50 protein-coding genes, 13 tRNA genes and 1 riboswitch are annotated in these 51,240 nt (G+C 46.4%); of the genes, 12 read left to right on the top strand and 51 right to left on the bottom strand.

All coding sequences use genetic code 11. The annotated features are described in order from the left end of the window. Nucleotides 1-133 precede the first annotated feature (133 nt). From PEPTYR26121_RS06465 to PEPTYR26121_RS06455, 3 genes are all read right to left on the bottom strand, one after another. Nucleotides 134-2,383 carry a 5'-nucleotidase C-terminal domain-containing protein gene (locus PEPTYR26121_RS06465; protein ID WP_180500394.1) on the bottom strand — a complete coding sequence of 750 codons (2,250 nt, stop codon included), beginning with the start codon at nucleotides 2,381-2,383 and terminating at the stop codon, nucleotides 134-136. Nucleotides 2,384-2,461: 78 nt separating this feature from the next. Further along, nucleotides 2,462-2,893, bottom strand: coding sequence for a peptide-methionine (R)-S-oxide reductase MsrB (msrB, locus tag PEPTYR26121_RS06460; RefSeq protein ID WP_180500393.1), 432 nt, complete (start codon nucleotides 2,891-2,893; stop codon nucleotides 2,462-2,464). A 15-nt stretch (nucleotides 2,894-2,908) separates the two neighbouring features. Beyond that, the gene (locus PEPTYR26121_RS06455) at nucleotides 2,909-3,415 is read right to left on the bottom strand and encodes a zinc ribbon domain-containing protein (protein ID WP_180500391.1); all 507 of its coding nucleotides are present in this window, start codon (nucleotides 3,413-3,415) and stop codon (nucleotides 2,909-2,911) included. Nucleotides 3,416-3,568: 153 nt separating this feature from the next. Here PEPTYR26121_RS06455 and PEPTYR26121_RS06450 point away from each other — a divergent pair, with 153 nt between their 5' ends. Next, on the top strand, nucleotides 3,569-3,808 hold the full coding sequence (locus tag PEPTYR26121_RS06450) for a glutaredoxin family protein (RefSeq protein WP_180500389.1): 240 nt from the start codon (nucleotides 3,569-3,571) through the stop codon (nucleotides 3,806-3,808). 72 nt (nucleotides 3,809-3,880) lie between these two features. Beyond that, a complete protein-coding gene (locus tag PEPTYR26121_RS06445) occupies nucleotides 3,881-4,078 on the top strand; it encodes a DUF1858 domain-containing protein (protein ID WP_180500387.1) in 198 nt (65 codons plus the stop codon). A gap of 181 nt (nucleotides 4,079-4,259) precedes the next feature. On the opposite strand, the gene PEPTYR26121_RS06440 is transcribed toward PEPTYR26121_RS06445, so the two are convergent. The 6 genes from PEPTYR26121_RS06440 to ribD form a co-directional block, all read right to left on the bottom strand. Then, nucleotides 4,260-5,618 carry a PFL family protein gene (locus PEPTYR26121_RS06440; protein WP_180500385.1) on the bottom strand — a complete coding sequence of 453 codons (1,359 nt, stop codon included), beginning with the start codon at nucleotides 5,616-5,618 and terminating at the stop codon, nucleotides 4,260-4,262. 11 nt (nucleotides 5,619-5,629) lie between these two features. Further along, nucleotides 5,630-5,899: an ACT domain-containing protein gene (locus PEPTYR26121_RS06435; protein ID WP_180500383.1), complete on the bottom strand. Its 270-nt coding sequence runs from the start codon at nucleotides 5,897-5,899 to the stop codon at nucleotides 5,630-5,632. A gap of 110 nt (nucleotides 5,900-6,009) precedes the next feature. After that, nucleotides 6,010-6,477 (bottom strand): 6,7-dimethyl-8-ribityllumazine synthase, encoded by a 468-nt coding sequence (ribH, locus tag PEPTYR26121_RS06430; RefSeq protein WP_180500381.1) that lies wholly within the window; start codon nucleotides 6,475-6,477, stop codon nucleotides 6,010-6,012. After that, a complete protein-coding gene (locus PEPTYR26121_RS06425; protein ID WP_180500379.1) occupies nucleotides 6,477-7,715 on the bottom strand; it encodes a bifunctional 3,4-dihydroxy-2-butanone-4-phosphate synthase/GTP cyclohydrolase II in 1,239 nt (412 codons plus the stop codon). The genes ribH and PEPTYR26121_RS06425 overlap by 1 nt, the downstream gene beginning before the upstream one ends. A 9-nt stretch (nucleotides 7,716-7,724) precedes the next feature. Then, nucleotides 7,725-8,363 (bottom strand): riboflavin synthase, encoded by a 639-nt coding sequence (locus PEPTYR26121_RS06420; protein WP_180500377.1) that lies wholly within the window; start codon nucleotides 8,361-8,363, stop codon nucleotides 7,725-7,727. Beyond that, nucleotides 8,348-9,433: a bifunctional diaminohydroxyphosphoribosylaminopyrimidine deaminase/5-amino-6-(5-phosphoribosylamino)uracil reductase RibD gene (gene ribD / locus PEPTYR26121_RS06415; RefSeq protein WP_180500375.1), complete on the bottom strand. Its 1,086-nt coding sequence runs from the start codon at nucleotides 9,431-9,433 to the stop codon at nucleotides 8,348-8,350. Before ribD ends, PEPTYR26121_RS06420 begins: the two co-directional genes overlap by 16 nt. 71 nt (nucleotides 9,434-9,504) lie before the next feature. Next, nucleotides 9,505-9,619: riboswitch (FMN riboswitch) on the bottom strand. A gap of 179 nt (nucleotides 9,620-9,798) precedes the next feature. Between ribD and PEPTYR26121_RS06410 the strand changes: the two genes are divergently transcribed. Both PEPTYR26121_RS06410 and PEPTYR26121_RS06405 read left to right on the top strand, forming a co-directional pair. Then, nucleotides 9,799-10,347 carry an RNA polymerase sigma factor gene (locus PEPTYR26121_RS06410; RefSeq protein WP_180500374.1) on the top strand — a complete coding sequence of 183 codons (549 nt, stop codon included), beginning with the start codon at nucleotides 9,799-9,801 and terminating at the stop codon, nucleotides 10,345-10,347. Next, nucleotides 10,331-11,179 (top strand): hypothetical protein, encoded by an 849-nt coding sequence (locus PEPTYR26121_RS06405; protein ID WP_180500372.1) that lies wholly within the window; start codon nucleotides 10,331-10,333, stop codon nucleotides 11,177-11,179. Before PEPTYR26121_RS06410 ends, PEPTYR26121_RS06405 begins: the two co-directional genes overlap by 17 nt. A gap of 129 nt (nucleotides 11,180-11,308) precedes the next feature. Here the strand turns inward: PEPTYR26121_RS06405 and PEPTYR26121_RS06400 are convergent, their stop codons facing one another. The 3 genes from PEPTYR26121_RS06400 to rplM all read right to left on the bottom strand — a co-directional run bounded on the left by PEPTYR26121_RS06400 (nucleotide 11,309) and on the right by rplM (nucleotide 13,131). Next, nucleotides 11,309-12,088, bottom strand: coding sequence for a copper amine oxidase N-terminal domain-containing protein (locus PEPTYR26121_RS06400; protein WP_180500370.1), 780 nt, complete (start codon nucleotides 12,086-12,088; stop codon nucleotides 11,309-11,311). A gap of 208 nt (nucleotides 12,089-12,296) precedes the next feature. Beyond that, entirely contained in the window at nucleotides 12,297-12,686 is a 390-nt protein-coding gene (gene rpsI, locus PEPTYR26121_RS06395; RefSeq protein ID WP_180500368.1) for a 30S ribosomal protein S9, read from the bottom strand. A 16-nt stretch (nucleotides 12,687-12,702) separates the two neighbouring features. Beyond that, nucleotides 12,703-13,131, bottom strand: coding sequence for a 50S ribosomal protein L13 (gene rplM, locus PEPTYR26121_RS06390; RefSeq protein WP_180500366.1), 429 nt, complete (start codon nucleotides 13,129-13,131; stop codon nucleotides 12,703-12,705). A 187-nt stretch (nucleotides 13,132-13,318) separates the two neighbouring features. On the opposite strand from rplM, the gene PEPTYR26121_RS06385 reads away from it, so the two are divergent. Further along, the gene (locus PEPTYR26121_RS06385) at nucleotides 13,319-14,248 is read left to right on the top strand and encodes a restriction endonuclease (RefSeq protein ID WP_180500363.1); all 930 of its coding nucleotides are present in this window, start codon (nucleotides 13,319-13,321) and stop codon (nucleotides 14,246-14,248) included. A 1-nt stretch (nucleotide 14,249) separates the two neighbouring features. Here the strand turns inward: PEPTYR26121_RS06385 and mprF are convergent, their stop codons facing one another. The 12 genes from mprF to PEPTYR26121_RS06325 all read right to left on the bottom strand — a co-directional run bounded on the left by mprF (nucleotide 14,250) and on the right by PEPTYR26121_RS06325 (nucleotide 25,816). After that, the gene (gene mprF / locus PEPTYR26121_RS06380) at nucleotides 14,250-16,766 is read right to left on the bottom strand and encodes a bifunctional lysylphosphatidylglycerol flippase/synthetase MprF (protein ID WP_180500361.1); all 2,517 of its coding nucleotides are present in this window, start codon (nucleotides 16,764-16,766) and stop codon (nucleotides 14,250-14,252) included. Beyond that, on the bottom strand, nucleotides 16,763-17,482 hold the full coding sequence (locus tag PEPTYR26121_RS06375) for an alpha/beta fold hydrolase (RefSeq protein ID WP_180500360.1): 720 nt from the start codon (nucleotides 17,480-17,482) through the stop codon (nucleotides 16,763-16,765). The genes mprF and PEPTYR26121_RS06375 overlap by 4 nt, the downstream gene beginning before the upstream one ends. A 126-nt stretch (nucleotides 17,483-17,608) precedes the next feature. After that, on the bottom strand, nucleotides 17,609-18,415 hold the full coding sequence (locus PEPTYR26121_RS06370) for a DUF169 domain-containing protein (RefSeq protein WP_180500358.1): 807 nt from the start codon (nucleotides 18,413-18,415) through the stop codon (nucleotides 17,609-17,611). An 8-nt stretch (nucleotides 18,416-18,423) separates the two neighbouring features. Beyond that, entirely contained in the window at nucleotides 18,424-19,227 is an 804-nt protein-coding gene (locus tag PEPTYR26121_RS06365) for a MetQ/NlpA family ABC transporter substrate-binding protein (RefSeq protein ID WP_180500357.1), read from the bottom strand. 28 nt (nucleotides 19,228-19,255) lie between these two features. Continuing rightward, complete coding sequence (locus tag PEPTYR26121_RS06360; protein ID WP_180500355.1) at nucleotides 19,256-19,939, bottom strand: methionine ABC transporter permease; 684 nt, start codon at nucleotides 19,937-19,939, stop codon at nucleotides 19,256-19,258. After that, nucleotides 19,923-20,873, bottom strand: a complete 951-nt coding sequence (locus PEPTYR26121_RS06355) for a methionine ABC transporter ATP-binding protein (RefSeq protein ID WP_180500354.1) — start codon at nucleotides 20,871-20,873, stop codon at nucleotides 19,923-19,925. Before PEPTYR26121_RS06355 ends, PEPTYR26121_RS06360 begins: the two co-directional genes overlap by 17 nt. 507 nt (nucleotides 20,874-21,380) lie before the next feature. Then, nucleotides 21,381-22,892, bottom strand: coding sequence for a 4Fe-4S dicluster domain-containing protein (locus PEPTYR26121_RS06350; RefSeq protein ID WP_180500352.1), 1,512 nt, complete (start codon nucleotides 22,890-22,892; stop codon nucleotides 21,381-21,383). 11 nt (nucleotides 22,893-22,903) lie between these two features. Continuing rightward, entirely contained in the window at nucleotides 22,904-23,164 is a 261-nt protein-coding gene (locus PEPTYR26121_RS06345; protein WP_180500350.1) for a (2Fe-2S) ferredoxin domain-containing protein, read from the bottom strand. Nucleotides 23,165-23,186: 22 nt separating this feature from the next. Continuing rightward, entirely contained in the window at nucleotides 23,187-23,684 is a 498-nt protein-coding gene (locus PEPTYR26121_RS06340; protein ID WP_180500348.1) for a QueT transporter family protein, read from the bottom strand. Further along, nucleotides 23,674-24,189: a phosphatidylglycerophosphatase A family protein gene (locus tag PEPTYR26121_RS06335; RefSeq protein WP_180500346.1), complete on the bottom strand. Its 516-nt coding sequence runs from the start codon at nucleotides 24,187-24,189 to the stop codon at nucleotides 23,674-23,676. Before PEPTYR26121_RS06335 ends, PEPTYR26121_RS06340 begins: the two co-directional genes overlap by 11 nt. Before the next feature lie 3 nt (nucleotides 24,190-24,192). After that, the gene (locus PEPTYR26121_RS06330) at nucleotides 24,193-24,708 is read right to left on the bottom strand and encodes a hypothetical protein (protein ID WP_180500345.1); all 516 of its coding nucleotides are present in this window, start codon (nucleotides 24,706-24,708) and stop codon (nucleotides 24,193-24,195) included. After that, nucleotides 24,698-25,816: an FAD:protein FMN transferase gene (locus PEPTYR26121_RS06325; RefSeq protein ID WP_180500343.1), complete on the bottom strand. Its 1,119-nt coding sequence runs from the start codon at nucleotides 25,814-25,816 to the stop codon at nucleotides 24,698-24,700. Before PEPTYR26121_RS06325 ends, PEPTYR26121_RS06330 begins: the two co-directional genes overlap by 11 nt. A gap of 281 nt (nucleotides 25,817-26,097) precedes the next feature. On the opposite strand from PEPTYR26121_RS06325, the gene PEPTYR26121_RS06320 reads away from it, so the two are divergent. The 5 genes from PEPTYR26121_RS06320 (at nucleotide 26,098) to PEPTYR26121_RS06300 (ending at nucleotide 30,494) form a co-directional block, all read left to right on the top strand. Continuing rightward, complete coding sequence (locus PEPTYR26121_RS06320; protein ID WP_180500341.1) at nucleotides 26,098-26,781, top strand: Crp/Fnr family transcriptional regulator; 684 nt, start codon at nucleotides 26,098-26,100, stop codon at nucleotides 26,779-26,781. 127 nt (nucleotides 26,782-26,908) lie between these two features. Further along, the gene (gene asrA, locus PEPTYR26121_RS06315) at nucleotides 26,909-27,934 is read left to right on the top strand and encodes an anaerobic sulfite reductase subunit AsrA (RefSeq protein ID WP_180500340.1); all 1,026 of its coding nucleotides are present in this window, start codon (nucleotides 26,909-26,911) and stop codon (nucleotides 27,932-27,934) included. Continuing rightward, nucleotides 27,927-28,727, top strand: coding sequence for an anaerobic sulfite reductase subunit AsrB (gene asrB, locus PEPTYR26121_RS06310; RefSeq protein WP_180500338.1), 801 nt, complete (start codon nucleotides 27,927-27,929; stop codon nucleotides 28,725-28,727). Before asrA ends, asrB begins: the two co-directional genes overlap by 8 nt. A gap of 9 nt (nucleotides 28,728-28,736) precedes the next feature. Next, a complete protein-coding gene (gene asrC, locus PEPTYR26121_RS06305; RefSeq protein ID WP_180500337.1) occupies nucleotides 28,737-29,729 on the top strand; it encodes a sulfite reductase subunit C in 993 nt (330 codons plus the stop codon). A 9-nt stretch (nucleotides 29,730-29,738) separates the two neighbouring features. Next, complete coding sequence (locus PEPTYR26121_RS06300; RefSeq protein ID WP_180500335.1) at nucleotides 29,739-30,494, top strand: formate/nitrite transporter family protein; 756 nt, start codon at nucleotides 29,739-29,741, stop codon at nucleotides 30,492-30,494. Between the two features lie 209 nt (nucleotides 30,495-30,703). On the opposite strand, the gene PEPTYR26121_RS06295 is transcribed toward PEPTYR26121_RS06300, so the two are convergent. The 8 genes from PEPTYR26121_RS06295 to rpsF all read right to left on the bottom strand — a co-directional run bounded on the left by PEPTYR26121_RS06295 (nucleotide 30,704) and on the right by rpsF (nucleotide 37,391). Then, complete coding sequence (locus PEPTYR26121_RS06295; protein ID WP_180500333.1) at nucleotides 30,704-31,525, bottom strand: undecaprenyl-diphosphate phosphatase; 822 nt, start codon at nucleotides 31,523-31,525, stop codon at nucleotides 30,704-30,706. A gap of 11 nt (nucleotides 31,526-31,536) precedes the next feature. Continuing rightward, the gene (dnaB, locus tag PEPTYR26121_RS06290) at nucleotides 31,537-32,862 is read right to left on the bottom strand and encodes a replicative DNA helicase (protein WP_180500331.1); all 1,326 of its coding nucleotides are present in this window, start codon (nucleotides 32,860-32,862) and stop codon (nucleotides 31,537-31,539) included. Continuing rightward, nucleotides 32,862-33,308 carry a 50S ribosomal protein L9 gene (gene rplI, locus PEPTYR26121_RS06285; RefSeq protein ID WP_180500330.1) on the bottom strand — a complete coding sequence of 149 codons (447 nt, stop codon included), beginning with the start codon at nucleotides 33,306-33,308 and terminating at the stop codon, nucleotides 32,862-32,864. Before rplI ends, dnaB begins: the two co-directional genes overlap by 1 nt. Beyond that, on the bottom strand, nucleotides 33,305-35,311 hold the full coding sequence (locus tag PEPTYR26121_RS06280; RefSeq protein WP_180500328.1) for a DHH family phosphoesterase: 2,007 nt from the start codon (nucleotides 35,309-35,311) through the stop codon (nucleotides 33,305-33,307). The genes rplI and PEPTYR26121_RS06280 overlap by 4 nt, the downstream gene beginning before the upstream one ends. Nucleotides 35,312-35,315: 4 nt before the next feature. Next, nucleotides 35,316-36,236, bottom strand: a complete 921-nt coding sequence (locus PEPTYR26121_RS06275; protein WP_180500326.1) for a DUF2232 domain-containing protein — start codon at nucleotides 36,234-36,236, stop codon at nucleotides 35,316-35,318. Between the two features lie 97 nt (nucleotides 36,237-36,333). After that, nucleotides 36,334-36,558 carry a 30S ribosomal protein S18 gene (rpsR, locus tag PEPTYR26121_RS06270; protein WP_180500325.1) on the bottom strand — a complete coding sequence of 75 codons (225 nt, stop codon included), beginning with the start codon at nucleotides 36,556-36,558 and terminating at the stop codon, nucleotides 36,334-36,336. Nucleotides 36,559-36,579: 21 nt separating this feature from the next. Then, on the bottom strand, nucleotides 36,580-37,086 hold the full coding sequence (locus PEPTYR26121_RS06265) for a single-stranded DNA-binding protein (RefSeq protein ID WP_180500323.1): 507 nt from the start codon (nucleotides 37,084-37,086) through the stop codon (nucleotides 36,580-36,582). A gap of 20 nt (nucleotides 37,087-37,106) precedes the next feature. Then, the gene (gene rpsF / locus PEPTYR26121_RS06260; protein ID WP_180500322.1) at nucleotides 37,107-37,391 is read right to left on the bottom strand and encodes a 30S ribosomal protein S6; all 285 of its coding nucleotides are present in this window, start codon (nucleotides 37,389-37,391) and stop codon (nucleotides 37,107-37,109) included. A gap of 316 nt (nucleotides 37,392-37,707) precedes the next feature. Between rpsF and PEPTYR26121_RS06255 the strand changes: the two genes are divergently transcribed. Further along, a complete protein-coding gene (locus PEPTYR26121_RS06255) occupies nucleotides 37,708-38,637 on the top strand; it encodes a DMT family transporter (protein WP_180500320.1) in 930 nt (309 codons plus the stop codon). 106 nt (nucleotides 38,638-38,743) lie between these two features. On the opposite strand, the gene PEPTYR26121_RS06250 is transcribed toward PEPTYR26121_RS06255, so the two are convergent. The 6 genes from PEPTYR26121_RS06250 to PEPTYR26121_RS06225 all read right to left on the bottom strand — a co-directional run bounded on the left by PEPTYR26121_RS06250 (nucleotide 38,744) and on the right by PEPTYR26121_RS06225 (nucleotide 49,045). Beyond that, the gene (locus tag PEPTYR26121_RS06250) at nucleotides 38,744-39,778 is read right to left on the bottom strand and encodes a zinc ribbon domain-containing protein (protein WP_180500318.1); all 1,035 of its coding nucleotides are present in this window, start codon (nucleotides 39,776-39,778) and stop codon (nucleotides 38,744-38,746) included. 214 nt (nucleotides 39,779-39,992) lie between these two features. Further along, on the bottom strand, nucleotides 39,993-44,990 hold the full coding sequence (locus tag PEPTYR26121_RS06245) for a Cna B-type domain-containing protein (protein ID WP_180500316.1): 4,998 nt from the start codon (nucleotides 44,988-44,990) through the stop codon (nucleotides 39,993-39,995). A 380-nt stretch (nucleotides 44,991-45,370) separates the two neighbouring features. Further along, nucleotides 45,371-46,174 carry a TPM domain-containing protein gene (locus PEPTYR26121_RS06240; protein WP_180500314.1) on the bottom strand — a complete coding sequence of 268 codons (804 nt, stop codon included), beginning with the start codon at nucleotides 46,172-46,174 and terminating at the stop codon, nucleotides 45,371-45,373. A 9-nt stretch (nucleotides 46,175-46,183) separates the two neighbouring features. After that, nucleotides 46,184-46,735, bottom strand: coding sequence for a LemA family protein (locus PEPTYR26121_RS06235; protein ID WP_180500312.1), 552 nt, complete (start codon nucleotides 46,733-46,735; stop codon nucleotides 46,184-46,186). Beyond that, nucleotides 46,732-47,919 carry a tRNA uracil 4-sulfurtransferase ThiI gene (thiI, locus tag PEPTYR26121_RS06230; protein WP_180500310.1) on the bottom strand — a complete coding sequence of 396 codons (1,188 nt, stop codon included), beginning with the start codon at nucleotides 47,917-47,919 and terminating at the stop codon, nucleotides 46,732-46,734. Before thiI ends, PEPTYR26121_RS06235 begins: the two co-directional genes overlap by 4 nt. 1 nt (nucleotide 47,920) lies before the next feature. Further along, the gene (locus tag PEPTYR26121_RS06225; protein WP_180500308.1) at nucleotides 47,921-49,045 is read right to left on the bottom strand and encodes a cysteine desulfurase family protein; all 1,125 of its coding nucleotides are present in this window, start codon (nucleotides 49,043-49,045) and stop codon (nucleotides 47,921-47,923) included. A 47-nt stretch (nucleotides 49,046-49,092) separates the two neighbouring features. On the opposite strand from PEPTYR26121_RS06225, the gene PEPTYR26121_RS06220 reads away from it, so the two are divergent. Beyond that, nucleotides 49,093-49,884, top strand: coding sequence for a hypothetical protein (locus PEPTYR26121_RS06220; RefSeq protein ID WP_180500307.1), 792 nt, complete (start codon nucleotides 49,093-49,095; stop codon nucleotides 49,882-49,884). 54 nt (nucleotides 49,885-49,938) lie between these two features. Here the strand turns inward: PEPTYR26121_RS06220 and PEPTYR26121_RS06215 are convergent. From PEPTYR26121_RS06215 to PEPTYR26121_RS06155, 13 genes are all read right to left on the bottom strand, one after another. Beyond that, a tRNA-Trp gene (locus tag PEPTYR26121_RS06215) sits at nucleotides 49,939-50,013 on the bottom strand. Between the two features lie 116 nt (nucleotides 50,014-50,129). Then, nucleotides 50,130-50,205: transfer RNA gene (locus tag PEPTYR26121_RS06210), tRNA-Phe, on the bottom strand. A 5-nt stretch (nucleotides 50,206-50,210) separates the two neighbouring features. After that, nucleotides 50,211-50,287: transfer RNA gene (locus tag PEPTYR26121_RS06205), tRNA-Ile, on the bottom strand. Nucleotides 50,288-50,293: 6 nt separating this feature from the next. Next, nucleotides 50,294-50,384: transfer RNA gene (locus tag PEPTYR26121_RS06200), tRNA-Ser, on the bottom strand. A 4-nt stretch (nucleotides 50,385-50,388) separates the two neighbouring features. Beyond that, nucleotides 50,389-50,477, bottom strand: a tRNA-Ser gene (locus tag PEPTYR26121_RS06195). Between the two features lie 7 nt (nucleotides 50,478-50,484). Next, nucleotides 50,485-50,560: transfer RNA gene (locus PEPTYR26121_RS06190), tRNA-Lys, on the bottom strand. Between the two features lie 4 nt (nucleotides 50,561-50,564). After that, nucleotides 50,565-50,641, bottom strand: a tRNA-Gln gene (locus PEPTYR26121_RS06185). Between the two features lie 12 nt (nucleotides 50,642-50,653). Beyond that, nucleotides 50,654-50,730: transfer RNA gene (locus PEPTYR26121_RS06180), tRNA-Arg, on the bottom strand. Nucleotides 50,731-50,733: 3 nt separating this feature from the next. Beyond that, nucleotides 50,734-50,807: transfer RNA gene (locus tag PEPTYR26121_RS06175), tRNA-Gly, on the bottom strand. Nucleotides 50,808-50,850: 43 nt separating this feature from the next. Beyond that, nucleotides 50,851-50,936, bottom strand: a tRNA-Tyr gene (locus tag PEPTYR26121_RS06170). A 17-nt stretch (nucleotides 50,937-50,953) separates the two neighbouring features. Further along, nucleotides 50,954-51,029 (bottom strand) — tRNA-Thr (locus tag PEPTYR26121_RS06165). A 33-nt stretch (nucleotides 51,030-51,062) separates the two neighbouring features. After that, nucleotides 51,063-51,139: transfer RNA gene (locus PEPTYR26121_RS06160), tRNA-Asp, on the bottom strand. A 3-nt stretch (nucleotides 51,140-51,142) separates the two neighbouring features. Further along, a tRNA-Val gene (locus tag PEPTYR26121_RS06155) sits at nucleotides 51,143-51,218 on the bottom strand. Between the last annotated feature and the right edge of the window lie 22 nt (nucleotides 51,219-51,240).

Below are 51,240 nucleotides of genomic sequence, written 5' to 3'. Positions count from 1 at the left end.
AATTTTATCATAGGAGGTTTTTTTACTTAAAGCTAAAGCTTTTTATGCCTACCACCAGCATAGCTGGTGGTTTATTCATGCTAAAGCGCACAATAAAAAAAGAGGAGCGATTTCCACTCCTCTTTTTGTTATGCTATGCCGCTTTTTTAGCTGCAGCTTCTTCTTTGGCTTTTTCTTGTTTTTCAACTTTTGCCTTTTCTGTAGATTTAGCGGCTTCTTTCTTCTCTGCAGGTTTTAAATCCTTATTGGCTTCGACGAGACGTTCCAAACCGAACATAACTTGTGCAAGTTCAGCACGAGTTGCGGAATCCTTGGGAGCAAAGATATTGCCGTCGCGTCCGGTCATAATGCCGGCGTGGCGCGTAACATCGACACCGTTTACTGCCCATTTGCTGATATCTTTTTGATCCGCAAAGGGTTCTTTTAAGTCGAGAGTAAAAGGAATGCCCTTCGATTCGATATAGCGACCTAAAATGGCAGCCATTTCTTCGCGACTTACCGCTTGATTCGGTTTAAAAGTACCGTCTTCGTAACCGGCTACAATCTTGTTTTCTTGCGCCCAGATTACGCCGTTTTCGTACCAATCTCCCGCTTTAACATCGCTGAATTTATTCTTAGCTTCTTGTTTTTTATCTTGTCCTTCGAGACGAGCCAAAACGCTCACGAGCATACCTCTGGAGATCTTGGTGTTCGGTTCGAAAGTGGTAGCGGTCATACCGGCGAAAAGTTTCTTTTCCGTTACGGATAGAATGACTTTTTCTGCCCAGTGACCTTTAATATCGGTGAAACCTTCCACAGGTTTATCAGCAGGTTTTACGCCGCTCTTTTCAGCCATAACGATGCGGCTTTCTTTCTTAGGCTCTACAACACCCTTGCCGGCAAGGTATTTTTCCAGAACTTCGGTGTAGAGACCGTAATCTGCAATTTTCTTGCCATTGGCAAAGCTCTTATAGCCGTCGCCTCCATTTGCCATAAAGTCATTGGTGGCTAAGGTATATTTCGTTTTGGGATCCAGAGCCTTGCCTGCGATCTTCACGTCGAAGACTCGTTCGCCGGCTTTTTGTTTGACATCATATTTAAAACTCATTCCCGAAATTTGCGGGAATTTACCATTGGCATTCGGCGCATCGCCTACACCGTGTTCGAGAGCGGCCAAGATATCGGCGCCCGTAAGTTCGATCTTCATGATCGTGTTGCCGAAGGGGAACGCCGTCCATAGTTGGGTCATGTTAATGTCCCCTGCCGGGATGCTCGTGCGAATGCCGCCGCCGTTAGTGAGGGCCACATCGGCACCGGAAACTTCACGCATAGCGTCGGTCATTAAATTACCGAAATTCGTTTCCGATGCACGCACGTGTTCACGTTCGCCGTCTAATTCGACAGCCGTCTTGCCCACGACTTTTTCGAGAGCGTCTTTGTTGTCGGCCAATACTTTGTCGATCATCGTTTTAATAGCCGGATCTTCTTTTACATTTTCAAAGAATGCAGCGTCTTTTAAGACGGCATTTTTGGAAATAATTTCCTTGCCGCGAAGGGTAATGTTCACTTCGCCCAGATTTTTAAGATAGTTGCCGGTTTGAGCGATGAGGGTCTTGTTGACTACTTGACCTTTTTCGAGCTTGGTGTGGGAGTGGCCGTCGATAATAACATCGATGCCGTCTACAGCCTTTGCGATATCGCTGGATTTGATCGTCGTAGATTCGTCGATACCCAGGTGAGCGAGCATGACGATAACGTCGACACCTTGTTCTTTTAAGGATTTGACTTGTGCTTTCGCCACGTCGACCGGGTTTAGGAACATAACATTTTCTGTATTCTTCGGATTGGATTTAACCTTGGTTTCTTCCGTAGCTAAGCCGAATACGCCGACTTTTACGCCGTCCACATCGATAATGGTTTGGCCCTTAAAGTCGTTGCCACCCGTTGCGCGAACCACATTGGCAGCTAAAATATCAAAGCCTTCTTTGGAATCTTCCTTAGGTAGGGCTTGTTCTTTAAATCCGACGAGAGCGTCGTATCCGTAGTTGAAATCGTGGTTTCCGGGAACCATGGCTTTGTAGCCCATAGCCTTCATAACGGAAATTACATCCTTACCGTTGTTTACGCCGGAAAGTGCCGTGCCGTGACTAACATCCCCTGCGTCGAGTAAAATCGCATTTTGGATGCTGTCGGCATAGGTTTTCACCTTGGCGAAACCGATTTCATTGAGCTTACCATCTTTACCGCTTTGCGCCACGATATGACCGTGAACGTCGTTGGTATGAAGGATGGTAATGGTCTTGGTATCTTGACTTGCACCTTCTGCAAAAACTTGGATCGGACCGGAAACTGTTCCGAGGACCATAGTCAATGCGAGGGCAAGTGCCATCAATTTTTTCTTCATAATTCCTCCTCTTATTTTAATTACGTTCCTCCGACACTATTATACTCTGAAGCGGCGATTTTTTAAATGACTAGAGGGTTACAACTCTTTAAGCCACTCTCCATAGCCTCTCTCTTCCATTTCTTCCTTGGGAATAAACTCGATGCTGCTCCCGTTGATACAGTAACGAAGACCGCCGAGGGATGCGGGACCGTCGTTAAACACATGGCCCAAGTGAGTCGTGTCCGTGCGCACCTCCGTGCGGATCATGCCGAAGCGACCGTCGGTTTTTTCTTCCACCCCTGCAGCGGGTGCCGTGCGGGAAAAACTGGGCCATCCGCAGCCGGCGTCAAATTTATCCTTAGATAAAAACAAGACCTCTCCGGTAACGACATCTACATAAATACCCTCGTCGAACAATTTGTCGTAGGGATGGGAGAAAGGCGGGTCCGTTCCCTCTTCACGCACCACGTGGTACGCCGCATCTCCCAACTTTTCTCTCAATTCCTCTTCCGTAAAATCTTTTTTCATCTTTATCCTCCTCTTCTATTCTAAAGGCGAACCGCATCGGGGGCAGTAAGTAGAACCTCTGTCCGCTTGGAAGTGACAATTATTGCACTCTATAAAATCCGGATCGTCGTGAATGTAGGATACGGTCTCGATCTTACGGCCGCAATGAGGACAAAAGTTCGTGCCCTCGGCAATCTCCGTATCGCAGTCGGGGCAGGTAAAGACAAAGCCCTCTCCATCGATACCCTTGGTAATGACGCTGTTTTCGAGAGCATGCTTTTCTTTTTGTAATTCGTCGATGGCGAGGAGCAATTCGGAACTGGTCGTGTCCGTCAAATGGGATTGCTCCCGCATTTCCATATAATAAACTTCCCCTAAGTGGGTAAATTCACTTTGAATTTTAAGCTCGAGCTCGTGAATTTGCAGCTTAACTTTCGTCGCCCTGGACGCTTCCTTGGCTTCGTGAATACTGCGCTTGCCGAGATCTCGCACCTGATTGGACAAGTCTTCGAAACTTCTCCCAATCGTGTTAAAAATATCCATTTCCTCACCTCGGGTAAATCATATCATAAGCTATCATTGAAAAATGCAGATTAGATAAGGATTAGATTTTTATGAATCATTCTCATGAAATGTGTTAAATCGGATCCTCGCGGGTATAACTAAATAGAAGATAAAGATACAAAGGAGGACACAATGGATTATAAATTATATGCATTAACTACTTGCCCGTTCTGCCAAAAGGTCATCGGCTTTATGAAGAAGAACAATATAGAAGATAAGATCGAAATTCGTTACATCGACGAAGAGCCCGCCTATAAGGAAGAGCTCGTCGAAGGCGGCGGCCAAAAACAAGTCCCCTGCTTACACTACGGCGACACCTGGCTCTACGAATCCGACGATATTATCGATTATCTGAAGGAAAATTTACTCTAGCTTGCATGCCCCGTCGGGATGCGATAGAATTAATTCACACTCAATAGAGAATACACCTACAGGAGGAAATAAATGATTACAAAAGATATGCTTATCGGCGATTTAGTAAGACAATACCCCGAAGCGATCCGTACCCTGATGCAATTCGGCATGGGTTGTGTCGGTTGCCCGTCCAGCCAAATGGAATCTTTAGAAGAAGCGGCATATGTTCACGGTTTCAATATCGATGAATTAATGGACGCTTTAAACAAAACTGTAGAAGCAAAATAAAAAAACAGGTCGCTCTTCAGGCGATTTTGTAAGCAAATCGAATCGAGTAGGCAACACGCCTGCTCGATTTTTTATATTAAACCAAATTTAATCCTCGCCTCGAGCTTTCCCTATTGTTCTCCGGCTTTTCAGGTAAATCAAAAAATCCATTGAGGAATTTTCTCCCCAATGGATTTTTAATCTAGTTTTTAAAGCTGTGAATGGGCGCCGGAATAAAACCGCCTCGCGCGGCAAAGCGAGTACAGTCGTTTCCGTGCACGGGCATAATGGGTGCTTCGCCGAGAAGTCCGCCGAAGACGGCCCCTTCCCCTACATCTTTTCCGTAGACGGGAATAACGCGCACCGCCGTGGTCTTGTTGTTGATGATCCCCACCATGGCCTCGTCGGCGATCATGGCGGCGATAGTAGCCTCGGGCGTATCCCCGGGTATGGCGATCATATCGAGCCCTACGGAGCAGACGCAAGTCATGGCCTCCAATTTATCCACTGTGAGCGCTCCGGAAAAGGCCGCTTCGATCATGCCTTCGTCTTCCGAAACGGGAATGAAAGCGCCGCTCAGTCCCCCTACATGGGAAGAAGCGTTGATACCTCCTTTTTTAACGGCATCGTTTAACATGGCGAGGGCCGCCGTGGTGCCGTGACCGCCGACGGTGCCGATACCGATTTCTTCTAAAATCCGAGCCACACTGTCCCCTACGGCAGGTGTGGGAGCGAGAGACAGATCGATGGAGCCGAAGGGCGTGTCGAGACGCTCGGCAATTTCGCTTCCGATCAACTCGCCCATGCGGGTAATTTTAAAGGTCATTTCGCTGATGACTTGGGCGATCTCTTCAAAGGGGCGATTCTTATATTTTTCCAGGGCGGTCTTCACGACGCCGGGACCTGAGATCCCCACGTGAAGCACGTGATCGGCAAGACCTACGCCGTGGAAAGCCCCTGCCATAAAGGGATTGTCCTCGACGGCATTGGCGAAGACCACGAGTTTGGCGCAGGCGATGGAGTCGGCATCTTTCGAAAGTGCCGCAGCCTCTTTAATCATCTCGCCCATTAAGGCTACCGCATTCATATTGAGGCCGGATTTCGTACTGCCTACATTGACGGAAGCACATACCTTTTCCGTAGAAGCAAGAGCCTGCGGAATAGCGCGAATTAAATTTTCTTCAGAAGGCGTCATGCCGCTATGGACGAGAGCGGAAAAACCGCCGACGAAATCCACGCCGATTTCGATGGCCGCCTTGTCCAGCGCCTTGGCGATTTTTATAAAATCTTCAACCGATCCGTCGGGAAGGAGAAGGGAAACGGGCGTAACGGATATCCGCTTATTCACAATGGACACGCCATATTTTGCCCCTACTGCATTGGCGGTTTTAACGAGATCTTTGCCGAGACCCGTAATTTTTTTATAGACCCTTTCCGCCACTCGATCGGCATCTTCCGACACACAATCCATGAGAGATATGGCCAAAGTAGACGTGCGAATATCCAGGTTTTCGTGCTCGAGCATATGTATGGTCTCGAGAATAGAAGATTGATTTAACACGTTGATCCTTTCTAAATATGGTGCATGCGGTCAAAAAGTGCCGCGTGTTGCATGCGAATGTCGAGCCCTAAGGATTCCCCGAGTTCCGTGTAGGAATCCACCACGTCTTCCAATTTAAAGCCGTCGTCTTCGTGTTCTACTATGACGATCATGGTGAAATAATTGCCCACAATGGTTTGGCTGATATCTAAAATATTAAAACCGTGTTCCGCCAAGAGTGCGGTAACTTTGGAGACGATGCCTACTTGATCCACTCCGAATACGCTTAAAACTGCTTTCATTGAATTCCTCCTTTTAATTGAACTTTATTATAACACGCTTTAATGCGGTCGTGTAATTCTTTGATAAATCCTTCAATAAAAAAAGCTTCGACTTTCGCCGAGGCTTCTCTTTATTTTTCCATGGCTCCGAAAAGATCCACCATTTCCAGAACACTCATAGCCGTATCGTAGCCCTTGTTGCCGCTCTTCGTGCCGGCACGTTCAATGGCCTGCTCGATATTTTCCGTGGTAACGATGCCGAAACCTACGGGGAGGCCGGTATCCAAGGTGATTTTTGCAATGCCTTTGGACACTTCGTTGCACACGTAATCGTAGTGGGTGGTGGCGCCGCGGATCACAGCTCCCAAGCAGATGACGCCGTCATACTTTCCGGATTCGGCGAGCTTTTGTGCCGCCAAGGGAATTTCAAAAGCGCCGGGCACCTTCACGAGGGTGATGTCGTCGTCTTTCACTTCGTGGCGAAGAAGGCAGTCAAGCGCGCCGTCGACGAGTTTCGATGTGATGAAGTCGTTAAAGCGACTGACGACGATGGCAAATTTGCGATCCTTCCCGGTGAGCATTCCTTCGATAATATTCATTATTTGGCCTCCTTATTTTTATGTTCATGGCAATTGCAGCCGAATTCGTGTAGGTAGTGGTTCATTTTCTTGGCTTTTGTTTCCAGATAGAAGTGATCGTTTTCGTGTGATTTAATTTCGATGGGTACCCGCTCTACAATCTCCAAGCCGTATTGGCCCAGGTGGTAAACCTTATCGGGATTGTTCGTGAGAAGGCGCATTTTGGAAATACCAAGGTCTCGTAAAATTTGTGCGCCGATATAATATTCACGGGCATCTTCCGGAAAGCCCAAAGCCACATTGGCTTCCACCGTATCCATGCCCTCATCTTGTAAGGCATAGGCTTTTAATTTGTTTAAAAGTCCAATCCCTCTGCCCTCTTGACGCATATAGAGTACGACACCTTTGCCCTCTTCTTCAATTTGCATCATGGCTCGTTGCAATTGATCGCCGCAATCGCAACGCATGGAGCCGAAAGCATCTCCCGTCAGGCATTCCGAGTGGACGCGAGTTAAAATAGCGTCGTCTCCCTCTTCAATATTCCCTTTTACGAGGGCCACATGGTGTTCACCATTTAAAGTATTGCGATAACCGATGGCTTTAAAATCACCATACTTCGTGGGCATCTTCGCCTCGGCTACACGTTCGATCAAGGGGTCGTGGGTCTTGCGATATTCTTTAAGCTGTTCGATATTGACAAGAGGTGCACCCAGTTCTGTTGCCAGTTCCCGAATGCGGTCCCTCCGCATCATTTCCCCATTGTCTTCCATGATTTCGCAGCAAAGCCCCACTTCTTCCAGGCCCGCTAAACGCATAAAATCCACGGTCGCTTCCGTATGGCCTTCCCTTTCCAACACGCCGCCCGGTTTGGCTACGAGGGGGAACATATGGCCCGGCCGTCTGAAATCCTCAGGCTTGGAATCGGGATCGGCGATTTTACGGGCCGTGAAAGCGCGCTCCACGGCGCTGATGCCCGAACCTGTTTCCACATGATCCACGGAAACGGTAAAAGCCGTCTCGTGATTGTCCGTATTGTTCGCTACCATGGGAGGCAAGTTTAATCGCTTGGCCACTTTAGATCCGATGGGCGTACAAATCAAACCCTTGGCGTAACATGCCATAATATTCATCTGCTCCGTGGTGCAGGTTTCGGCGGCGGCAATAATATCCCCTTCGTTTTCCCGATCTTCCGCATCGAGAACGACGATCAGTTTGCCCGCCTTGAGCGCGTCGATTGCTTCTTCAATTGTGTTCCACATAATGGCCTCCTAAAAACCGTGTTGCCTTAAAAAATTCATATCGATGGATTTCGATTCTTCTTTAAATTCCTGCTGCCTTAAAATATATTTACCGACGATATCAAATTCGACGGTAATCTCGTCGCCGACTTTTAAATCGCCGAGATTGGTGGAGCGGAGAGTCTCCGGAATGAGAGATACGGAAAAGCTCGTCTTCCCCGCCTTGGCGAGAGTTAAGCTTACGCCGTTCAACCCGACGGAACCTTGAGGTACGTAGTAGGGAAAATACTCCGGCGCCACCTCTATCATCATCAGGTAGCCCCCTTCATTGGGCTCGATACTCGTAAGTTTTCCCCGCGTATCCACATGGCCCTGCAAAATATGGCCGCCCATGCGGGTCGTGGGAAGGAGGGCCCTCTCCAGGTTTACCTTGCTGCCGGGGGTCATTTGATCCAGCCCCGATTTCTTTGCCGTAACCGTCATCATATCGGCGGTAAAGCCGACCTCGGTAATACGGGTCACCGTAAGGCACACGCCATTGGTGGCGATAGAGTCGCCAATGATCGTGCCCTCCATTACCTTTTCGGCGGCCACTTCGATTTCAATCTTTTCGCCGCGGCGATCCATTCGCTTGATGCGGCCTACCTCTTCAACTATTCCTGTGAACATCGCGCCACCCCTCGAATACAAAGATCGTCGCCTAATCGCTCGACATTCATAATTTCAAAATCTTTCCGATCCTTTAACGCCTCGATACCTTCGCCTTCGATGGCGGATTTTCCTCCGCCGAAGATGGTCGGCGCCAAATAAAGGACAAATTCATCTACCAAACCTTCGTCGATTAAACTGCCGTGAAGTCTACCTCCACCTTCGATTAGTACGTGTCCGATAAACTTCGTCTCGTAAAGATCGGCGAGCACTTCCTGAAGGGGAAGCTTTCCATCGACAGAGGAAACTCTTTCGACGATCACCCCACGGGATGTGAGGATCTCTTCCTTTTCTTTGTCCATATCCGATGTGTAGACGATGGTCTTTTGGGAGCCGTCGTAAACATTGGCATTACTTTCGATGATGCCTCGCCGGTCCAAAATAATGCGCATCGGTTGCACCCCTTCGCCGCTTCGATTGGAGAGCTTGGGATCATCGGCTAAGACAGTACCCGTACCGGCCATAATCCCGTCCACCTGACCCCTGAGAATGTGGCCATCCATACGGGCTTCTTCCCCTGTAATCCATTGACTTTCGCCTGTAGAGGTGGCGATTTTGCCGTCGATGGTAGTGGCATATTTCGCCGTAATATAAGGGCGACGCTTCAAGATGCTCGAGAAAAAAGCGCGATTCAACTTGCTGCATTCCTCCTCAAGGACGCCGACGACAACCTCGATGCCGGCCTGCTCTAAAATATGCACGCCCCTCCCCGCCACGCGAGGATTAGGATCCAAAGTGCCAATGACCACGCGGGCAATCCCCGCGTTCATAATGGTCTTGACACAGGGAGGCGTTTTCCCGTAGTGACTGCAGGGTTCCAGATTCACGTAAATCGTAGCCCCGGCGGGAGAGGATGTTGCATTTTTAAGACAGTTCACTTCGGCGTGATCGTCGCCGAAACCGTGGTGCCATCCTTCTCCTATAATCTCTTCGTCTTTGACGAGCACCGCCCCTACCATGGGATTGGTTCCCGTCAAACCTCGTCCACGTTCTGCCAATGAGAGGGCGCGCTTCATGTAAAATTCGTCCATAATTCCTCCCATAAAAAAATCCGAAGCCAAGCTTCGGAGATCCATTCAAAAGAAAGACAACCTGTGTTGTCTCCATTCTTCTTTCATCCGGACTATACCGTCGGTATCGGAATTTCACCGATTCAATCTTTCGACTCGTGGACTGTCACCACCGGTGAGGATTTACACCTCGCCCCGAAGAATATTCTTAAATTGTAGGAAATGTTTTCCTGTGAATATAATAGCACGAAGTTTCTTCGCTGTAAAGAATTTTATATCCCTTCACTTTTCCTCATATGAGAGGATACAATGAAAAAACAATTTGTCTTGTAATAAATGCCCTCTTCCTGCGTATCAACTTGTGAAGGGAAAAGGAGGTGACACTATTGGATGACACGAAAACAATCAATCCCTTTCTCGACGACGCTCTAGACTTCGACACAATTTACGATCGTTACTTCGACCGCGTCTTTCAATTTATCCTGTATCGCGTGGGCAATCGAGAGGTGGCGAAAGATCTGGCATCGGATATTTTTCTGAAGATTTATAAAAAGTTATCCACCTATCGACCGGAAAAAGGTTCTTTCGACGCATGGATCTTTACCATCGCCGGCAATCACGTAAAAGATTACTATCGAAAAAACAATCGCTTCCAGTGGCTTCCCATCGCCGCTGTAAGAGATATTCCAGATCCCGTGGCACGTTCGGAGGAACTTGTAGAAGAGCGAGAGGAAATCGAATACTTGCGCCGCGCCGTGAAAAAACTAAGGCCCGACGATCAACTGTTAATCAGTTATAAATTCGGCGCGGAATTATCCAATCAAACCATCGCCGAACTGATCCACACGAACCCAAATCACGTAGGCGTTATGATCCACCGCTTAGTCAACCGACTGCGAAATGAAATGGAGGCATATTATGAAGGAACGACGTAATGTCACGCCGTCTTCCGAAACCACGGAAGAAATGCTAAAAAAATTATACTCATCCACAAAACAAGACAAAGAAGAGGTGCATCTTAAAATGAAAAAGAAAAAGAGAATATCCTATAGAAAACCTGCCGTCGCCGCTGCCTGCGCCCTTATCATCTTTACCCTTCCCTTTACGAGTTTCGGTTCAGAGATTGTAGAAACCGTTAAACGAGTTGCAAGCCCCTCGGGCCGCATTGTTGTTAACCAAGATGAACTCACTACCGATCCTGAAAAAATGCCTTTGCCCGATTATCTAAAGGGAAAAATCTTTGATCAAAACGGAAATGAAATTACAAACTGCAAACCACTGGCCGAAGAAGAAGCCCTCTATTCTAAAGACGGCCGTGAAATTGTCCACACCGACTATAACGCAAACACCGGCGAAGTTACCTTCGAATACGCAGGAGAAGAGAAGGCATCCGCAGGCGACAAGGCGCCGATCGAAGAAATCGCCAAACGATTAAACTTCAATCCCCTGGTCTTTTCGGACAAATACAACTACGTGGAATCGGAAATCTTCGCCGAGCCGGGGACACTTTCCGATTACGTTTCCTTCACCTACGAAAAAGACGGCAAGACCATCCATCTCCACGAGCGGATCTCCTCTCCCGAAACCGCCTATGAAACCGGCGGCGAAGAAAAAATCTACGAAGTAAATGTAGACGGCGTAAAGGTGATCATTCAAGGCAACAATGCCGACTTCGAACGAGACGGCCTGCTCCTCTCCATTTCCGCCGGAGGCGCGGACAAAGACGACCTCATCGCCATGGTAAAAGACTTGCATCTGCTGAAATAAATTGTACCGCCGCCGGCAACCCCGGCGGCTTTTTAATTCCTCCCTTTTTACTAGAAGCGACAAACAAGCACTTTTTCCGCAATCAAAAAGTGCCGGTATTGTACCGACACTTTTAAATTCAGCCTATGGTTACTTCCCTGCCCGAACCGTCATTAAGATCTCTTCCATGCGATCATATGCCTTTTCAAAATTTGCCTTCAATATCTTGTCTTGAATTTCCGCTGGATCTCCTCGAAAATCTGCTCCGTAGTAAATACCGTCTTTATATCCTAAGATAACGGGTCCATTCTCCCAATCGGTCCTCGGATTTTTTACTTTTGAAAGGGAGAAAAGAAAGCCGTCGCTACCCTTTTCTTCATTCGATTTTTCGTAGAAATAGAGTTCGCCGTTTTCAAGCTTATACACCACATTCAGATCCTTCGGCACCGCAAAGGACATGTCGACTTCTTTAACATACACCCGTTCACTTCCGGGAATATCTTTTTGAGGATAGGTCCCCACCCTTACGATGCGCTCTTTCGCCATCCATTGGACGGGAAGCCCCGTCGCCTCCCCTAAGTACCGCGCCGGAATAAAGGTACGATCTTTTTCCAAATAAGGCACTACATCCATAGCCACATTTTTGCCCTCTTGACGATAAAATTTCTTTCCAATGGTCATGACGACCGTCTTTTTATCCTTCGTCAATGTAACTTCTTTTTTGACCTGATCCCACTTCACGGTATAACCCAGCTCTTCAGTAACTGCGCGTAAGGGCAAGTATGTACGGTCGCGACGAATAACGGGCATTACATCTTCTGTCAATAATTCGCGGCCGTTAACGTAAATATTGATAGGGCTCGGTCCCTTCGCTTGCACCACCGAGGGAAGGAGCAACAAACATAATAAGAATAGGGCTGTCTTTTTCATCGAATGCCTCCTTATTTACTTGATCAAAAGAGATTTCTTTTTTTATTATACAACCGCTCGTTCTTTTTTCAACTAACTTTTGTATAATTCACTTCGTCATTGATTAAAATATTTTCAACCACTTCCATATCTGTTTTGTTATAATCTATCGATTCAAGAAATTTTCGCAATAAAAAAGCCGCATCCGAAGATGCGGAATTTTTGTATCTTAACGTTTGGAGAATTGGGGAGATTTACGCGCTTTTTTCAAGCCGTATTTCTTTCTTTCCTTCATTCTCGGATCGCGGGTTAAGAAACCTGCTTTTTTAAGAATCGGGCGGAAATCCGGGTTCATGTCTTGTAATGCACGTGCAAGACCCATGCGGATTGCGCCTGCTTGACCGGTGTAGCCACCGCCGTTAACCTTAACGAGTACGTCGTATTCACCTTCGGTTTCGGTAATAGTTAGCGGTTCTTTTGCTACGGCACGTAATGTTTCGTAACCGAAGAAGTCTTCGAGTTCTCTGCCATTTACGAGGAACTTGCCGCTACCGGATAGTAATCTAACTTGAGCGACCGATGTCTTTCTTCTGCCTGTTGCTCTGTATTGTTCTGCCATCTAAATCACCCTTCCCTTACACTTCGTAGTTTTCCGGTTTTTGAGCTGCGTGAGGATGCTCGGATCCTGCATACACTTTCAGCTTCGTAAACATGGAGCGGCCCAAACGATTTTTGGGAAGCATACCCTTTACAGCGTATTCGATAACGCGTTCGGGATGCTTTTCGCGAATTTCATTGTAAGCAACTTCGCGACGTCCACCCGGGTAACCGGTGTGGTAAGCGTGAATCTTGTCATCCCACTTGTTGCCGGTAAGTTTTACCTTTTCAGCGTTAATTACGATGACGAAATCACCCGTGTCCACATGAGGGGTGTAAATCGGCTTGTTTTTACCGCGTAAAATATTAGCAACTTCTGTAGCTAAACGACCGAGGACTTTGCCTTCAGCGTCGATGACGTACCATTTTCTATCTACTTCATTGGCTTTCGCCATGGTTGTCTTCATCAGAAAACCTCCTGTTCATCACAAGGGACAATGTTCAAAAGTTTCCGGGGCTTTTAAAACACTAGCAATTAGTATAGGGCAATATTCATAATCTGTCAAGGGGTTTCCGCTAATTTATGCGGTTTTCTCATTGGCGAATTATTCTTATATGATTATAATAAAAGTAACACGAGAAAGGATGTGACCCATGGGTAATCATAACGGGTATCTTCCCCATTTTAAAAATTTTGACTATAATTGCGACCGCCACATTAAGAAAAAATACTCCCTCGCCCACGACCCAAGACCCCTTCCTCTGTCGAAGGATCTCACCAAGGCACTGGAATATCTCTTGTGGTACGTACCGAATATTAATTCCTTCCAGTCCCCCTCCAATGTCCTCGTAACCGAACCTCTCTACGAGAATTTCAGCTTCGGCCTTATAGCCGACGCCCTCCATTTAAACAAAGAAGACATTCTCTTCCTCGATTATATCGACGACGACATTGTGGACTATTATACAGAATCTATTTGCACCCGCTGTCAGAAAATCATCCTCACGACGGCGGAGAAAGAAACGAAAATTTCCGCCCTCCTTCGCCATATGCGAAACGCTATCGCCCACGGTCATTTTACAGTAGTAGACGAGCGCATTATCGCCTTCGATGTAAAGCACTTTCCGAAAAACGAAAATGGCTACGGCTGTACCGCCGTATTAAAGCTGGACCCTCTTCATCTCGTAAGGGCACTGAAGCTTTTAGAGGAAGAATTGACCCACGAACGCTTGGCGGCCATCGCCTTTTCCCGCTGCGGTTACGACATCATCGATAACGATTACGAGAACCCGAATCTTCCCTACGATTTTAAGATGAAAAAAGGGAAAGATATCTATGCCGTTGAGATTAAACGCATCGATGTTGAAGGCGTAGCGCGAAAGGAAGATCTGGAGAAGATCCTGAAGCATTTCCCGAAGAAGGTTCGGGAAAAGAAAGTCCTCCTAATGGATTCCGCCGTACTGGATCGCAAGGCGAAAAAAACGCTGCAGGAAAACAAAATCCTCCTCTTGGACCGGGACAATTTAAAATCCCTTATGTCCGGCGACGATATTATAACGCGCATCGAAAAGAAAATGCGCTAATTTATTTCCCCGGTCTACGATCGACCCGCACCAAGCTTACCACTGTGTAGAATAAATTGGCGCGATGGCTGTAGCCCGTATATTTTGCATCCCAACGATCGGCAAATTTACTCTTGTAGGTCCGAAGCCCTTCGAAAGAATAAATGCTGCCTCCGAATTTAAAAACGAAGTAAGCCAGCTTTTCCTGTAAAAAGCTGTGGTCGTTGATGCCCACATTGGCGAGAGGCGCCATGCCTAAATCGAACCACTTTGCGCCCCGCTCCTTAAAGTACAGAAAGAGATTTAAAAAGAGATAGTCCATAGTACCTCCCGGGGAAGTTTCCGGGTCGTGGCGCATTAAATCGATGGTGGTGTAGCCTTCTTTGTAAACGGGCATTAAATTGGCGAAGGAGACGATAATCCCTTCCCCGTCTTCCACAACGGCGATCGGTCCGCGATTGAGGTAGCTTTCGTCGAAAAATCCCAAGGAAAATCCCTTTTCGCCGCGATTGCCGAGCCATTTGTCGGAGATCCCCCGTAATTCCTTCATGGTTTTCTCATCATAGGGAGGTTCCAGAATCTTAAAGGAATAGCCTTCCTTTTCTATTTTATTTATGGTATTTCTGAAAGATTTTTTGCTCTTTCCTTCTAAAGAAAATTCCTCCAAATTGACAAGGGCCGCCTCGCCGAATTTCATAAAGTGGAAGCCGAAATCGTGCAGCTTCATAATGAAATCCCGGGACACCTCGTAAAATACGAGATCATACCCGAGCACGTCTACGTGGCGGATAAATTCCCGAATGCAATCATCCACATCTTCGGGACTTCCCATAGGTTCCCCCATGACGATGACATTATCCGATTCAGTTTTCAGCTGAATGGCGCAGCGATCTTCCCCGTCCACCGTATACCAGTAAAGCTCCTTATCGCCTAGAAAAACCAGGCCCGCATCCAAATCACCGCCGTAGGTTTCCAGCAAGCGCTCCACTCGTTCGAGATCCGGTGCCTCCCCTACTTTCTCTCTTTTACCTCGCATGTAATATAAAAGAGCGTAGATCACCGCCGCACTGACGACGATAAGGAAGCTGATTCTGAGCCAATTTTCTTCGAAGGGCACCACGATAAAATCCTTGGCGCGGTATAAAAGCCGCATACCCTTCGCCTTGTTGGCGATGGAAAGTAAGTAGAGCATGCCGAAGAATAGAGCGATTGCAAGGTCTATTGTCAAACTTTCGGCCCGATAAATAAATTGGGTTCTGTAAAGATCTTTCCGCGTAGAAATCGTAAGTACAGTTAATAAAACAAGATAGACATAGGTAATGATGCCGAATCCCGTAAAGGCGGCATAAAGAAAAGTTATTGCCAAAAACAAAATCGTGGGCTTAAAGGCCCTTTTTTGATGCTCGATATTCACTCGACCCAAGAGAATAAAGACGAGCCCCAAAAGAATGCTGGGGAACTGATATAAAATGTTGGCGTGGATGGGATTTAATTTCGCGAGCCACTTGATCGTATTCACCTCATCCGGGATGGTGGCGGATAAAATCATAAAAATTCCGAATAAATACATCATCAAGGAACAAATATCGTGGCCGATGGATTTTAAAAACTCCGCCGGTACGCCGTCGTTTTCTTCATTAAAACTGCGGCCGAAATGTTTGATGAAAAAGTATAGGCCGATTACAAAGGGCACCACATAATAAAACAAGCGATATAAAAGAAGCCAGGCCAGTACCGTCTCATAATCGACGCCCAGGTTTCCGAGGCCTACCAGGGTCATAAGGTCGAAAGAACCGAGGCCACCCGGCATCATGGACACCATACCTATAATACTCGTAGCCACAATGACTGTAAGCACCTGTACAGAATGGAAATCCACACCCATACATTTCCCGATCAGGAGGAAAGTGGCGAAGGCGCCGCACCACTCCGAAAACGACGTAAGGGCCAATTCCCTTTGAGCCCACCGAGGCACCCGCTTTCCTTCTCCCCGCTTGCGATTGGAAAATAAAATAACCGTGGGAGTATATAGGACGCCCCCTATGAGCCAGGGCACATACCCGGTGGCGGCGGAGTCCTTCATCCAGGCAATATAGAGAAGGGCCAATGCCGAAAGAATGGAAATACCCATCAGATGATAAATATGGGTTTCCACGATAACCTTAAATAGTTCTACCTTATTTTTCTTATCGCCATAATAATAATTTCTGAGCCCCATATTAATAATCCCGCCGAAACCGATGAGATTATTCATAGTGTTGATCGTGTAGCTAGTCTCGTAAAGATAGCGCTTGTCGTGTTCCCCGTGGATTAAGCGATTTAAAATCACTTCATATCGGAGCATGGGCAAAACCGCCACCACACCTACCAAAAGTAAAAAAGCCACTATAAAAGGCGATACACCTTGCAACACGGAGGTCAATTTATCATAGGAAATTTCCTTCGACAAACTTTTAAACTCCAACACCACGAGAATAAACACCGATAAAATAAATAACGGTTCGATGTATTTTTTCACACCTTGGATAAGTTTTTTCATAACTCTCCTCTTAAAAATGAAAGAACGATTTGATTAAACATTGGCGCATCGGTACGCGCCAAATTATGACCTTCCCGAGGCACTTCAACAAACGTACTGTTGGGGAGCAAGGAAGCGATGTATTTTGAATGGGAACTCTCGATAAGATCCCTTTCGCCGACGATCACAAGAGACGGAGCACGAACGCTCTTTAATTCCTGCGGCGGGAGAACTACGTCTTCTAAAAGTAACTCCGCCTGAAGCTTTGAATCCTTGAAGCGGTGAGAAAATCTATGTAAAAAAGCATTCATGCCATATTGAAGATAAGAAAGAATTCGGCTATACCACTTAGTACCTTTAAAAAACAAATTGCCGGAATTTAAAACAAGCTTTTCTACATAGTTCGGAAAGCGAGCGGCAAAGACCATGGCCAGATTCGCTCCGTCGGAAAATCCCACAATGGATACCTTGCGAAAACCCAAAGCGTCTAAAACTTCCTTCGTATCTTCGGCCATTAAATCGAAATCCAGGCGATGCCCTGAGTTCGTACTCTTTCCGTGGCCTCGGCTGTCGATAAAAACCAGCTGAAACGCCTTTCTAAAAGATCCGACCTGGTATTGAAAAAAGCGGCTGCTCCCCCCATTGCCGTGTAAAAATAAAACCGGCTCACCGTCGCCGAAAATCGTATAAAAAATCCGCGTGCCATCCTTTACAGTAATGTAGCCATTCCCCTTCATAAGCGCCTCGATTACATAACTAAATGAGAATCCTTATTTACTATTATAAACTTGAACGCAAAAAAAGACATCTTTCCCGGAGGAAAAATGTCTTCCTTATTAGGAGAACTTCAAATAAAGAACGTGCTATTTAGTTTCCGGAATACCCATGTAAAGTCCGTCATCGTAGTTTTTATCATACTCGATAGACAATTCCTCGGATAAACCTTTTTCTTCTAAGCGCTCTTCAATTACTTTTTTCCGCTTATTGCGCTCCAGGGGATTTACCGTTTTTTTAATACCTTCTACCAAAGAATCCAACAGGTGAAAAGGTAGACCGATTCCTAATTCTGAATCGCTCCATCTTCCCAACATTCTGGTACCCGAACACATCATAGAGATGTTTAAAGTATCCATTTCGAAGGGATACGAGGTGCACTCTTGGCATAAAGCTTGCATTCCTGCAAATTGAACATTTTTTACATGCCCGTGAAAGTAAGCATAGCCTTGGGAGATACGCATGGCATTAAAGGGATTCGTGATGAAAATTACAATGTGAGGATCTTCATCGAACTCTCTTAATGGAGCTACCTCTAATCCGTACATCCCCTCGGGGCAATAAACCATAGACTTGGAAATTTGGCGACTGACACCTAGATTATCGTAGGTTCCTGACCTGAGTCGAGCATAACCGAACTCTTTTATCGGTGTCATCTTATAGAGTCCTAAAGCATTGGCTGCAGCCGAGCAAGCAAAGTTTTCTAATCTTATTTTATAGTTATTACCTTGAGTTGCTCTACTCACGGTTGTGCAATAGGACATTTTATTTTTTAGAGGATTAAACTGTGATTCATTGAACTCTTCTTCGGAGAATAAGAACCTTACACCGACTATTTCCCTCTCTAAATCTAAAAGGCACTCCAGTCGATCAACATTTCTTTGAATTTTATTCATAATAGATTTTATTCATAAAGAATATAGGTTTGGTCAAAGTGTTCGTTGAACTTATCTTTAAACTCTTGAGTTTGTTGATATTCTAAAACCTTTTTTACCCAAGGTTTGTCTTCATCCCCTTTATTGACAATTAAACCGAGGGGATAGTCCATATTCGTAGGATCGAAGTATAGAGGATGTTTGTGATCATATCCTGCTTCCTTAATATATGCAGCACCACTGAATAAAGCGTCCACATCGTCCATACTTCTAACTGTAGCGGTAATTTCTGTTTCTATAATCTCGATGTTCTTCGTGTTTTCTACAATGTCGACAGGTGTGTACATACCTTCTTTGCCCTCTTGTAATTTAATAAAACCGAGGCCTTGCAGCAATTTTAAACTTCTGTCTAAATTGATGGGGTCACCGGGAACTGCTATCTTGGCTCCGTCGGGAATCTCAGAAATATCGTCATACTTATTGGAGTATAAAGCATTGGTGCCGTGATACATATAGGGTTCGGGCATGACAAGATTTGTGTTGTTTTCCTTATTAAATGTTTCCATCCAAGGTTTATGGTTTAAGATAACACCGTCTACAGATCCTTCACTTAATGCGGTTGCAGGCAAGTGATTGCCGTCAAAAAGTACCGGCGTAATTTTATAGCCGTCTTTTTCGAGGCCTTCAGCAAGCATATTGACGATAGGCTCAACAATGGACATGGTGCCGATCTTAATCTCCTTGGGATCATCTTCGGTTTTGGCCGTTTTACCACCGCCGCAACCTGTAAGCATTAACATACACGCAAGGGCAGTTACTACTATTTTTTTCATAAGAACCTCCTGTTTTTTATGTTTTACACTACGACTCTCTTATTTGCTTTTCATAAATTCTATTACCGACGGACTGAACAGCTTGCACCATCAAATATAACAAAACGACAGATGTATATAAAATGGCGTTATTAAAGCTTTGGTAACCATAGTTTATGGCTATAGCTCCGATTCCCCCACCGCCGACTGCACCTGCTATTGTAGATCCGGCGATATTATTAATCGTTGCCAAAGTAAGTGTTGATATCATTCCGGGAATAGATTCTCTTACGACTATATAACGCATAATATCTTTATTACTCGCTCCGAAAGATCGCGCCGCCTCTATGGTTTGACGATCTACAGAGTTAAAAATAGTCTCAAGATATCTTGCTATAAAAGCGGTAGCCGCAAGGGATAGAGGGATGATTACTGCATTGGGCCCGACAGACGTTCCGATAATCGCCCTCGTAACGGGGATCAAGGCTACAATCAAAATCAATATAGGTATGCTCCTTACAACATTTACAAGAAGGTTTGCAATCTTGTAGATCTTACTATTGGGGTTTAACCCATTCGGTGAGTATATATATAGTACACAACCCACTAAAAAGCCGAGGGCATATCCTATGATCACGACTAAAACGACTAGTCGGATTGTCGCAAGTGTCGCCGGTAATATGAGATCTTGTGTAAATTTAAGCCATTCGCTAAAGCTATTTGTTTTTACCATATTCACACCACCAGACATTAAAAGAATCCATATATTCAGAAACTGAATGACTATATTCCTTTGGTATCAATAATCTGAAAAACATACTGCTTTTATCTTTGAACTTATAGCCTTTCGTTTCATAAATCATAATATCTGTACCAAGCTCTCTCGCTAATGCTGAAATAAAACGCGTATCATGTGTATCGTCTATGATAACGTCAAAACAGCTATATTGTTCTTCATTAAAAATAATTTGTTTTTTATGAAGCTCTTCTCTGATCAGCTCTTCGGGGGTACAGATTTGTCGAATTTTTCCTTTTTCAAACTTCATTACCCGATCACACACGCTGCGTATAGCATCCAGTTCGTGAGAAACCATAACGATGGTGACCTTTAATTCCCGATTTAGTTCTTTGAACAGATTCAGAATTGATTCCGTATTTTGAGGGTCCAGTGCCGATGTGGATTCATCGGATAAAATGATTTTAGGGTCGGTTACAAGGGCACGAGCTATGGCTACCCTTTGTTTCTGACCTCCCGATAGTTCCGATGGTCTATTTTCCAACTTATCATCCAGACCGACAATCTTTGCTATTTTTGATACCTTTTCTCGGATCTCCTCTTCGCTAACACCTTCTATTTTTAAAGGTAAGCTAATGTTTTGATAAACATTTAGACGATTAACTAAGGAAAACTGTTGGAAAATCATCCCTATGTTTTTTCGGAAATCCAACAGTTCATCGTGAGGCAATTTTTGAACATTAACACCATCGATATTGACACTGCCGCTGTCCACCGGAATCAACCCATTAATACATCTCAATAAAGTTGATTTTCCCGAACCACTTTCTCCTATGATCCCGAAAACTTCTCCCTCTTTTATGGATAAACTTACATCGTCTACCGCTTTATAATTACCAAAGCTTTTATGAAGATTTTTAATCTCGATCATATTCTATCTACCTTGATTCCTAATAGTAATGCTATAACTTATAAATGACTATTGAAGATAAGCTTCAATCATATAGATTTTCGGACATAAATATTACGCTTACGCCAAAAATGAAAGTTCCCTGTGAGATACCTCATTCTATTCATGATATAGATCCAATATTTATAGCCGGCAACAATCATTTGACTATACTTACTCTTTCTGTCAGCATTTCCCCTTCTGTAACCTGTATTTAAGACATTGATCTAATTCTTGTTTTTAAAAAAATTATAAAAACCTTCGACTCTTTAAAACTCTAAGCAACTAAATGAATATCTTACCGTTACGGCTCAAATATATCATGATTTTCCATATGTTCTCAACGATTTGTGAACCTATTGTTAAATTTAAAAATTTTTATAAACATATAGATGTTCTCTATATTGCCAAAGAGTAATCGATACTCCACTAAATTCATTACAGATACAAAAAAATCCCCCGACCTTTCGATCGAGGAATTCTCTTATATTAGCTGAAGTCTTTTAAGGAGTCGTCCACCAATTCATTTTCGAGCGGTGTTTTGTACTCCGAATCTTTCATATAGTTGTTGACGGCTTTACGAACGCGAGTGGTGGAGGCGATGGTACCCATTCCGGCAATACATCCGCCTTCACATGCCATACCTTCGAGCAGGTATCCGTCTTTTCGTCCGGCTTTCGCCATTTGAAGCATACGGATACATTCTTTCAAGGAGTTGGCGCCTTCGATTTGAATATTGCGCTCGGGGTCGATGCGTTCGGCAACTTCTTTTACCGCTGCCGCTACGCCGCCTGCCATGGCGTATCCTCTCGCCGAGGAGGAGGATTCCACTTCCCCTTCTTCCGTTTCGATTTCGGAAGGTTCGATATCCATGGAGACGAACATGCCCATGAGTTCTTCGAAGGTGATGACGAAGTCGACGTATTCTTTTACATCGCTGGTAATGGATTCCACTTTTTTCGACGTACAGGGTCCCACGAAACATACGAGTGCGTCGGGATCTTTCTTTTTAATGTGCTCCGCCGTATAGCGCATGGGGCTTCCCGAGTCGGAAACGTAATCTTTCAGTTCGGGGAACTTGTATTCGATGAGAAGTGTCCAGGAGTGGCAGCAGCTCGTACCCATGAAGGGGATTTCCTTCGGCACGCGCTCCAGGTATTCCTTGGCTTCGTGAAGGGTGGTATAGTCGGCGCCGAGGCCTACTTCGATCATATCTTCGAAGCCCAGCTCTTGCATTGCCGCGCGCACTTGCTCCGGAGTGGTGTTCGCTCCGAATTGACCGATGTAACTCGGTGCGGGAATGGCGTAAATGCGTTTATCTTTTTGTTTCAAGGCTTTCGCCAGTTGATAGATCATGGTCTTGTCGCCGACAGCGCCCCAGGGGCATTGTACGACGCAACGACCGCAGCCTACACATTTGTCGTGATTGATCACTGCACGTCCCATGTCGTCGCTTTCGATAGCGCCGACACCGCAAACGGAAGCACAGGGGCGGTCGTATTCGACGATGGCGTTGTAGGGGCAGGTGCGTTCGCAGCGGCCACATTTTACGCATTTTTCCTGATCGATGACGGCACCGTTTTTGCCGATGCTCACGGCGTTGACCGGACACACATTGGTACAGGGGTGTGCCATACATTTACGGCAATTGTTCGTAACGGTAAGGGCACGGGTGGGACAGGCCTCACAGGCAAATTTAATGACGTCTACCAACGGCGGTTCAAAGATACTCGTGGCTACGTCTACATCGTTGAAGCCGTCGGTTACCGGTATGTATTCTCCGTAGTCTCTTAAGTCCATGCCCATGGCCAGACGAATCATTTCCTCGGCGATGGCACGCTTGCGGAACACGTCTTCAAAATCGTCCGGCGTGTTGCCCGGATAGAGTCTGTAGCCGACGGTTTCTAATTCTTCTAACGGTGTATCGGTAAATGCGATCTTCGCAACCTCGGCAAATACGAGTCTGCGAAGACCCATTACACTTGCGTAACTTTCTTTCAATGAACTACCCCCTACTTTTCGATCTTTCCGGCGCGGCGCATGACTTCTTCACAAACCTCTTGTGTTTTAGCAGCGGTAATTAATTCGCCGTCGATACTGACAACCGGTGTTTTTTCAATGCCGTCGGATTTGCAGACTCCGTAGCAATTCTTCTTGACGATTTCCAGTTCGCCTTCTTCAAAAAATTGTTCTTGTAAATCTTCCAATTCATCGAGCATGTGGCTCGAGCCCATCATGGTGCAGCGTGCACCGACACAAACTTTTACTTCCATACATTCTCCTATCTACAGAATCCTATTGAGGGTTCTTGTTGACAATGGATCGAAAGCCCGGGTTCTTTTGGAGTACTTCGTAAACGGGAACGCTGATCAATGTGCAGATAATGACCTCGCTGGCCGCTACGGAAAGACTCATGGTTAAGAAGCCGACGATTCCGCCGCCGAAAGCTAGAACTAACTCAAAACCGATAATCCACGCAAATAGGGCCGGCATTAAACTGGCCACCCACTTATTGTGGACCTTACTCATGAAATAGAGGCTGATCGCCGTGTGGAATGTTCCGAACACGAGATCATAAGCCCCTAGGGGCGATGTAATATTGGATAGAAAGACTCCCAATACGATACCCGGTGCGAAGCCGGGATTAAAGAAGACCAACATATTCATCACTTCCGATACGCGGAATTGAATGGGTCCGTAAGAAATAGGTGAAAATACTACGGTCAAGGCGTAGTACACGGCAGCCAATACTGCCGTCGTAGCGATCCAGCGGGTTGTAAGTTTACGCTTCATGTTTATTACCTTCTTTCATTGTTTGATTACTGTGGGCTAATCGACTGGCTGCCGCCGCAGCGATGGCCGCCACTAAGTCGTCGGTAAAGGTCGTAACTTCTTTTCCCTTCATTTTATCGAGTTTGTCGATAATGCCGATTTTCTTCTTGTCTAAATAGCCGAAATTGGTAAGGCCGATGGAGCCGTAAATGTTTACAACGGAAAGACTCAACACTTCGTCGATTCCATAGAGCCCTTCGTCGTCTTCGATGATGGACTGGATGGGTTCGTCGAACAGTTTTTGATCCACCGCTTTGTCGATGGCGAGGGCCGTCAACACGGCGTGAATGGTCTCACGCTTGCGAAGCACTGCCAAGACATTTTCTTCACACACTTCCATTGTAATGGGGCCGTAGTCTTTTTGCAACTCGTACACAACTTCTGCAATATCTCGGATGGTGACGCCTTTTTTATTTAAGGCATCGATGCTTGTATTGAATAATTTTTCCATATCGTAACGATACATAATTTACCTTCTTTCTTCTCTCTCTGCGCGACGTCTTCGAAGGGTCGCCAATTTACGATAACGACGCATGCCGTACCATGCCACGATTCCGCTAAGAGCTTGGGGAATAAAGGCGAAGACCAAATGGGTCTTCGGCTCGTAGGGAAGGCGCAAAAGCCCCATGGAAATCACTTGAGGCAACATGGTCACATCCATTGGAAAGCGCCACATAGAGCGAAAGGGTCCACGTAAAAATGCCTCGCTTCCGCCGCCGAAAAAAGCCACCGTCATAAAGACCCCCCAAAAAACCAGCGGGATCAATAAGAGATTCAGCATTTCCGCATAGGATTTCACAGTCATTAATTTGCCCGCCCCGATATAAACGGCGACTATGAGAATAATCGGCAAAATGCGGAATATCATATAGCTATACAGGAAGTTTTCTAAAACGGGCACATAATGCAGGGCGATGCCGATGACGGAAAACACCAGGATCAGCAGAAGCTGTGCCAGTGTCAAGATCAGAAGATTACTTCTCATTCGTTGCTCCTTGGCTGTCTAAAGAAGCCTTCAAGCCCTCTGTAAATTGCACACTTCCGTCCTCGAAGATCCAGTACGCTTCCACTCCGTCTAAGGAATCCACGAGGGCACGACCTTTTTCATAGGGCATACAGAACACGGTGGTGGATAAAAAGTCGGCATAACCGCTGTCTTTGGTCACGATCGTAACCGAACGCACGTGATCTGCCGGCATTAAGGTGTCCGGATCGATTAAGTGATGGTAGTGCTTGCCATTTACGATGTAAAACCGTTGGTAGTCCCCGCTGGTGACGATGGAAGTGTCGTTGGCGTAAATAATATCTTTCATATTCTCCGCCCCTTCTGCTCCGCCGATGACGGCTTCGGGGTTTTGCAAGCCGATACCGAAATAGTCCCGTTCCTTTTCAGGAGGCGCGCCGATTATTTTTACATTGCCGCCGGCACTGATAATCGCCGCCGAACAACCTTTTTCGCGAAGTTCTTCGCCGATTTTTTCCGTGGCGTATCCTTTGGCCACGGCACCCAGGTCGATTTTGAGTTCGGGGTCTTTGATCTCTACCGCCGACTCCTCCGGATATAGTACAATGTCGTCGATAGAGGTGTGTTCATTGGCCGCCCGAAGATCTTCCATAGAGGGAAGCTCGGCATCGGGATGGCCCTCTCTTAAGATTTTATCGTCGTGTTCCGTTCCCTCTTCCGGTACTACTTCGTATTGGTCACGGTAGCGCTGCCAGATGGAAGTCACGGCGCCAAGTGCAATATTGGTCTCGCCGAACTTTCTATATTCTTTGATCGAATAGTCGATAAGATCGTAGAGCTCTTTATCCACGACCACTTTTCCCTTTCCTGCGTGGTCATTTAGCGTCTTTAAATTGGTTACGCCGTCGAAGTTTTTAAAACCATTGTATAGACGGTCCAGTTCCTGATAACGTTTATGGATATATTCTAAGTATTCATTGCCTTTTTCTTCGCTCTCCGAATAGACCATAGCGCTGATCACCGTATCGAAAGAATCGTAATAGGTCGCTTCGTAACGGGCTAGCTCTTTATTGCCGCAGGCCGTTACAAGGAAGAGACAGGCCAATATAATGGGGATTATTTTTTTCATGGTACTCCTTTCATAAAGGAAACGACACATAGAAAAAGAACGGGGTGCCCCGTCCTTTAAAATCAAAATAGGCGATGTAATATCTCCTTTGAATAGATTTTCCTTTAATCAAATACACAGAGATTTACGTATCTATTTTATAAGATAGCACCTTGACTGACAAGCCCTTCCCCTAAAATACATTGCATATCCCCCTATTTTCTAACGGCTTCTTCAGACCCTACTCTAATAATTTCCCATAACATGCTATAATTTCTTTATTACGGGAAAGGTGGTTTATTATGGATTTTTTATCTCAACGACTGAATATATTTAATGGCGCGGATCCTAAAACAGTCGACAATCTTTCTAAAAAGCTCGTAAGAGAAAAAACCGAAACGAACACTCTCCTTTTTACGGAAGGAGACGTATTGGATTCTATTTATATGGTGGAGAGCGGTCAGTACGCCATGTTTAAAGTATCCTCATCCGGCGATAAAAGAGTCATATTTACTTTGGGCCCCGGGGAAATTTTAAACTATCCGGAACGCCGTCCCTATCCCATTTCCATTGCCTGCCGAGTCATTCGCGGCGGAGTCGTCTATAAATTGGAGCAAAAGGTCTTATTCGAAGCCATCGAAAAAGATCCCGTACTCGCGTTAAATACCATCGATCTTTATAATTTGCGGATGCGCCGATTATATCGCCAACTTAAAAATTCTTCGGGCTTTGTACGGCTGGACAAGCGCATCGCCGCCAAATTATGGAAACTCTCAAAGGATTATCCTGCCCCGCATGCTCAGGGAGTCGCCATCGATTTAAAAATTACTACAACCTTTCTCGCCGAGCTCATCGGCGCCAGTCGCGAAAGCGTCTCGAGAAATTTAAAACCTTTGCTGGAATCCGGGCTCGTCATTCAGGAAAGGGGCACTTTCATCGTTCCCGATCGCAGCCAACTGGAGTTTTACTTTAAAAAAGACGATTAATCTCCATTTCGTGACTTTTCTCACAGAATTTAAAATAACATCCTTCTAAAATGTTAACTGGAATGGATGTTATTTTTTTACGCCGATTTGATCGTTTTTTCACGATTCGGCGCAGGAAGGAGTCATTATGGGATATAAGTTCAGTTTATCTTCTATAAACGCACTCTTGGAGGATCTGTCGAAAGAGTATCTGCTCTTTGCTCCAAAGCGTTTCGAAGGCCAAGCACCCTATTCGGATCTCGACAGTATTCGTTATGGGGAAGTTCAAAGCATTGAAGAGATGGAGCTCGATCAAAAGAGCCACTACTCTATGAAAGAAGTTTTCTATCCGATCAGCGAAACCTTATTTTACTTTACCGAAAATACTGTAACGGAATCGGAGCCTCGTTTTCAAAAAGAAGCTCTCGTTTTCTTACGTTCTTGCGATTTACATAGCGTCAAGCGCCTCGATGCCATTTATCTTGAAAATAAATTCGCAGATCACTACTACAAGCGCCTCCGAGATAAGATAAAATTCGTCTTAATCGGATGTCCGGAAGCTTACGAAAACTGCTTCTGCGTCGATATGGAAACCAACAAGAGCGACGATTATTCCGCTTCCATCGATCGCGACGGGGATGTTTTTTACATGGATGTTCGAGATGAAGATCTCGACGGTATTTTTGAACGTCACAGCGAAGAAAAGCTCCATGTAGAGCCCAGCTACGTTACCGAAACGCCGACCCGCGTCAAACTAAGTGACAATATCGATCCTAAAAAGGTGGCGGGAAGCGAGTTTTGGAATCAGTACGATAAGCGCTGCATCGCCTGCGGTCGCTGTAATTTCGTGTGCCCCACCTGTACCTGTTTCACCATGCAAGATCTCTTTTATCAGGACAACGGCCGGGCCGGCGAGCGACGTCGTGTTCACGCCTCCTGCATGGTCGACGGCTTCACCGATGTTGCCGGCGGCGGTAAATACCGCGATAAACACGGTCAACGTATGCGTTTTAAAACGCTCCACAAGGTCTATGACTTTAAGAAAAGATTCGGCTACCACATGTGCACCGGCTGCGGCCGCTGCGACGATGTCTGCCCGGAGTATATTTCGTTTTCAACCATGGTGACGGAAGTCGCCTCTATGACCATTGATAAGGAGGAAGAAAATGCATAACGAATACTTACCCTTCCCCTCAAAAATCGTAGAGATTATCGAACATACCCCCATGGAACACACTTTCCGCGTGGAGTATACGGGAGATGTGCGTCCGGGTCAGTTCTTTCAAGTTTCCATTCCTCGCGTCGGCGAGGCCCCCATTTCCGTATCGGGTATCGGCGAGGGCACAATCGACTTAACTATCCGTAAAGTAGGAAAAGTTACCGATGAGATCTTCGATCTTCTCCGCAGCGATCGATTATTCTTAAGAGGTCCCTACGGCAACGGCTTTGATTTAGATCTATACAAAGACAAAGAACTTCTCGTCGTAGCAGGCGGTACCGGGCTCAGTCCCGTGCGCGGCGTCGTAGATTACTTTGCACAAAACCGGGATGAATGTAAAAATATTTCCCTCGTGGCGGGATTTAAATCCCCTGCCGACGTATTATTCCTGGCAGATCAAAACCGCTGGCGCGAATCCATAAATATTATTCTAACCGTCGATGCATTGGATTGTGATCCCGGCGATATGACCTGCGAAATCGGTCTGGTTACCGAACACTTGCCTAATTTAAAAATCAATAATTACGACGAAGCTGTGGCTATCGTCGTCGGCCCGCCCATGATGATGCACTTTACCTGCCTACAACTTCTCGAGCTTGGCTTCAAAGAAGAAAACATCTGGATCAGCCAGGAGAGAAAAATGTGTTGCGGCATCGGAAAATGCGGCCACTGTAAGATCAACGAAAGCTATGTCTGTACCGACGGTCCGGTGTATAATTACACAGAGGGTCGTCATATGTTCGATTAGGGGGCTATGATGAGTCAAGATTACAATGCTTTAAAAATGCGCAAAAATGCTTTTCGCGTTACAAAACGAAGAGGCATTACCGCCATTCGCATTCGCGTACCCGGCGGTCATATTACGGGAGAACTCCTCGGCCAAGTGCAATACATCGCCGATACTTTCGGCAATGGCGAAGTTCATATTACATCCAGACAAGGTTTTGAGATTTTAGGCATTCCATTTGATAAAATGGATGAGGTCAATAAAGCCGTGCAACCTTTAATCGATAAGCTGGATATTAATCAAGATGTTCGGGGCGAAGGCTATACCTCCGCAGGTACGCGAAATGTATCCGCCTGTATAGGAAATCGCGTCTGCCCCTACGCCTGTTACGAGACGACGGGATTTGCCGAGCGTATTGAAAAGTCTATTTTCCCCGACGATCTCCACTTTAAAATTGCCCTTACCGGCTGCCCCAACGACTGCGCTAAGGTTCGTATGCACGACTTCGGCATTATGGGCATGACGGAACCTCAGCTCGACAAAGATCGCTGCGTCGGCTGCGGCGCCTGCGAAAAGTATTGCCGCAATAAAAGTGTACAGGCCATTAAGATGGTTAACGGAAAGCCTGAGCGCGATCCCGATAAATGTATCGGATGCGGCGTCTGCGTGGTGTACTGCCCCATGCGCGCCTGGACACGTTCCAAAGAAAAATATTATAAGCTTACCCTCCTCGGCCGCACGGGTAAGCGCAATCCTCGTCTCGGCGAAGACTTTATTAAATGGGCCGACGAAGATTCCATCATTAAAATTATTAAGAACACTTATAGCTATGTCGAAAAGTATATCGATCCCAATGCGCCGGCACGAAAGGAACACATCGGCTATATCGTCGATCGAACCGGTTTTAATGTCTTTAAAGACTGGGTGATGGACGGTGTTAAACTTCCTGAAAAAGCCATCGTCTACACGCCTATGTATTGGAGCGGTATTCACTACGACAAAACCCACACCCAACGGATTTAGGAGGTTTTCATGTTTCAAGACGATGTTAAGAAATGGTCGGTTGCCGCAAGAGGCAAGGTCAATTTATTAAATTCACATCCGGGGCGGTATTTGATCGCCTCTATGCTCGCCGGACTTTTCGTCGGATTCGCCATTTGCCTCGTCTTTACGATTCAAACACTTATTCCCGGCGCCTCCACAAAGGTCCTAATGGGCTTTTGCTTTTCCATAGCCCTTACCCTCGTAGTCATCGCAGGGGCCGAGCTCTTCACGGGAAATAATATGGTCATGACTCTGGGACTCGCCCGAAAGACCGTAACTCTCCCCGATACCCTGAAGCTTTGGGCGATTTGCTGGATCGGAAACCTCTTAGGCTCTATTGTCTGCGGCGCCCTTTTTGTCGGCGGCGGTTTCGCTACAGGAGATGCGGCGGAGGTCTTTACGAAGGCCGCCCTCGCCAAAACGGAACTCGCCTTCCTTCCCCTGGTCTTCCGCGGGATTTTATGTAATATCCTCGTCTGCCTCGCCGTTTGGGGATCGGGCCGTATTGCAGACGGCGGCGGAAAGATTTTATACATTACTCTTTGCATCGCCACTTTTGTCATTATCGGTTTCGAGCACAGCGTCGCCAACATGACCCTCTTCTCTATCGCCCTAATGACAAAATCCTCCGTTTCCTTTACCTTTGCAGGCGCCGTTTACAATCTTATCGCCGTCACCATCGGCAATATGATCGGCGGCATCTGTTTTGTAGGTCTTCCCTACGCCCTAATAGCTAAAGAATAAAAGAGAAGTCTCCGAAAATTCGGAGACTTCTTTTTTATACGCAAACTGCCCATCGAAGAAAGCTCCCAATGGGCGGTTCGATATTTATAACTCCTCTCATAATTTAATGTACTTGCCGACTATCCGTAGATAATTCATTCCTTTTAAATAGACAACGTAAATTAGACCATTAAAAAACAGTGCGTATAGCACTGTTTTCTCAATATTATTTACTTGAACGCAAAGTATAAAAAGACGATACATCCCAAAATGATTCGGTAATATCCGAAGACTTGAAAGTCTTTTTTTCGTACATAATCCATAAAGCGTTGAATGACGACGACGGCGACGATAAAGCTGACCACGGCGCCGAGGAAGATTAAAAACCATTGGTAGCCCGTAAAGATCAGGCCGTTTTTTACGATTTTCAACAATGTAGCGCCGAACATGGTGGGAATGGCGAGGAAGAATGAAAACTCAGCCGCCGCTCCCCTGCCCACGCCCAGTAAGAGCGCGCCTAAAATGGTGGCGGCGCTCCGGCTCGTGCCGGGAATCATGGCGAGACATTGGGCAAAGCCGATTAAAAGGGCCATGCCGTAGGGAATGTTTTCTACGCGCTGAACCTTTACCCGTCTGTCTCCTTTTTTATTTCGCCTCTCGATTAAGAGGATAAAGATCCCGTAGAGAATAAGAGTAGTCGCCACCACCTGAGGTTTAAAGAGATGGGCGTCGATAAAGTCGTCGAATAAGAGTCCTAAAACAGCCGAAGGCAAGACGCCGACGATGACCTTGAGCCAAAGCTTCATGGTCTTTTCGTGGACGGCTATTTTCCCCTCGTCGTTTTTATAAAAAGGCCATAGTTTTGAAAAATACAGGACGACCACTGCCAAGATCGCCCCTAATTGAATGCATACGTCGAATGCGTTTTGAAAACTTTGGGGATGGAGTGTAATCCATTCGTGGGCAAGGATTAAGTGCCCCGTACTGGAAACGGGAAGAAATTCCGTCACCCCTTCGATGATCCCCAAAATGATCACGCGAATAATATCCATAAATCCTCCGATTAAACTTGTAGATTGACAAATTTCGTGTATTCGTTTTTAAACAGAAGTTCCACCGTGCCCGTAGGGCCGTTGCGGTGCTTGGCGATAATCAGTTCGCCTAGCCCCTGTTTCTCCGTGTCGGGATTGTAGTATTCGTCCCGGTAAAGGAACATGACGATGTCCGCATCCTGCTCGATAGCACCCGATTCCCTGAGGTCCGAAAGAATGGGCCTGTGGTCGGCGCGCATTTCCGGCGCACGGGATAGCTGGGAAAGGGCGATGACGGGAACGTCCAGCTCTTTGGCGATGCCCTTGAGCTGACGAGAGATCGACGAGATCTCCTGTTGACGGGACTCCGACCGTCCCCCTACTTCCATAAGTTGCAGATAGTCGATGACGATAAGATCCAGCCCTTTCTCCGCCTTTAAACGGCGACATTTAGCTTTCACTTCAAGGGGCGTAATCCCCGCCGTATCGTCGATGGAAATCTTCATCTCGTTCATATAGGTCATGGTCTCGATCACCTTCGACCATTCTTCCGTGGTAAGATCGCCTGAAATAATCTTCATAAGATCCACGTGGCAAAGGGAGGAAAGAATCCGCTGTGACAATTGATTGCGGCTCATTTCCAGAGAAAACATGGCCACCGACGCATTGCCCTTTAAGGCGGCGTTGGTGGAAATATTGACCATAAGCGCCGTCTTCCCCATAGACGGGCGGGCCGCCAGGAGAACGAGATCCGCCTTTTGTAGCCCTGAGGTCTTTCTGTCCAAATCGATAAAGCCCGTGGTAAGGCCCGTAAGGCCGCCCTTGTTTTCCGAGCGCTTCTGCATAATATCGAAGGTGGTGACCATAACCTCGCTCATGTCCACGAGGCCGTTGCGCTGATTATCCTGCGTAATATCAAAGATGGATTTCTCCGCTTTTTCGATAATGGCGCCTACATCGTCGTCGTCTTGATAGGCGTCGTTTACGATTTCGCCACCGGCGCGAATCAGAGAGCGCAACGTGGATTTTTCCTTAATAATATGGCAGTAAGCTTCGGTATTTGAAATGGCGCCGGTGCCCGAGGTTAAGCGCCCCAAATAAGTATAACCGCCGACAGCTTCCAATTGTCCGTTTTTCTTTAAAAAGTCGGACAAGGTAATCATGTCGGCGGGCTCATTTTTATTATAAAGTCGAAGAATCCCCTCGAAAATCGCTTTGTGGCTGTCGTAATAGAAATCATCCCCGTGGATGATCTCCACGGCCGTGGTAATGGCCGTCTTATCCAAAAGCATGGCACCTAAGACGGAGGCTTCCGCCTGCTCGTCGTAAGGAGGGGTTCTACCGGCGTCGGCGTTCATTATTCCGCAGTAACGACGACGGTAACATCGGCGGAAATATCGCCGTGAAGTTTTACATTGACCTTGTGATTGCCGGTGGCTTTAATGTTTTCCGGAAGGACAATTTTTTTCTTGTCGATCTTCACGCCGAAAAGTTCGTCCATGCGTTCGGCAATGTCTTTAGCCGTAATGGCACCGAATAGTCTGCCGCCTTCGCCGCCTTTCGCCTTAAGATCCACAGACTTGGATTCCAAAAGCTCTTTCGTTTCTCCGGCTTGGCGCACTCTTTCCGCTTCGTCGGCCGCTTCTTTCGCCTTCATTTCTTTCCAGTTCTTAAGGTTTTCAGGCGTAGCTTCTACGGCAAGTTTACGGGGAAATAAGAAGTTGCGAGCGTAACCGGATTTAGAATCGACTAAATCCCCTTCTTTACCTAATTTGTCGACGTCTGCTAATAAAATGACTTTCATTCTTCTTTTTCTCCTTTTTCTAAATACTCTTCGATGGCTTGAATCAATTGTTCTTCAACGGCATCGATGTCGTCACTCTTAACTTGGGCGCCCGCCATATTTAAATGGCCGCCGCCGCCCATGGCCTCTAATATCAGCTGTACGCTGATCTCGCCGAAACTTCTGCCGGAAATATGCACAATATCTTTTTTCTTGTTGAGGACAAAAGAGGCCTTGATTCCGTGAATCCCTAAAAGTTCATCGGCGGCCTGGGCACTTACTAATACGGAATTGGGCATGTCGCCGTCCAGTCTCGAAATAGCGATATTGTCGAAAATAACGCGGGCATTGTGCACCACTTCCGCTCTCGAAACGATCGTATCATAATCGTCTTCAAAGAAATAGCGTACCTTCGACATATCCGCTCCGGCTCGTTTTAAAGCCGAAGCCGCTTCAAAGGTTCTTACGCCGGCTTTAAACGTAAAGTTTTTCGTATCCACGACGATGCCGCTCATCAGTGCATTGGCCTCAAATTCCGTAAGTTCTATATCGTCGTACATATAGGTGAGCATTTCCGTAATAAGCTCGCAGGTGGAAGAGGCGTAGGGTTCCACATAATTAAGCACCGGATCGTTTACATATTCGCTGCCTCGCCTGTGGTGATCCACTACCACCACATTCGATGTGCGTTCTAAAATGGGCGGGTATTCCGTAAAGGAGGGCTTGTGATTGTCTACGAGGATCAAAATATCGTCCTGACGCAAAAGCTCTTCGGCCCGTTCCCCGGAAATAATACATTTATATAGATCCGGCTCTTCCTGCTCCATCACTTTCAGAAGCACTTCGATAGAAGGATTGGATTCCTTTAAAATAATATAGCCTTCCTTGCCTTGATTCTTCGCCGCCCGCATAACGCCTACGGCGGCGCCGATGGCGTCCATGTCCGGATTGGAGTGACCCATGGCAAAGACTTTCGGTGATTTTTCGATCAATTGACGAAGGGCGATACCCAACACCCTCGCCTTTACCTTGTTTCGCTTTTCCACGGCCTTGCTCTTACCGCCGAAGTAGGCGTAGGTATCTTCCGTCCTTACGACGACCTGATCGCCTCCTCGACCCAAAGCGACGTCGAGGCAGGTATCCGCCTCTTTGTACGCATCGATAAAGGCCAGCCCTTCACGGCTGACGCCGGCGGAAAGAGTGACGTTGACGCTGTTACCCGCGTCGATCTCCCGAATCAAATCGAGGATTTCAAACTTTTCTTCCACGATGGGCTCCATGTCCATCTTCCGCATGACGATCAGATACATGTCCTCTTGAAACTTGCGTACGAGGGCATTTTTAGAACGGAAATACTCGTTGATGCGATGGTCGATTTCGGCGATAAGAAGAGGCTTTTTCGACGTAGGCGCCGCGTCCACCACTTCGTCAAAGTTATCTACTTCCACGACCATGACCACATTACTCGTATCTTCGTAAAGCCGTTCCATATCCACAAAATCACTTCGATCCACGAAGTAATAGAGACAGAGCGTATCCGCCTTGCCACTTCGCTGGTAATCCACGATATTTCGGTAGGTAGCATAGGGAGCGTCGCCGATGGTGACGGTCTCTCCGTTTTCCACGGCGCGGACGCCTTCCCCTTCTTCTTCAGACTGCTGACCCAGGTCGGGAATTTCTTTTTGGAGCACATTGCCCCGTAAATTCTCTCCCTCCACAAGCGTGGCGAAATGAGAATTGTGCCAGATAATTACCCCGCCTCTATCGGTCACCACCATGGGAAAGGGCATGGAGAAAATCGCGCGCTCCGTTACCTTCTCAAAATCCTTGTGAAGGGATTGAAACTGATCGCTTAAAATCTCGTTAAACTTATTCGCCGTGCGATAGGCGTAAGAGGCGGAAATAATACCTGCGATGACGCCTAGGGTACCCAATACGGGGTTGTAAATAAAGAGCGCCACGGCCAACAGGGCGATAAGGATTAAATAGAGATAATAATCTTTTATTGAAAATCGATGGTCCATAGTATCACGCTCCTTGAATGTTTCGGATATTCAGGACTTGATCGAGGAGTCCCAGGGCCGCAAGAGCCATTTGTCCTACGGGAATGGTTAGTGTCAAAAACAAAATCAAACCTCTCGCAATGGGTTGACGCACATAGCGCAACAAAAAGAAATTTTCGATGGCCAGGCCTTGAAAGGCGAAGAGCGTCGCTACAATGGCGCCGAGATTCAATACATAGAGTTCAATCCCCGGTGCCGCCGTTTGAGCTAATCCGTAACCTATTGCCACCAAGGCCGCCGAGGGAATCATGGCCGCTCGAGGAAGGCGCAAAAGGAAAAAGGGCCCGGGACACACGACTTTGTCGCCGGCGATGCGCATATTCCTCCCGCTGATACGATAGGAAACATAGGTCATCAAAAGACCCGAAAGCACAATAAAGGCCGGTACGAGACTGATGGCGCGGCTCATAAAGGTCTTCAATTGCAAGCCGATGCGCGCCTGCTCCATAGATGAAAGTCCGGCGTTTTTAATGACTTCCTGCTGAATATTTTCCACATAGGTCAAAAATTTGCCGGTTTGAATCATTTGAAGCGTGCCGCTTCGATAGAGCATAAAACCGAAGCTTACGATAAATAAAATCGTGCCCACGGCCATGGTAAAGTCCACGCTCTTGTCGGTACGCATACAATAATCCAAAATCAGAATCAACGGTCCCATTATCGTCATAAGAGAAAGGGCCGTCATGGGATCGGTTAAAAAGCCCAAGATCACACACACGCCTAAAAATACGCCGGCTACGGGAAGGACTCCCTGGCGCCGCATCTCCGACAGGAAAAGCGCCGGAATAAAGGCAAAAAAGATGGGCATGACCATTCCACCCAAAAACAACATGATGGAATATAAAAACAGCTTAAGCACACTTAAGCCTGAAATTTTTCGATACAATCTATCACCTCATATCAGTCTATTCTACCATAATTCCCATCATAGTTCTATTTGGCCCCTTAAACAAAAAAGGCCCCCATTAAGGGAGCCTCTCCGATTAGTCGGCACTGTAAGGTAAAAGTGCAACTTGACGTGCACGTTTTACGGCAGTGGTAACTTTACGTTGGTGTTTAGCGCAAGCGCCGGTAACACGTCTCGGTAAAATCTTGCCGCGATCGGAAATAAAACGTTTTAACGTTTGTGTATCTTTGTAATCGATCTTTTTATCTTTATCTGCGCAATAAATGCAGACTTTTTTTCTGGAACGAAATCTTCTTTGCATATTCTCACCCCTTAACTGAAGTTAAAATGGGATATCATTGTTGTCGATGGGATAATAGCCCTCGTCGTCAGACTTCGGACCGAAGCCGCCGGCATTGGCATTGTTCCCTGCATCTGCAGATTGATAAGCCATATTGGTCGGCGGAGCGTTGAAGCCTGCGCCTCCCGGGTTTGCACCCATATTGCCGGATTCCTTAGCCGATTCGATAAAGTGAACGCGATTTACCACGACATCGGTCGTAAAGACGCGTTCGCCGTTTTTCTCATAGCTTCCGGTGCTGATTCTGCCTTCAACCGCAATGCGATTACCCTTGTGAAAGTAATTGCTCAATAATTCGGCGGTTTTGCCGAAGGCCTTAATGCCGATAAAATCGGCAGTGGGTTGACCGTTCGCTTCCGCTTCCTGTCTTTTTTCCCTACTCATGCCACGGTCTACGGCGATAGTGGCAAAAGTATTGGCCATGCCGTTTTGACTGTAGCGAAGTTCCGGATCTCGAGTCAATCTTCCATAAAGTACAACTAAATTCACGATATCACCAATCCCGTTTTTTATTCATCTACGCGAACGACCATGTGACGCATAACGGTATCCGAGATACCTGCGATACGGCTGAATTCTTTAATGGCTTCCGGCTCAGCTTCGAATTCGACGAGCGTATAGAAAGCTTCTTTATAGTCTTCGATTTCGTAAGCGAGTTTACGGGTGCCCCATTCATCTTCCGATTTAATCGTGCCGTGATCGGCGATAATCTTTTTAAGACGATCATATTGTTTCTCACGTCTTTCAGATTCAGCATCGGGATAGAACATTAAGATTACTTCGTAATTGTTCATTGTCTGTCACCTCCTTGTGGACTGACGGCTCGCAGGGCGAGCAAGGATAACTATCTGAACCATTATAAGTTCTATGAGATCCGGTGTCAAGGAAAAAGAGCGTCTTCCGTGGATTTTTAAGCAAAAGATTCGTTAAAAAAAGCCCATGTAGTATAGAGAAAAAAAGAGCTTCTTTAATTTTGTGTTCATCCCATTTTCCCTTGACTTTACGCTCGAACGAGTCCCATAATAAAGGATAGAAGCACTCGGTGCGCCCTGCGCATCGTTATTTTTTTGAAGTCACATCGTCATTTAAAGTATCAGGAAGGAGTGGTTTATGCTAAAGGGCTTTTTACTTATAGCTTCGGCGGCTCTATTGTGGGCGTTTAACGGAAATGTAGGCGGGTTTATATTTGAACATAAAAATTTCACCCCCGAAATTTTAGTTTCCGTCCGTTTAATATCCGTAGGCATCTTCATCTTCCTCCTGGATTTAAAGCGAAGCGGCCGCTATGCCTTTCGCGTCGTGAGGAAGCGGGAAAACATACCGAGCTTCCTCCTCTATGCCCTCGGTGGGCTCACCCTTATGCAGTACAGCTACTTCTGCGCCGTAGCCACCGCCAACGCCCCCACGGCCACGCTGATGGAATACGGCGGGCTCTTTCTGATCGTCGCAGTGGTGGCGATCCAGACGAAGACGCCGCCGAAATTTAAAATCTACCCCGCCCTTGCCATATGCAGTCTCGGACTGTTTTTCATGGTTACCGGAGGAGACATTCACAGTTTAAAAATCAGCAAGGAAACCCTCTTTTGGGGCGCCCTCTCCGCCGTAGCTTTTATGAACTTCAACGTAGCACCTACGGGCCTTTCAAAGACCTACCGCTCCATGGAAATTATGGGGCCGTCTATGCTCCTCGGCGGCGTGCTCCTGGCCCTGGTTACCCGGCCCGATTACTCCTCCGCCATTTGGGATCTTCAATCCATCGCCTCCGTGGCCTACTGCGTCATCGGCGGCACCCTCATTCCCTTCTGGCTTTTCCTGGAAGGCGCCCATTTGACGGGCCCCACTCTTTCCAGTGTGTTTAACCTCATGGAAGCCGTGTTCTCTACCATCGTCGCCGTCTTTATTTACGGCCTGTCCTTTACCGGCACCGACTTTTTAGGTATGGCCCTCATTCTGATTGCCGTGCTCATCATATCCTTCCCGGAAAAGAAAAAGCCGGAGAAGAAAAAACCGCTCAAAGAAAGAGTGCGAGAAAATCTGTAGCCATTCGGCTGCAGATTTTTTATTGCAAACAATTCCTTTTCTACAGTCTCCAAACCATAAATTTGAACATTTTAAAAGGAGAAGCCTTTCAGGCTCCCCCTTTAAATTAATTCTCTTTGTCTTTAAGTTTGTAATAATAAATTCCCGACGCGATGAGCAGGCCGAAACAGGCAAGCATGGATAAGTAAAAACCGATGCCGACTTTTGCAACTCCGGCGCCGAGTTGGGTGTCTAAAAGATTATTAATTTCACCTAACTGAAGGCCTGCAAAAGATTTCATTTGATACAGTTGAATGCTTTCCAACAAGCCGAAGAAGGCGCTCGCCGCACCCACGGCGAGCATGGCCATCTTTTCGTCCAGTCTCCAGAATAAAACCGCGAGAACTCCCAAAAAGACTAGTAAAATGCCGTCCAACCAAAAAGTACCGGCGCCAATAATTTCTGCCGAAACCTTCAAATAATTAAAGTTCATGGTTCGACCGAAAGCTTCAAATGATATAAAGGGCAAAAAGGGAGCGATTACGGCGACGACGGCGGAAATAATATAGGCCGTTTTCGAATACTCGATTGTTTTCTCGTCGTCCATAGAATCGGCAAAATTCTTTACCTTCGCATTGCCGCTTTTTGCGAGAGCATCTACTTTCTTCCCCACCTGCTGGCCCATGTCCTCAAAGCGGATCTCTTTTTTCGTTCCCCTGCCTTTCTCCGAGGGATCTCGAAGAGAATGCCCGCAGACGCCACAGAACATGGCTTCCTCGTTATTTTCCTCCCCACATTCGGGGCAGACATTGAGCGGCGCCTCTTCCACCCGCCGGTCTACCTTCTCTGAAAAAGAATAGCCGCAGCCCGAACAGAACAAAGCCCCTTCGGCATTTTCCTTTCCGCAACCGGGACATATTTTGGTCGCCGCTTCTTCGACTTCGGGAACTTCCTTCTCGACGAGAGAACCTCCGCAATAAATACAGAACATTGCAGTTTCCTCGTTCTCCTTCCCGCAAATGGGACAGGGCTTCATCGGTTCTGTCTTCAACGGGGTCGGCTCCGAAAAAGAACCGCCGCAGTGGATGCAAAAAGAAGCATCCCCTTCATTTTCCTTTCCGCAATGGGGACATACTACCGATTCTAAACCTTTTGATTTCATAGTTTCCTCCATCTTCCTTTTCTTCCTCCACACTACCCGACGTCATTGGAAACATAAAAGCTTTTCACTTTAATCTTTATATTAATTCGAGTATATCAAAGCCCCTTTTCTTTCACAAGATGGAAACTCGAGGCGCAAGCTCTACATCAAAAAGTCCGCAAAAAAAATGTACCGCCCCTGCCATAGCGGCTTGGGATCGGTACATTTTCTTATTTTAATCTTCCTTTTTCTTCCGTTGAAGAACGAATAGTCCGGCTGCTGCACTGCTCATAAGAGCAAATGCGCCGCTCACACCGTCTACGCCCGTTTGCGGACTGCCCGGCTTCTTAGGCGGTGTCTTCGGAATCTTCGGTGGAATGACCGGTGGTGTTTCCGGCGGTACTTCCGGTGTTTCCGGGGGTTCTTCCGGTGTTTCAGGAGGTACTTCCGGCGGTTCTTCCGGTGGTACTTCCTTGTTTGTAATCGTAAAGCCCGATACCATGTCACCGGTATAGATTACGTCGTACTTCTTATCGTCGAGCTCGATGGAACCGTTATGTTCCCCAACTTCTCGAACCGTATAGAGATATTCTCTCGTCGGATCGGACTTATCGGCGATTTTCAGATCTCTGAATTCGCCGGTCCAATTATTGGCCGCACTCAGTTCCATCCGTCTGCCGGTTGGCTTTCCGTCGCGATAAAGTTCTACAATCACCTTATCCGCCGGCTTGCTCCCATCTTCCAAAGCCCACTGCTTCTTCACGATGATGATGCGCGTATTCGGTCCGGGAGGTGTTTCGGGAGGAATATAGGTATTGGCGACATTGACTGCCAATATTTCCGTTAAGCTGATACCTTTCGCATAGCGGATAATATAACGGCCATCTTTTTGTTTTTCGACCTTGATAAAGGTGTTAATGTTCTTTTGATTGAACTCTTTTTCTTTATCTTTTTCCGAAAGTTCAAAGACTTCGTAGCGATAATTTCCCTTTGCTAAAACCCTCTTAAGTTCGGGCGTCATATAGTCGAGGGTAATCTCCTTGCCGTCTTTGTCCTTACCGGTAATTTTAAGGCCTGTTTTTTCTATATCAACTTTTCCGGCAAAGCCCGGAACGTCCACTTCAGCAATGGAATAACCATGCTTACGAAGGGTTCCCTTTAAGTTTTCAAGAGTCTTTTGCCAATTGTCTTCCTTGGTGAGTTTGATCTCTTGAACTTTGCCATTTTCATCCCTTACGAGAACTGTAATTTCGTCGGGAACTTGGTCCTCTCCGTCAATCCATTTCTTTAGAATTTCGATATTATGAGTGGGACCGTAATGGTTATCCACTTTGACTTGCCACTCTTCTTTAACTTTTAAAGGAGAGATAGAGTTTATCTTATCATGGGAATCATATATAGGATTTGCCTCTAGTTTCTCAGCTCGGAACAAATCCGCATAAGGTACACCATTGATGACCAGGCGCGGAAGGTATAGGGCATAGGCTCCATCTTCATCTTTTTTAAGATAGAAATTATATTCATAGAGCCCCGGTTCGTTGCTGATCACGTCGTAGTATTTTACCGGAATACCTTGGCCGTAAGTTTCCACTTCCAGCTCTTTGAAGACAACATTATCTTTAAGATAGTAATAAGTGAAGTCGTAATCAGGCATGTAATCAACGGTAAAAGTAAATTCCTTCGTATCCACTTTTTCACCATCAAGGTATAAATTCATTTTGATACCCTTCATGGTTCCATCTTCATTTTTATAGTTATAGCCCTTAAAGTGTCCCGATGTAGAGGTAAGATAATTCTCTGGCTGACCTTCTTCATGGTAGTTATCGGCATAGCCAATACGAATTACAAACTTCTCTTTTTTATTGATAAACTCCGGTGCAAAAATATCGGAATCTTCTTCGAGAGTATATTTTCCGGCAGCTAAGGCTTTCGGGTCGAGCTTATCAAAGCTACCCTTCCATTCGTCTTCAGCCTTCAAGGTAAGCTTTCTGTAAATCGGCTTGCCTTTTTCATCATAACCGTCTACTATTCGTTTTCCGTCTAAGAGCAAGTAGAAGTCCATAGATTTAGCTTGGTCTTTCTCTTTAATATTCTTCCAAGATTTTTCTACATCTAATTTGCCCCAAGGCGAGTTCGTCAGTGTAAAACTATGAGTTTCATTACCCTTGATAACATATTCTTGAGTTTCTTCAACTTGTTGAGCGGAAAAACCTACATCATCATAGTAATCGTTAAGCCACAAATAGGGAATTTCGACGGTTAATGTGCCATCTTTATTTTCAGTTAATACAATGGCATAGCCCCGATCTTTATTGTGATAGCCTTCGACATCATCCCATCCCTCATATTCTGTAAACTTACGGTAAGCTCCGTAATATTTATATTCCGAAACCTTCTTCAAAAGAAGCGGGTGGGCAATCGTAGCTTTTCCAAAACCTTTACCGATGCCATTTTCATCTTTTTCTTCATGGATAGTCGTTTGACCGATGCGAGTAAGAGTTTGTTTTTCAGAATCGTAAAGGTAGAAGTATAAGTCTTTATCTTTCCGATCAGAGTCCTTATCATATTTATCATTGTATTCTCTGGTTATTTCAAGGACGCCGGCTTTCTCCGTCTTATCTTCTGTCGGCTTCTCTTCATCATATTCCACAAAGTATCTGTCACCTTGTTCTATAACCAAATACTTATAGCCTTTTTGGGCTAATTCTTCAGCAGTAAAAGGTAAGCCTTTATCCATTTGGTAAGCATCGTCAGGTAGACCGATGTCGGAGAAATCTTTAATTTTAAGCTTCTTCAGAATCTCCTCTTTGTTGGCACCGTTAAAATAGTTGGTGTCGAATCGACTGTGCCAATTGTTGTCTTCACCCAGGGTAATCTCACCATATTTAAAAAGGGAGTTATCCTTGCCGTAATTGGCCTTGACGTACTTCTCATCTTTATTTAGAGGTACGATAAAAAGATCGGCCTTGATATTCCTTGGAATTGTGTGTTTCTCGATCCTATCGTCCCACTTTTTGTTGACCTCGATGCCATACTCGCCTTCGTCTTTCGGAGTCGTTATATTGGCATTGGAGCCTACGCCGCCACCATTATTGGCTTGGTTGCCTAAAACAAAAGTTTGGGAATTTTTCCAGGCTTCTTTGATCAGTGCCTCACTGTAAATGGACTTTAAGTGAGTATATAGAGCATGATATGAAAGTCGTTCCGGAATTTCCACACCCTTTTCTTTATTCGGGCCGTCTTCCAGAAACTTGATGATATTTTTGTCTTTGGTTACCGGTGAAATATGAGAATAGAATTCATCTTTAATATTTACTCCATTTAAGCTGAAATACCAAGTCTTTTCAGAGAATGTAATATCTTTTCCATAACTACCGGAGTCATTGTTGTACACGTAGACACTATGGCCGTCGCCGATGTGGACGAAGCCCGTAGGGCAATTCCAAAGGCCACCGCCATTACTTCCGCCAATAATACTACCTGTGTATCCGCCATACGCACGGTTTTCAGTAATTAGAATGTTCTCCAGTTTTTGGGTAATGGGCGGGAAGGAGGCATAAACGCCGCCACCAAACATTCCTGCTATATTATCCAGGATCATTGTCCTACCAAAATTGACGTCATTTGAGTCGACATAGATGCCGCCGCCTGAAGTCATGGCCCTGTTTTTATAAATCAAACCGCCGTCGATAAAAGCTTCGGCCTTATTCTCTTTTATGAAATTTTCGTAATTGGTGTTTACGGTTGCTTTTTCCCTACCTAAGATATTGCTCGGGCTGCCGATGTATTGGGAAGAAATCGCAACCCCGCCGCCGGTTGTGAAAGATTTGTTTCCGGCGATGATGCCGTCAGTGATGGTAATTTTTGATTTTGGAAAACCATTGAGCCCTCCGCCCATTTGATAGCGGGTAGCTGATAGATTGTTAGCGATAATCCCGCCATTCATCGTAACTTCCGCAGGATCTTCTTTAGATCCAAAAAGGTCTCCGGCAAATACACCGCCTGTGAGACCGCCGTGATTGTTGTCGATCAATCCATTTTTCATGGTAAAGGTTCCGCCCGGGCGAACATAGACAGCGCCTGCCGCTGTTGGGCGAGTGTAATCTTGATCGATCTGTTCGAAGGAAGTATTTTTAGAAATTCTTCCCCCTTCCATGGTAAACTTTCCGCCCTTATTGACGCGGATAGGACCGGTGTAGCCGTGCTTATTATATGAATTCATAATGACGGCGTTTTTCATTTCCAGCTCGCCATTGACATCGATGACGGATCCTTTATCATCAAAAGCTGTACGTGCATAATCTCCATTTCCGTCGATGTAGACGGCGGAATCTTCCGTACCTAGAGTCAGTTTACCTAATACTTTGAACAGAGTATCTTTTATGAAATTCTCTGCTCTTTTTATAATTATGTTTCCGCTATCTTCAGAAGGCAGCGGATTTTTCTCTAAATCAGCTTTCTCTAAAGCTTCTTCCCCGCGTTTTCTGCCTTCTTCGATAATCTCCCGTTGCGTCTTCTCCCCTTGGTCGGCGTAATCCGCCGGCCGTTCAATAGGCACCCAAGGATCTTCTTTCCGCGTATTATTAGCGGTTAAGGTAATGTCTTGGTCTTTTCCGATGGTTAAAGCTTCTGTTAAAGTGAAGCTTTTCATAATTTTAATGGTAGTCTTCGTACTGCCGGCATCGGCAATAGCTTTCTTCAAACCATCAAAATCTTCTACTTCGACGATTTTTTCAGAAGTTTCAGCCCCTGCCCCAAAAGCCATAGGCTCTTTAGCCAGTGCGTCGACTTCCAAGACTTCGCCTTGTTTTAAAATCTCAGGCTCCTCAGCTTCTTCCTTCGCCGGTTCTGCGTTCGAGGCTTCCTCTTCTTTAAGTACTTCTTCATCGGTTGCTTGTTCCGATTCTGCCGTTTTTTTCGCTTCCTCAGCAGGTTCCGATTGTACTTCCTCAGGGGATACACCGTCGATTTCCGGCAGCGTCTCATCCTCGGGAAGTGCTTCGGTATCTGCTATGGATTCTTCTTCGGCTCTCGCCTGCTTCTTCTCTTCTGTTCGTTGAGCAACATCTTTTTCAGGGATGCTCTCCTTCGGCGTTTCGCTGACTATTTTTTCAGCTTCCGCCGTGCTTTCCGATTCCGCCCGTATAAGGGACGGAAATTGGAACGCCAGGAGCACGCTCATAAACAAGATCAGAAGCAAATAGTTCTTTTTATGAACTTGTAATGCTTTCATCCATAACCTCCCGTCTGTTTTATTTAGTAATAGGCTAAATTCTACACTATGATTGAATAATATCACATCACTATAACCGTTTCCATAGGCTCCGAGGTTTTTATGAAAAGTTTTCATGTAAAGTAAGTAACTTCTACTTTAAGATAATAATGTCTGCTATTATAAGATTTTATTTTTACACTACTCATCTAAAGTATGATTCTGTTTCTTTTACATAAAGACCTGATTAAATATCCCCTGTTTCAGTCTTTCAACCAAATAATAAGAGCCTGCCGTAATATTGCTATAGGGGTAATCTTTTCTGGTCATGGAAAACTCATTTCTCTATATAAAAATATCCATTGAGGAATTGTTCCCCAATGGATAGTGTCATTTTTTGTTTACCAGCCGCCGCTGGCGCCCCCTCCGCCGGAAGAACCGCCTCCGCCGAAGTTTCCTCCGCCTCCGAAGGATCCGCCGCTTCCTCCTCCGAAGCCGCCGCCGAATCCTCCGCCCGGGAAGTAAAAGGGTCCCGGTCCGCGGTAATAGCGTCTACGCCCGCGTCTTCCTCCTCCGCCACCAAAGAAAAGATTGATGATGATAATAAGGAGAATGACGCGTACCATAAGGCCGATAATATCTATTTCGCCTTCATCCGATGCCGGTGGAGGTCCAGACTCCGGATCCGGCAAATTTTCCGTGCCGTCGATGGCGATGTCGTATTCCTCGCCGATCAGGTCTAAAATCCGGCTGAATGCCTTTAGAATGCCTTCTTCGTAGGCTTCCTCCCTAAAGTAGGGGGTAAGGTCGTTTAAGATCTGATTGGCCTTCATATCGGGTATGGCACCTTCCAGACCGTAGCCCACCTCGATTCTGAATTTCCTGTCTACCATGGAAATCAAAAGCAAAACTCCGTTGTCTTTTTCCTTGTCTCCGATTTTCCATTTTTCAAACAGTTCGGTCGCCGTCGTGTTAATGTCCTCCCCCTCGGGCAATCGCTCCAAAACGGCGATCACGACTTGTGCGCCGGTTTGCTCGTAAAGGGATTCGTTGGTGGCGACGATTTTCGATTTCGCCTCTTCCGATAATATATTGACTTCGTCGTAAACATAAAAGTCTCTCGTCGCCTCCGGCAGTGCGTCGGCAAATACCGGAGTTGCACATAATAAGACCAGAAGAAAGATGATGAGACTCTTTTTCTTCATAAGCTATTCCTAGAATTTAACGGTAGGCGCTTTGTCCGCCCCTTCTGCTAATTGGAAGTATTCTCTCGGCCCGAAGCCTAACATTTTCGCCACAATATTGGTGGGGAAGCGCTTCACCGATTTGTTAAAGCTGCCCACTTGTTCGTTGTAGCGCTTGCGTTCGACGGCGATGCGGTTTTCCGTGCCGGCCAGTTCCGCTTGCAGGTTTTGGAAGCTTTCGTTAGCCTTAAGATCGGGATAGGCTTCCGCCACTACATTGATATTTCGAATGGCTTCATTCATTTGCTCATTGGCCTCCGCATATTCTCCGGGGGTCTTAGCCGATTGTACGGCGCTGCGCGCTTCGGTTACTTTCGTAAACACTTCTTCTTCGTGCTTTGCGTATCCTTTTACGGTTTCTACCAGATTCGGGATTAAGTCGGCTCGGCGCTGCATGGTGTTTTCAACCTGAGCCCACGCCTGGTTTACATCTTCATCCTGCACTTGTAATTTGTTGTAAGTGGATCCGAAGAGTCCGACCACCGCCAGGACGATTAGTATAATGGGTAAGAACTTTTTCATAGATTCTCCTTTGCGTTAATATGCGTTATTTTAAGCGTTTCCATGGAGGCATCCAACATGGCCTCGATATCTAAATTGGCTTCCGAGCGTTCCATGTCCTCTACTGTCGGACGAAGACTGGGGTGTTTCGGTAAAAAGACGGTGCAACAATCTTCAAAGGGCTGTATGGATGTTTCGTATGTTTCGATTCTCTCCGCCCAACGAATAATATCCACTTTGTCCATGCCGATAAGGGGTCTGAAGATAATGGGCTCCGCCACATCGTTCATCACCGTCAAACCGTCGATGGTTTGGCTCGCCACTTGACCCAGGTTTTCTCCCGTTACCACGGACTTATAGCCGTATTTGTCCGCCAAGCGATTGGCGATCCGCATCATAAAGCGGCGGGATAAGACCGTCATCTCTTCCGGCGGGCAGTTTTTGTTGAGCTCTTTTTGTATGGGCAGAAGGTTTACGCTGTAAACCGTCATCTTCGTCACGTAACGGGCCAGAATCTTGGCCAGTTCCATCACTTTCTCCTCGGCTCTCGGGGAGGTAAAGGGATAGGAATGGAAGTGGAGGGCGTCGATTTGAACCCCTCGCTTCGCCATTAAAAAGCCCGCCACCGGCGAATCGATGCCGCCGCTTAAGAGCAGAAGTCCTTTTCCGTTCGTGCCCAAGGGAAGTCCGCCGTAGGTCTTGATCTTGTGGTGGTAGATGTAAATTTCATTTTTAATGTCCACGTAGAGATAGAAATCCGGATCGTGAACGTCTACAGAAAGTTTGTCGTCGTAGCGATCTAGAATCGTGCCGCCGAGATCCATATTTACTTCCATGGAATCTTTAAAGAAATCTTTGTCGCTTCTCTTGGTTACGACCTTAAATGTGGAATAGTTCGGATTTTCTTTTAAAATGTCGCCTACGTATTCCACGGCACGCTCTTTTAAGAGTTCCCAGTCTTTTTCAAAACACCAGCTCGGGGAAATATAGACGATACCGAAGACGAACTGCAGACGTTTAATGGCTGCTTCTTCCACTTCGGGATCGATTTCCACCTGAATCTTCCCCATTTCGGGGATAATGTTTTTATACCCGATATCACTTAAGATACTCTCGATGTTTTGCACGATACGCCGTATAAAATAGCGACGATTAGCGCCTTTTAATACGACCTCTCCCAAGCTCAAACTTAAAACTCTCTTCATGCTACCTCCTCATAATATCGCGCACGTCGGCGACGGCAGTTTTCAGTTCTTTGATAAATTCTTCCAGCTCCTCCATGGTCGTGTCTCGACTCATGCAAATACGAATGGTGCCCTGTGCCAGGGATTCTTTTAAACCGAGGGCTGTGAGAATGGGATTTTTTCCCGTACGATGGCTGGAGCAAGCGCTGGATGTGGAAATATAGATCTCTTTTTCCTCAAGCATATGCAGAAGTACCTCGCCCCGCGTGTCGTCGATGCTCACATTTAAAATGTAAGGGCTTGCAGGGTCAGCGGAATTGACGACCACATCTCCCAGAGATTCAATTCCTTCTTTCAAGAAGTTCCGGCGCTCCTTTGCCTCTTCCCAGCGAAGTCCCTCTTCCTTTAATGATTCAAAGGCCGCGCCCAGGCCGTAAATCCCCGGAATATTTTCCGTGCCGCTGCGAATGCCCATTTCCTGGCCTCCGCCGTAAAGATAGGGCGTCATAGATTTTTTTACGAGAAGGCCGCCGATCCCCTTGGGTCCGTGAAATTTGTGGCCGCTGAAGGAGTAACTGTCGCAGCCGATTTTATCGAAGTCTACGTCCAGTTTCCCTACGGCTTGAACGCCGTCGATGTGCACTTTGAGCCGCGGAAACTTTTCTTTTATTTCCGGCACCCATTCCTCGACGGGATTAATGGTGCCCAGTTCATTGTTTACGTGAAATAGGGAAAGGAGCATGGTATTTTCGTCCACCGCTTCCATTAAGCTCTCTTTCGATACGTGGCCGGTGGAATCAATGGGGACGTAACGCACCTCCACATCCTGAGCCTTTAAAACATTTAATATGGAGGGGTGTTCGATATTCGTCGTCACTACATTATTTCCGAAGCGTTTCCCTTCCGAGATGGCGCTGTTAATGGCCGTATTATTGGATTCGGTGGCACCCGATGTAAAATAAAGTTCGCCGCTACAGTGGAAGTACTCTTTAATGCTTCTGCGAATCTCTTCTTTTTTCTTCTCCACCTCTACTGCCGCCGTGTGCAAACTCGACGGATTGTAAAAATCATTTTCGAGCGCTTCTACCATCGCCTGAACGACGCTATCCTTCGGCTTCGTCGTGGCGCAATTATCTAAATAGATCATAAAATCCCCTCCCTTTTCCTATGATATACTACTCTAAGGAGGATACCATGGTCAATTACTTACAACTTTACTGTACACATTACGGCCCGGGCGCGCGTCCTTTTGCCTATGTGTTTTTATACAATGGTGAACTATTTTCGGATTTTGAACGGGATGATGCCACTTACGATTGGATCGCACCTCTCGATCGTCTCTTAAAAGATATGCCCGAAAATGCTACGCTCTACACCTTTAACAGCGCTTTTGAACAAAAAAAAGTATCGCCTCTTTTATCGAAGGAGGCTATTTTGAAGCTTTCACGTGGAGTGGATCTTTACAAAGAAATAAAATCCCGCACTACCCTCGTGCCCTTGCCGAGCTATTCCATGGAAAGTTTGTCCCGTAGCGAGGTAATCCTCGGCCCCGATCTTCGAGCCATTCTCAAGGAAGGCCGCGAGGAAGAGCTCAGAGCAGTCATGGAGAAAAATATCAGGGCCATGGAGCGTATCGGCAAGATATATGAGGATCTCGTGGCCGAGCAAAGCTGTGGCGGATTGCGGATCGACTCCATTCTCCCATCGCCCTTTACTGTTATAGGGTCTACGACAGATTACCTTCCTCGCTACATTCAGCGAGGAGATCTCCTCTATGAAGAAAGAGACGGACGTTTTCGAATGGAAATCGGGGCTAAGTGGCTTCCCTATGATGCGAAAACACAGGCCCTTGTGGTCGAAATCGACGCTCCCGTCGTCTCGAAGGTGGATTCGCCTCCGGGTTATCTTATTTTCGCCTTAGACGAGGAGGTTTTTTATTCTACGATCCTCGAGTTTATTCGCTATCTTCGCGAAGAAGATGCCTAGTCTAATCAACTATATTTTCATACGAAAAAAGGTCGAGTTTTACTCGACCTTTTTTGGCAGGAGTAGTAGGATTTGAACCCACGGCATTTGGTTTTGGAGACCAACGTTCTACCACTGAACTATACTCCTATAATAATAAGTAAATATTACCAGATTATCGATCTTTTCGCAACCGATCGGCAAGAAAAGCTTCTTCTGATATAAAAAAACTGCAGCTTCTCTGCTACAGTTCCGGGTTACTCAATTGGTGCCCAGAGCCGGAATCGAACCAGCGACACGCAGATTTTCAGTCTGCTGCTCTACCGACTGAGCTATCTGGGCGAATTTGGTGGGCCCTCAGGGACTCGAACCCTGGACCTACCGGTTATGAGCCGGGAGCTCTAACCAACTGAGCTAAAGGCCCTCGTTATGGCGGAGAAGGAGGGATTTGAACCCTCGCGCCCCGTGAAGGACCTACTCCCTTAGCAGGGGAGCCTCTTCAGCCACTTGAGTACTTCTCCAATATGGCGGAGAGGGTGGGATTCGAACCCACGTGGGCGTGAACCCTAACGGTTTTCAAGACCGCCTCGTTATGACCGCTTCGATACCTCTCCTATTTTATGGTGATCCATCCGGGACTCGAACCCGGGACACCCTGATTAAAAGTCAGGTGCTCTACCGACTGAGCTAATGAATCATAATGGCTGGGGCGACAGGACTCGAACCTGTGGAATGCCAGAGTCAAAGTCTGGTGCCTTACCGACTTGGCTACGCCCCAATATAAATTTGATGGCGCACCTAGGAGGATTCGAACCCCCGACACACGGATTAGAAGTCCGTTGCTCTATCCTACTGAGCTATAGGTGCTCATGGAGCGGGTGAAGGGAATCGAACCCTCGCAACCAGCTTGGAAGGCTGGGGCTCTACCACTGAGCTACACCCGCAGTTGAATATCGAATTAAGTCTCCCGGTACACGATGATGAAAATGGTGGAGGAGAGTGGATTCGAACCACTGAAAGCTGAGCTAACGGATTTACAGTCCGTCCCCTTTGGCCAACTCGGGAACTCCTCCAAAAAGTGCTTTCGCACTGGAGCTGGTGGGAGGACTTGAACCCCTAACCTACTGATTACAAATCAGTTGCTCTACCAATTGAGCTACACCAGCGTGAAATGACAATGCGAACATTGTCATAATGGTTGGCGACCTGGATCGGGCTCGAACCGACGACCTCCAGCGTGACAGGCTGGCATTCTAACCAACTGAACTACCAGGCCATATGGTGGGCGCAATAGGGCTCGAACCTATGACCCCCTGCTTGTAAGGCAGATGCTCTCCCAACTGAGCTATGCGCCCATATAATGGTGACCCCGCCGGG

This window comes from Aedoeadaptatus nemausensis (genome assembly GCF_903819165.1).
In the GTDB taxonomy this organism is placed as follows: domain Bacteria; phylum Bacillota; class Clostridia; order Tissierellales; family Peptoniphilaceae; genus Aedoeadaptatus; species Aedoeadaptatus nemausensis.
The sequence above is the reverse complement of the archived record's forward strand: the minus strand, read 5'-3'. Positions and strand labels throughout refer to the sequence as shown.

Bases quoted from the DNA above. Each gene is read 5' to 3' on its own strand.
- PEPTYR26121_RS06465 (WP_180500394.1), bottom strand. From the start codon at position 2,383: ATGAAGAAAAAATTGATGGCACTTGCCCTCGCATTGACTATGGTCCTC.
- msrB (WP_180500393.1), bottom strand. From the start codon at position 2,893: ATGAAAAAAGATTTTACGGAAGAGGAATTGAGAGAAAAGTTGGGAGAT.
- PEPTYR26121_RS06455 (WP_180500391.1), bottom strand. From the start codon at position 3,415: ATGGATATTTTTAACACGATTGGGAGAAGTTTCGAAGACTTGTCCAAT.
- PEPTYR26121_RS06450 (WP_180500389.1), top strand. From the start codon at position 3,569: ATGGATTATAAATTATATGCATTAACTACTTGCCCGTTCTGCCAAAAG.
- PEPTYR26121_RS06445 (WP_180500387.1), top strand. From the start codon at position 3,881: ATGATTACAAAAGATATGCTTATCGGCGATTTAGTAAGACAATACCCC.
- PEPTYR26121_RS06435 (WP_180500383.1), bottom strand. From the start codon at position 5,899: ATGAAAGCAGTTTTAAGCGTATTCGGAGTGGATCAAGTAGGCATCGTC.
- ribH (WP_180500381.1), bottom strand. From the start codon at position 6,477: ATGAATATTATCGAAGGAATGCTCACCGGGAAGGATCGCAAATTTGCC.
- PEPTYR26121_RS06425 (WP_180500379.1), bottom strand. From the start codon at position 7,715: ATGTGGAACACAATTGAAGAAGCAATCGACGCGCTCAAGGCGGGCAAA.
- PEPTYR26121_RS06420 (WP_180500377.1), bottom strand. From the start codon at position 8,363: ATGTTCACAGGAATAGTTGAAGAGGTAGGCCGCATCAAGCGAATGGAT.
- ribD (WP_180500375.1), bottom strand. From the start codon at position 9,433: ATGGACGAATTTTACATGAAGCGCGCCCTCTCATTGGCAGAACGTGGA.
- PEPTYR26121_RS06405 (WP_180500372.1), top strand. From the start codon at position 10,331: ATGAAGGAACGACGTAATGTCACGCCGTCTTCCGAAACCACGGAAGAA.
- PEPTYR26121_RS06400 (WP_180500370.1), bottom strand. From the start codon at position 12,088: ATGAAAAAGACAGCCCTATTCTTATTATGTTTGTTGCTCCTTCCCTCG.
- rpsI (WP_180500368.1), bottom strand. From the start codon at position 12,686: ATGGCAGAACAATACAGAGCAACAGGCAGAAGAAAGACATCGGTCGCT.
- rplM (WP_180500366.1), bottom strand. From the start codon at position 13,131: ATGAAGACAACCATGGCGAAAGCCAATGAAGTAGATAGAAAATGGTAC.
- PEPTYR26121_RS06385 (WP_180500363.1), top strand. From the start codon at position 13,319: ATGGGTAATCATAACGGGTATCTTCCCCATTTTAAAAATTTTGACTAT.
- mprF (WP_180500361.1), bottom strand. From the start codon at position 16,766: ATGAAAAAACTTATCCAAGGTGTGAAAAAATACATCGAACCGTTATTT.
- PEPTYR26121_RS06375 (WP_180500360.1), bottom strand. From the start codon at position 17,482: ATGAAGGGGAATGGCTACATTACTGTAAAGGATGGCACGCGGATTTTT.
- PEPTYR26121_RS06370 (WP_180500358.1), bottom strand. From the start codon at position 18,415: ATGAATAAAATTCAAAGAAATGTTGATCGACTGGAGTGCCTTTTAGAT.
- PEPTYR26121_RS06365 (WP_180500357.1), bottom strand. From the start codon at position 19,227: ATGAAAAAAATAGTAGTAACTGCCCTTGCGTGTATGTTAATGCTTACA.
- PEPTYR26121_RS06360 (WP_180500355.1), bottom strand. From the start codon at position 19,939: ATGGTAAAAACAAATAGCTTTAGCGAATGGCTTAAATTTACACAAGAT.
- PEPTYR26121_RS06355 (WP_180500354.1), bottom strand. From the start codon at position 20,873: ATGATCGAGATTAAAAATCTTCATAAAAGCTTTGGTAATTATAAAGCG.
- PEPTYR26121_RS06345 (WP_180500350.1), bottom strand. From the start codon at position 23,164: ATGGAAGTAAAAGTTTGTGTCGGTGCACGCTGCACCATGATGGGCTCG.
- PEPTYR26121_RS06340 (WP_180500348.1), bottom strand. From the start codon at position 23,684: ATGAAGCGTAAACTTACAACCCGCTGGATCGCTACGACGGCAGTATTG.
- PEPTYR26121_RS06335 (WP_180500346.1), bottom strand. From the start codon at position 24,189: ATGTATCGTTACGATATGGAAAAATTATTCAATACAAGCATCGATGCC.
- PEPTYR26121_RS06330 (WP_180500345.1), bottom strand. From the start codon at position 24,708: ATGAGAAGTAATCTTCTGATCTTGACACTGGCACAGCTTCTGCTGATC.
- PEPTYR26121_RS06325 (WP_180500343.1), bottom strand. From the start codon at position 25,816: ATGAAAAAAATAATCCCCATTATATTGGCCTGTCTCTTCCTTGTAACG.
- PEPTYR26121_RS06320 (WP_180500341.1), top strand. From the start codon at position 26,098: ATGGATTTTTTATCTCAACGACTGAATATATTTAATGGCGCGGATCCT.
- asrA (WP_180500340.1), top strand. From the start codon at position 26,909: ATGGGATATAAGTTCAGTTTATCTTCTATAAACGCACTCTTGGAGGAT.
- asrB (WP_180500338.1), top strand. From the start codon at position 27,927: ATGCATAACGAATACTTACCCTTCCCCTCAAAAATCGTAGAGATTATC.
- asrC (WP_180500337.1), top strand. From the start codon at position 28,737: ATGAGTCAAGATTACAATGCTTTAAAAATGCGCAAAAATGCTTTTCGC.
- PEPTYR26121_RS06300 (WP_180500335.1), top strand. From the start codon at position 29,739: ATGTTTCAAGACGATGTTAAGAAATGGTCGGTTGCCGCAAGAGGCAAG.
- PEPTYR26121_RS06295 (WP_180500333.1), bottom strand. From the start codon at position 31,525: ATGGATATTATTCGCGTGATCATTTTGGGGATCATCGAAGGGGTGACG.
- dnaB (WP_180500331.1), bottom strand. From the start codon at position 32,862: ATGAACGCCGACGCCGGTAGAACCCCTCCTTACGACGAGCAGGCGGAA.
- rplI (WP_180500330.1), bottom strand. From the start codon at position 33,308: ATGAAAGTCATTTTATTAGCAGACGTCGACAAATTAGGTAAAGAAGGG.
- PEPTYR26121_RS06280 (WP_180500328.1), bottom strand. From the start codon at position 35,311: ATGGACCATCGATTTTCAATAAAAGATTATTATCTCTATTTAATCCTT.
- rpsR (WP_180500325.1), bottom strand. From the start codon at position 36,558: ATGCAAAGAAGATTTCGTTCCAGAAAAAAAGTCTGCATTTATTGCGCA.
- rpsF (WP_180500322.1), bottom strand. From the start codon at position 37,391: ATGAACAATTACGAAGTAATCTTAATGTTCTATCCCGATGCTGAATCT.
- PEPTYR26121_RS06255 (WP_180500320.1), top strand. From the start codon at position 37,708: ATGCTAAAGGGCTTTTTACTTATAGCTTCGGCGGCTCTATTGTGGGCG.
- PEPTYR26121_RS06250 (WP_180500318.1), bottom strand. From the start codon at position 39,778: ATGAAATCAAAAGGTTTAGAATCGGTAGTATGTCCCCATTGCGGAAAG.
- PEPTYR26121_RS06245 (WP_180500316.1), bottom strand. From the start codon at position 44,990: ATGAAAGCATTACAAGTTCATAAAAAGAACTATTTGCTTCTGATCTTG.
- PEPTYR26121_RS06240 (WP_180500314.1), bottom strand. From the start codon at position 46,174: ATGAAGAAAAAGAGTCTCATCATCTTTCTTCTGGTCTTATTATGTGCA.
- PEPTYR26121_RS06235 (WP_180500312.1), bottom strand. From the start codon at position 46,735: ATGAAAAAGTTCTTACCCATTATACTAATCGTCCTGGCGGTGGTCGGA.
- thiI (WP_180500310.1), bottom strand. From the start codon at position 47,919: ATGAAGAGAGTTTTAAGTTTGAGCTTGGGAGAGGTCGTATTAAAAGGC.
- PEPTYR26121_RS06225 (WP_180500308.1), bottom strand. From the start codon at position 49,045: ATGATCTATTTAGATAATTGCGCCACGACGAAGCCGAAGGATAGCGTC.
- PEPTYR26121_RS06220 (WP_180500307.1), top strand. From the start codon at position 49,093: ATGGTCAATTACTTACAACTTTACTGTACACATTACGGCCCGGGCGCG.